Genomic DNA, 56,918 nt, shown 5'->3' with positions numbered 1-56,918 from the left:
GCCCGATGTCCGGATGCCGGCCGCGCCGATCCTGGCGCAGGCGCTGCTGCCGGACGCCGATCGCATCGCGGGGGAGGTGCGAGCGCTCGTGAAGGGCTGACGCCCTTGAGCGAGCACGTCATGAAATGTCACTAGCTGATTTGAGCAAACGATTGACCTCCCCTGAGCAGGAGAAACAATGAAGAAGGCACTCTTCGTCGTGGCCGCCCTGGCGGTCGGCGCGACGGCCTGCGGCGGCTCCGGCGGCGACGGCGCCACCCAGGCCGCCTCGGAGAAGAAGGAATACACGATCGGCGTCTCCAACCTCGGCCTGAGCTTCCCGTTCCCCTCCGCCATCGGCAAGGGCATCAAGGACGAGGCCGCCAAGCTCGGCGTGAAGATCACCGAACTGGACGCCCAGGGCAAGGCCGACAAGCAGAGCAACGACGTGCAGGACCTCATCGCGCAGCAGCCGGACGGCGTGCTCCTGCTGCCCGTGGACTCCGGCGTCGCCCAGGGACTCGCCGACAAGCTCAAGGCGTCGAACATCCCGACCGTGGCCGTCGCGTCCCAGGTCGGCGATCCGAAGACCCGTCAGCTCAAGGACGTCTACCCCGGCCTGGTCGCGCTCGTCACGCAGGACGAGCCCGCCGCCGGGGGCAAGGCCGGCGAGATCGCCGCGCGGATCCTCCCCGAGGGCGGCAAGATGGCCGTGGTCGAGGGCGCGGCGGGCTTCGCCGAGGTCGTGCTGCGTTACCAGGACTTCCCGAAGGCCGCCGAGGCGAAGGGCGCGAAGTTCGAGGTCGTGGCCCGCCAGCCCGGCGACTGGGTGCAGGACAAGGCCCAGTCGGCCTGCCAGAACATGCTCGCCTCCAACCCCGACGTCAAGCTGTTCTACGCCGAGTCCGACGACATGGCGGTCGGCTGCGCCAAGGCCGTGAAGTCGGCCAACTCCACCGCGAAGATCGTGGGCATCGGCGGCAGCAAGCTCGGCGTCGACGCCGTCACCTCCGGCGACATCGCCGGCACCGTCTGCTTCAAGCCCGAGGACCTCGGCAAGCTCGCCCTCGACACGCTGTACAAGCACCTGACCGGCGAGCAGAAGCAGGACGCCGCCTTCGTGACGTACGACACCCCGGCCATCACGAAGGACAACGTCGCCGACTGCACGCCGCAATGGTAGACACCCCGCTGCTGTCCCTCGAGGGCGTCGGCAAGTCGTTCCCCAACGGCACCGTCGCCCTCCGGGGGGCGCGGCTCACGGTCCTCCCCGGCAGCGTGCACGGCCTGGTCGGGGCCAACGGCGCGGGCAAGTCCACGATGATCAAAATCATCGCCGGGGCGCACGCGCCGACGGCGGGCACGGTCCGCTGGAAGGGCGAGGAGGTCGTCTGGCGCGACCCCGGCGCGGCCAGGAAGGCCGGCGTCGCCACGATCATGCAGCACGTCCCGCTCGCGCCCACGCTGACCGTGCTGGAGAACGTCTTCCTCGGCGCCCCCGGGCCGTGGCGGCTGCCGCGCGCCCGCCGCCGGGAGTTCGACCGGCTGCTCGAGCGGGTGCACTACGCGATCGACCCGGACGCCGAGGTGGCCGGTCTGGCCATCGGCGAGCGGCAGATGGTCGCCATCCTGCAGGCGCTCGCCATCGGCGCGAACCTCGTCGTCATGGACGAGCCGACCGCCTCGCTGGCCGAGGGCGAGCGCCAGGTGGTGTTCGACGTGGTGCGCAGGCTGTCGGCCCAGGGCACCGCCTTCCTCTACGTGTCGCACTTCCTCGACGAGGTGCTGTCGCTCACCGATCGGGTGACCGTGCTGCGGGACGGCACCGTGGTGGAGGAGGGCCCGACCGTCGCCTACGACGAGGACCGGCTGGTGCAGGCCATCGTCGGGCGGGACCTGCTCGCGGCCGAGCGCCGCGCCCCGGCCCCCGTCGCCGCCGACGCCCCGGTGGCCCTCGCCGTACGGAACCTCAGCTCGCCGGCCGGGGTGCGTGACGTGTCGTTCGAGGTGCGCCGCGGCGAGGTGGTCGGCATCGCGGGCCTGCTCGGCTCCGGCCGGTCGGAGATCCTGCACGCGGTGTACGGCGCGGACTCCCGCGCCCGCGGCCAGGTGCTGGTGGACGGCCGTCCCGTGCGGCGCGGCCCACGGGCGGCGGTCGCCGCCGGGATGGCCCTCGTCCCCGAGGACCGCAACGCGCAGGGCATCGTGGGCGCGTTCCCCATCTGGAAGAACATCTCCCTGCCCGACCTCGCGTCGCTGTCGTCGGCGCGGGCGCTGCCCCGGGAGGCGGCCGAGGCCGAGCGCGCCGAGCGGGCCATCCGCGACCTCGGCATCGTCTGTCCCGGCCCCGACGCGCTGGTCACCGAGCTGTCCGGCGGCAACGCGCAGAAGGTCGTGTTCGGCAAGTGGCTGTACGGCGGGGCCCGGGTGTTCATGCTCGACGAGCCCACGGCCGGAGTCGACGTCGGGGCGAAGGCCGACATCCTCGACCTGGTCCGCAGGTTCGCCGCCGAGGGCGGCGCCGTGCTCGTGGTGAGCAGCGAGTTCGAGGAGATCCTCGCGGTGGCGACGCGCGTGCTCGTCGTGCGCGAGGGCCGGATCGTCGCGGAGCGACCGGCGCACGAGACATCCGAGGAGGAGTTGCTGATGCTGGCCAACGGATTCGGAGGTGCGCACGATGCCGCCTGAGAGCGCGGGAGGCACCGTGGGAGGCGCGGCGCGCGGGAAGACGTTCGGCGCCCGTGCCGCCGCCGCGCTGCGCCCCGGCAACGCGGGCGTCGTCTACGCCCTCGTGCTGATCGTGGCCGTGCTGACGCTGCTGTCGAGCCAGATGGGGCGGCCGAGCTACCTGTCGCCGACCAACGTCATCAACATCCTGGACCAGTCGTCGCTGGTCGCGATCCTCGCGGTGTTCACCACCGTGGTGCTGATCAGCGGCAACTTCGACCTGTCCATCGCGTCGGTGTCCGCCTTCGGCGCGGCGATGGCGCTCAGCCTGGTCGGCTCGCTCGGCCTGCCGCTGGCGATGGCCGTCGCGCTGGCCGCCGGGCTCGTCTGCGGCGCGGTGAACGGCCTGATCGTGCAACTGGTCGGCATCAACGCGTTCATCGTGACGCTGGGCACGATGACGGCCGTACGCGGCCTGGTGCTGATCCTGACCGACGGCCGCACGATCACGGTGAAGGACCCGGAGTCGCAGCGGGCGCTGATCGCGCTGCAGTCGGGCTACTGGACGGTGCCGCACATCCTGGTGATCCTCGGGGTGGCGGCGCTGGTCATCGGCGCCGTCGTGGCGCTGCTCGCCCGCCGCTCCGGAGGCGGTCCGCTCAAGGGCGCGGTGATCGCGGCGGCCGGGCTGGTCGTGGCCGTGCTCGACCCCGTGCTCGGCTTCGAGCTGCGGCTCAGCAAGCCCACCTACTACCTGATCGTCATCGCCGGCGTCACCTGGGCCGTGCTGCGTTACACGGTGATCGGCCGCCGCCTGTACGCCGTGGGCAGCAACGCGGAGGCGGCCCGGCTGTCCGGCATCAACGTCAATCGCTACCGGATCGGCGCGTTCGTCCTGAACGGGCTCGGCTCGGGCTTCGTCGGCGTGCTGTTCGCCGCGAAGCTGCTGGCCATCAACCCCACGGGCCTGCAGGGCACCGAGCTGACCGTGCTCGCCGCGGCCATCCTCGGGGGCACCTCGCTGTTCGGCGGGTTCGGCAGCGTGCTGAAGTCCGTCGTCGGCGCGCTCATCCTGTTCACGCTCGACAACGGCTTCAACGTGCTCAACCTGGGCGCCAACTACCAGGGCGTGATCGTCGGCACGGTCGTCATCGTCGCCGCGGCCATCTACACGATCGCCGGCCGCCAGCGGCAGGTCCGCAGGGTGCGCGACTCGGGAGCCGCACCGCAACCGCCCGAGGAGTCCGGCGTGGAGCCGGAGAGACAGGAGTCGCTGCGATGAGAGGCGTGTGGCACTTCTCGTTCACGGTCGCCGACCTCGACAGGTCCGTCGCCTTCTACCGCGACCTGCTCGGGTTCGCCCTCGTGCACCGGCAGGACCAGGACAACGACTACACCCGCAGGCTCGTGGGCTACCCCGACGCGGTGCTGCGCATCGCCCAGCTCGCCGTGCCGGGCCAGCCCCGGGGCGTGTCCACCCACGACCTGGAGCTGGTGGAGTACGTACGGCCGAGAGGGGAGGCGCGCGACCCGGCCAGGCACCTGCCCGGCGCGGCGCACCTCGCGCTCACGGTCGAGGACGCGCTCGCCGAGCACGCGCGGCTGTCGGCGGCCGGGGTACGGTTCGTCTCGCCGCCCAACGCCATCACGGCGGGGATCAACGCGGGCGGCTACGCCTGCTACTTCCTCGACCCCGACGACATCACGCTGGAGCTGGTCCAGCCGCCGTTGACAGGCCGCTGACCCGCGTCTAGCTTGTGCAGGCTCAACCGATTGATCTTGAGGAGGAGCGGATGCCCGTCATCGATGCGCATCAGCATTTCTGGAACCTGGAGACCGGTTCCTACCCCTGGCTGACGCCCGAGGCCGGGCCGATCTATCGCACCTTCGAGCCGGAGGAGCTGATCCCGCAGCTCGCCGAGGCCGGGGTCGAGCACACGGTGCTCGTCCAGGCGATGGACTCCTACGCCGACACCGACGCGATGCTCGCACAGGCCGACGCGTACGACTTCGTGGCGGCCGTGGTCGGCTGGGTGCCGCTGGAGCGGCCGGACGAGGCGGCGCAGGCGCTGGGGCGCTACGGGAGGCGCCCGAAGTTCGCCGGAGTCCGCCACCTCATCCACGACGACCCCGACCCCGACTGGCTGCTGCGCGACGCGGTGATCGAGGGCTTGGGGGTGCTCGCCGAGGCGGGCCTGCCGTTCGACGTGGTCGCGGTGCTGCCCCGCCACCTGGAGCACGTGCCGGTGCTGGCCGAGCGGATCCCCGGCCTGCGGATGGTGATCGACCACCTGGCCAAGCCGCCCATCAAGGACAAGGGCTGGGAGCCGTGGGCGGGCCTGATCGCCCGCGCCGCCGAGTATCCCCAGGTGTACGCCAAGGTGTCGGGCCTGAACACCGCCGCCGATCCGGAGAGCTGGACGGCGGACGACCTGCGGCCGTACGTGGACCACGCGATGGAGCTGTTCGGCCCCGAGCGGCTGATGTTCGGCGGCGACTGGCCCGTCTCGATCCTCGCCGGCGACTACGCAACGGTGTGGCGCGAGACGAACGTGCTGCTCGCCGGCCTGTCCGAGGCCGACCGCGCGGCCGTGCTCGGCGGCACGGCCGCCCGCTTCTACCGAATCGAGGTGTGACGTGCTGGACGTCTTCGCGCCGATCGCGGCCGCCGCCGACCTGGCGATCCCCGAGGCGCACCGGCTGCCGATCGCGATCGTGGGCGCCGGGGCGATCGTCGACGTGGCCCACCTGCCGGCGTACCGGAAGGCCGGACTGGAGATCGCCGGGATCTTCGACCTGAACGCGGAGCGCGCCCGCGAGGTCGCCGGGCGGCACGGCGTGCCCCGCGTGTACGGCTCGCTGGAAGAACTGCTCGCCGACGAGCGGGTGGCCGTGGTGGACATCGCGGTGGCGCCGAACGCACAGCCCGGCATCGCGAGGGCCGCGCTGGAGGCCGGCAAGCACCTGCTGTGCCAGAAGCCGTTCGCGCCCGACCTCGCGACCGGGCGGGAGATCGTCGCCCTGGCCGCCGAGCGCGGGCTGAAGGTGGCGGTCAACCAGCAGTTGCGCTTCGACGAGGGCATCGCCGCCGCCCGCGCCATGGTGAGGGAGGGCTGGATCGGCGAACCGACGGCCATGACCTTCACCGTGAACATCTTCACCGACTGGAGCGCCTGGGACTGGCTCGTCTCCACCGACCGGCTGGAGATCGTCTACCACTCCATCCACTACCTGGACGCCATCCGCTCGATCCTCGGCGACCCCGAGACGGTGTTCTGCACCGGCAGCCGTACGGCGGGGCAGGTCGCCAAGGGCGAGACCCGCACGATGAGCGTGCTGGTCTACCCGGGCGACGTGCGCGCGCTCGTCCACGCCCACCACGAGAACCGCACCGGCGACGACGAGGCGGCGTTCCGCATCGACGGCACCGAGGGCGCGATCAGGGGCACCCTCGGGTTGCTGTACGACTACCCGCACGGCCGCCCGGACACGCTGGAGGTCAGCAGCCGCGTGCTGCCCACCGACGGCTGGCTGCCCTACCCGGTGACCACCCGGTGGCTGCCGGACGCGGTCGCCGGGCCGATGGGGTCGCTGCTGGCGGCGATCGCCGACGGCGGGGAACCGGAGACTGCGGCGGCCGACAACCTGGGCACACTCCGTCTCATGGAGGCGCTGTACCAGTCGATGGAGACCGGCGAGAGCCGGCGGCCGGGGGCGTTGTGAAGCGCGCCCGGGTGACGCTCGCCGACGTCGCCGCGCTGGCGAAGGTCGACCGTGCCGTGGTCTCGCGGGTCGTCAACAACGATCCCGCCCTCAGCATCCGGCCGGAGACGCGCGAGCGGGTGCTGGCCGCGGTGGCGCAGCTCGGCTATCGTCCCAACGCCGCGGCCCGCAGCCTGCGCACGGCCCGCGCGCACATGTTCGGCCTGTTCCTGCCCGACTTCGCCAACCCCGTGTACGCGGAGATCATCAAGGGCGCCGAGGCGGCGGCGGCCGGCCTCGGCTGCGTGCTGGTGACGGGCAGCTCCACCGGAGCCGGACTCGGCGGCTACATGGACCTGCTTGGTCAGGGCCGCATCGACGGCCTGCTGCTGGCCGGGGCCGAGGGGGAGTCGGAGCTGCTCGCGCAGCTCGACCGGATGGCCGTGCCGTGGATCATGCTCAACCGCCGGAGCCCGGCCGTCAAGCGCTACGTCATCCTCGACGACGAGCGGGCCGCCCGGCTCGCGGTCGAGCACCTCGTGGGGCTCGGGCACCGCAGGATCGCTCATCTGGCCGGTCCCGAGGGCGCCGACACCGCGCTGCGCAGGTCGGCGGGGTGGCGCGCGGCCATGCGTGACGCGGGCCTGCCCGACGGCCCGATCGTCGCGGCCGACTACACCCCGGCCGGCGGGGCCACGGCGATGGCCGCGCTGCTCGCCGCCCCCGAGCCGCCGACCGCCGTCTTCGTCGCCAACGTCGCCTCCGCGATCGGCGCGATGGAGTCCGTACGCGAGGCGGGGCTGGACATCCCCCGGGACGTCTCGATGGTGGCGGTGCACGACCTCGACCTGGCGAGCTACCTCGCGCCCCCGCTCACGACGGTCCGCATGCCGCTCGCCGAGCTGGGCCGTAGGGGTGTCGAACTGCTCGGCAGCCTCAAGCCGGACGACAGCGTGGCCGAGGTGCTCGACGGTCCCATAGAGCTGATCGCCCGCCGCTCCACCGCCCCGCCGGGCTAGGTGTACTCGGGGCGTTTCCCGTCAGACAGGCGAAAGGAACACGCCTTGAGCCGGGAGCCGTACGGTGAAGCACGCGCCGCCGCCGGGGGAGTCGCCGATGACGACGATGCCGCCGTGCCGGGCGGCGATCTCCCTGACGATGGCCAGGCCAAGGCCCGAGCCGCCGGCGTCCCTCGTCCGTGCGTCGTCCAGCCGGGTGAACCGGTCGAAGACGGCCTCCCGGTCCTCCGGAGGGATGCCCGGCCCGTCGTCGCGCACCTCCAGCAGCGCGCCCGCCTTCTCCGCCAGGACCCGCACCTCGACGGCCGACGAGGCGTGCCGTACGGCGTTGTCGACGAGGTTGGTGACCAGGCGGGCGAGGTGGTGGCGGGAGCCGTGCACCACGACGTCGGGATCGGCCGTCACCCGCACCGTCACTCCCGTCTCCGGGCGCGGGCGCAGCGCCTCCTCCGCCGCCACCTGGCCGAGGTCCACCTCGTCGGCCCGGGGCGGCTCCCCGGCGTCGAGCGCGGCGAGCAGGAGCAGGTCGGCGGCGAGCGCCTGCAGCCGCCCGACGTCCGCCAGCGCCTCGCGGGCCGGCTCGTGCCCGGAGGCCAGCTCCAGCCGCGTACGCACGGTCGCGATCGGGCTGCGCAACTCGTGGGCCGCGTCGGCGACGAACCGCTTGTGCTGCCGCACCGCGTTCTCCAGCCGGTCGAGCGTGGCGTTGACCGTACCGGCGAGGGCCGCGATCTCGTCCCCGCTGCCCGGCACGGGCACCCGCCGGTGCAGGTCGCGGGTCGTGATGTCGGCCAGTTCGGCCCGGATCGCGGACACCGGCGCCAGGGCCCGGCCCACGGAGAACCAGGTCATCGCGGCCACCACCAGCAGCAGGGCCGGAATGCCGAAGACCAGCAGCCGCCCCAGCGTCGCGAGCGCCTCCCTGGCCGGTTCGAGGGACGTCCGCGCGACGACGGTCAGCGGGCCCTCGCCGGTCTCGACCGTGGTGCGCGCCGTCAGGTAGCCGTCGCCCGCCCAGTCGGCGCCCGGCGTCTCGGCCGGGACCCCGACCCGCACGTCCGGGTCGGAGACGGAGGTTCCCTTCTCCGCGGCCGCGCCGCTCAGGCTGCGCTCCGGGGGCTCGCTCTCCTGCGTGCCCGATTGCCCGTGCGTGCCCGGGCTCCCGTACGGGCCGGCGGCCGGTGAGGCGGGGACGGCCAGGACGGCGGCGACCTGCGCGGCCCGCCGGTGGGCCTGCGCGGCCGTGCTCTGCTCCAGGCTGGCCCGCAGGACCGCCGTCAGCACGGCCGCCGCGCCGCCCAGGGCGACGGCGACGATGGCGGTGGCGGCGACCGTCGCGCGCAGCCGCACCGACCAGCGCGCGGGCGGGCGCGGGCGGGGCATCACCGGTGCCCGTCGAGCCGGTAGCCGGCTCCGCGCACGGTGACCAGCGACGAGCGGCCGAAGGGTGCGTCGATCTTGCGGCGCAGGGCGCTGATGTAGACCTCCACGATGCTCGGGTCGCCGTCGTAGGCGAAGTCCCACGCCTGCGCGAGCAGGTCGGCCTTGGACACCACCTCGCCCGCCCGCCGCGCGAGGGCGTGCAGCACGGCGAACTCCTTCGGGGTGAGGCAGACCTCCACTCCGGCCCGGCGGCAGCGCATCCCGGCGGGGTCGATCGTGAGATCGCCGACCGTCAGCGAGACCGGGCGCTCCCGGCCGCCCCGCCGTACGAGGGCGCGGAGCCGGGCCAGCAGGACCACGTAGGAGAAGGGCTTGGACAGGAAGTCGTCGGCCCCGGTATCCAGGGCCTCGGCCTCGTCGTACTCCCCGTCCTTGGCGGTCAGCATCATGATCGGCGTCCAGTCGCCGGCCTCGCGCAGGCGGCGGCACACCGCGTACCCGTTCAGCCGTGGCAGCATGACGTCGAGCACGATCGCGTCGTAGGAGTTCTCGGTGGCCATCCACAGGCCCTCGGTCCCGTCGCAGGCGATGTCCACGGCGAACCCCTCGTCCGCCAGGCCGCTCTTCACGAGCTCGGCGAGCCGCCGCTCGTCCTCCACCAGCAGCACACGCATGCCCCACACCATCGCAGGCGGCACCTGAAGCCACGCTAAAGATCCTTCAGGCGGCTTCAGCGTGGCTTCAGGTGCCCGTCGGCACCGTCGTCTCCGTACGGCCCCGCGCGGGGCCGGAAGAGGAGGAGACATAGATGATCAATAAGCGCATGCGGGCGGGGCTGGTGGCGATCGGGCTGGGGGCTGCCCTCGCCGCCACGCTCACCGCCGCCGCGAACGCCGGCGAGACCCCCGATCACAGGACCGGGGTTCCGGGGACCGCCTCCTGCCCGCACAGAGTGAATGTGGTGGAGAAGGACGGCAAGCTCCTGGTCGACGACGGCTCGGGCCTGCGGGAGCTGAAGCCCGGCGACCGGGTGCGTGCCGTCCCGGCCATCCCCGCCGAGCCCGGTGCGGACCTGGGAGCGCCCGGCACCACCGCGAAGGGCACGACCGAGAGCGCGCCCGACGCCCCGGACAAGGGCACCACCGAGAGCGGCACGGCCGAGAGGGTGGCCCCCGAGAAGGCGGTCCCCGAGAGCGAGGCAACTGCGGAGAAGGGCGCGACGGAGAAGGGCACGGGCGGGCACCGCGCGCGGACCACCGTCGCGGTGACCTGCGCCGTCCCGCCTCAGGCCGACTGACCGCCGACGTCTGAGCGCCCCGCCGGGCCCGCGTACGGGCACCCCGGCGGGGCACTTCGGCCCGGGGAGGATCCGCCTGCCGAACGACTTCCGGGGGTCGGCTCTTTCGGGTTCGATGGTAATCCCGGGGCGTCAGAGGAGGGTCATCTGGCCGGAGCCGGCGAGGGGGTCGCGGTGCTTGCGCAGGTGCCGCCACTGGGGGAGGTCGTCGAGGTAGGACCACGACAGCCGATGGTGCGGGGTCGGCCCAGCCTCCGCCAGCGCCTGCTGGTGGACGGGGGAGGGATAGCCGGCGTTGGCGGCGAAGCCGTACGCCGGGTGCTCCTCGCCGATCTCCGCCATCAGGCGGTCGCGGTGGACCTTGGCCAGCACCGACGCGGCGGCCACCGACACCGACCGCTGGTCGGCCTTGACCTCGCACCGCACCCGCCACGGCCGGCCGAGGAAGTCGTGCGCGCCGTCGAGGAGCACCACGTCGGGCCGCAGCGGCAGGGCTTCCAGCGCCCGGCACGCGGCCCGGCGCAGCGCCTCGGTCATGCCGACCTCGTCGATCTCCTCAGGCGCCGAAGCGCCGTACGCGTGGCAGGTGAGCCAGCCCGGCAGGACCTCGGCGAACGCCTCCCGCTGGGCCGGGCCGAGCAGCTTGGAGTCGGTGAGCCGGACGGTGCGCTCCCCGCGTCCGGGCAGCTCGGGCGGCGGGCCGAAGGCGGTGACGGCGGCGCAGACCACCACCGGGCCCGCCCACGCGCCGCGGCCGACCTCGTCCACGCCCGCGACGTGGACCGCCCCCGCGGCACGCAACTCGTCCTCGATCTCGTATCCGGCCGCCCGGCGCGGCGGCGCGGCGGGCGCGGGTGCAGCGCCGGGTTCGGCCCCGGGCTCAAGCCCGGGCAGGGCGTCGGTCATCCCCTCATCCTTCCAGAGCAGGCCCCTGCCACTTCGGCTGAGTTCAACTCCGATGCCGTCCGCTGTACCTGTCGACCCCCAGCCGTGCAGATCACGTCGAATCGCAGAGATCTGGGCATCAGCCGGGAGATGCTCTGGTTGTGGTGCGCCAGGCTCATTGCGGCGGGCACAGCGCCGGCCAGCGCGCACGCACTTGCGCGGCCCGCTACCTTCAGCGAACGTGGGAAGAGGAACAAGCCGGCTCAAGGCCCGGATCCGGGACCTGGAGCCGGAGTATGACATCCTGCGCTGGGCGGTCAGGTATGTCGCCGGGGAGGCGAACTGGTGAGTCGCTCCAGTTCGTCGCCGACCACGCGAGTGCCTTCGGCGTGAAGGGATTGTGCCGTGCCCGTTCCGTGTCGCGTTCGAGCTTTTACCGGTGGCGTGCGTCCGCGGAGCTCTCCGAGCCGAGTGCGACGCACCACCACGTTGCGAGTAGGTGCGGGCGTCGGACATCCGCCTGGCCGGGTGGCGGCACGGGCCAATGGAATCGCCACGGCGACGCCCGCCGCGCACAACCAGACGATCGCGCGTAGACCGAGAATTCCGCCGAGGAGTCCCCCCGCCAGCCCGCCGAGGGTGATCGCTCCCTGCGTGACGCAGGTGACGACGGCGTTGACGCGTCCGACGACGTGCTTCGGGCTGTCGTTCAGCAACACGGCGCCCAGACAGGTCGCGATCAGTACGCCGAGGACACCGCCAAGAAGCGTGCTCGCCGCCACCAGGACGGTCGTCGCCCCGCCTGTGTGGGGCGCCAGGGCGAGCAGCGCGAACTCCGCTGGCATGGCCGAAACGGCGTACCGCAGCAGGCGACGCTCGCCGAGCCGGCGAGCCACTCTGCTTGTCATGCCTCCGGCGGCCAGACCACCGACGCCGAAGCCCGCAGTCAGGACGCCGATCAGGGCTCCCGGGACGGTCAGCTCCCTCGTCAGGTAGAGAACCTGTATCGCCAGGTAGACGGTGCTGAAGAAGTTCAGCGTTACCGTGCATCCGATGAGCCTGCGAAGCGCGCGATCCTCGGCGCTCACCCGCAGCCCCTCAGCCGTGTCGCGCCACAACCCCTGGGAGATACCGGGCCTGTGCCGCTCCGCCCCCCGCAGCAGGCGCAGCAGGCAGGCCGAGATGAAGAACGCCAAGGCCTCGGCCGACAGCGCGAACGGCGGACTCAGGAACGCCAGCAGAAGACCCGCGAGGGCCGGCCCGCCGACCGCCGCGAGGGACAGGGCCACCTGCATCCCCGCCACCGCCTCCGTGCGCCGCGTTGGGGGCACCACGGATGTGAGGTGCACGAAGCCAGCCGCGCGGAACACCACGCCGCATGCGCCCACCATCAACACGACCACGATCAGCCACCACACGGTCAGTACGTCCGCGGCCCAGGCCAGCGGCACCGTGACGACTGCGGCGGCGGACAGCAGGTCACACGCGATCATAAGGGGCCGGTGCCGGGCGAGGCGGTCGGCGACGGCCCCAGCGTGGAGACCGACGGCGAAGTACGGCAGGGAAGCGGCCGCGGTGAGCACCCCCATATCGAACGAATCCGCCTGGAGCAGAGTGACCGCCGTTACCGGCACCGCCACTCGGGAGACCTCGGCGCCGAAGAAGGAGATCGTACGGGCGGACCAGAGCAGCCGGTAATCGCGCTGCTGCCGCAGCGGAATGTCGGTTGACATGTCAGGCAAGCTGCTCGGGCAGCGGCCAGCGGTACACCCGGTACGGCAGCCACCAGAGCAGGCCTCCCACCCGGCCGATCAGATCCGTGGCGGCGAAATCGGCCACGACTCCCGCAGGCACGGCCGCCTCCTCCACCCCTTGGGACAGAGACTCGATCGCCGCCAGATGAGCCGGCCCGGCGACCGTGAAGCGGCGCAGACCACCGGAGCGCTGGTCCCTGATCTGAACGAATCCTGGCCCCTTGCGGTAGAAGCACTGGCAGATGCGGTAGCCGGCGCGCCAGGCGGCGAGGGCTCCGGCGACGTCATCGGGGCCGCGCAGCGCGGCCGGCGGGAAGAGATGGGTGAGGCTGCGCCACGAGTCGCCGGGCTCGGTCGAGAGGTACCAGTCCACGGCGATGCCGCGGGCGGTGAGCTCACGTACCAGTGTGAGAGCGAGCATGGCGACCGCCGGGTCCCCGTTGAGATCGACGCGGTCACGCAGCCGGACCAGTCCGGCACCGTGGGCGGCCATCGCGGCCGCCGCCCCGGCCGTGTCCCCGTCCACTTCCGCAGCACCCAGGTACATGCCTGGGCCGTCGTTGACGGCGGGGTCGTAGTCGCGCCAGAGGGTGAGCCCGATCGCCGCGGTGGTCGCGCGACCCCCCGATGCCAGCAGTCCCATGTTTCCTTCCCCTTCAGCGGTGTGATCAGGACAGTTCGCCGGCTGCGACGATGTCCGGCACGGGGCAGTGGTCGAGGGCGTGGGCGTGGAGCAACTGTTGGTTACCCGCCATGGTGGCGATCTGGACGAACTGCTCGCCGTCGGAGAAGACCAACCCGAGCTCCTGCCAGTGACGCAGCAGTTCGTCGGCGTGGCCCGGGCCCACGTGATACGCGGCGCGAAGCTTGCGGCCGATGGCCTCGGCGGAATGTGGTTGGTCGAGCAGCCGGAACGCCTCCACCTCGACCGGCTCTTCCAGCCTGAGGGTGGACCAGGGGAACGCGCTGCGCCGGTTGGCCAGCACGATCTCCTCACCGAGGTCCCAGAAGCTCAACCGGCTCGCGTTGTACGACTCCCGCCATTCGGTCAGCGTCTTGTCGAGCACGCCCGCCAGGTCGTCGCCGATGCCCCGCTTCGGCGCCCGGAAGAGGTAGGCGAGGTCGAACAGGTGTTCGTCCGGCAGATCGTAGATTAGCCCGTACTGCTCGTCGGGCCTCAGCTCGGAAAAGCCCAGCTCCGGACGGTTGAAGTAAGGGCTGAAGCGTTCGATGGCGATCCGCGAGCTGCCCACGGCCGGCTGGAGGTGATGCAGGGCTGGCATCTGGCGGATCACGCTCTGGTAGTCCTCGTCGACCTCATCCGGGAAGCCGTACAGGTAGTTCCATTCGACCGACATCCCCAGCGATTCGCTGTCGCGCAGCATGCGCACGTTCTGACAGCCGGTGACGCCCTTGTTCATGAGCTTGAGTACGTGGTTGCTCAGGTTCTCGATCCCCGGCTGCACATGTACCACGCCCGACCGCATCAGCGTGTCCAGCTGCCGTAGCCGCAGGTTGGCCTTGATCTCGAAGAACAGGCGGAAGTCGTATCCGGCGTCGATGAGCCGCGGCAGGAGCGACGTGATGTAGCCCATGTCCATGATGTTGTCCACCACGACGAAGTCCAGCACCCCGTGCTGCTCGGCCAGGCCGATCAGCTCCTGATAGAAGTCTGCGGGCGCTTTGCTGCGGAACTCCATGAAGGTGCCGTTCAGGCCGCAGAACGTGCAGTGGTGCTTGGCACCCCACCAGCACCCGCGCGATCCCTCCACCGCCAGACGCGGCTCGACCCACCGGCGGGCAACCGACCGCCGCAGCCGCTCGTAGAAGCCGGAGAAGTCCGGCCCGACGATCTGGTCTGGCGGGAGGGGCCGGGTCTGCATCGCGTTCACCAGTGACGTGCCGCTCCCATCCCGCCAGCACAGTCCCGCGATGCCCGCGAAGTTTCGGGATCCGCGCAACTCGGCGACGAGGGCCGGGAACGCGAGCTCGCCTTCGCCCCGCACCACGAAGTCGATGAAATCGAACCCGGCGTGCAGCGCGGCTCCCTGCGTTCCGTCGCAGTTGGCCCCGCCCATGACGATCACCGTGTCCGGATTCTGGCGCTTCACCTGCTTGGCCACGGCCAGTGAGGCAGCGTTCTGCTGGAAGGTGGTGGTGAAACCGACCAGGTCGGGAGAGAATTGGGCGATCTGGTCGGCCAGTCGGACGATGAACGCAGGGGTGAGTTCGTAAAGCCCGAATATCAGATCGAACTGGGCATCCGTCACCATCTCCGAATAGGTCGCGCGGAACGCCTCTTTACGCCGGCTCTGGTCCTCATAAAGGGCGGACGAGAAGACCCAGTCGCCGAAGCCGCTGAAGTAGCTCTCCTGGGAGAAGTAGTTGTACTCCTCCAGCGTGAAGTCCAGCTCGCCGGTCACCCAGTCGACGAAGTCGAGGTTGGCGTTCAGCACCTCGACCTCGACATCGGGAATGGCGCGGACGACCGCGTTCTTGATGATGCCCAGGGCGAGCGAAGGCGAGTCGAGCCTCGACCAGGGGGCGTTGACCAGCAGGATGCGCATGATTGTCCCAGTGATACGTGGCCAGGGCGCGGCGTGACGCCGGGCTCAGCCGATGGTCAGCGGTCGGAGGTGTGGATTGGCCTTGTGGAAGAGGTAATAGGGGCGCGCGCACGCGACAAAGTCTTCAGTAGTGGAGAAGCCGCGTTCGAGCACAGCGTCATCCATGTCGACGCGTCCCCACTGTTGTGAGAACCAGGCGAGGACGTTGCCCGGGCGCAGCTGACTCAGATGGAGCGAGGGCCTTTCCTCGCGTAGGCGCTGGACGAGGAGCAAGGACTGCGCGACGCGGGACCGTGCCACCCGATAGGCGCCGCTCGACCTGAGGGCGTCCATGAACGGGTCGTGGAAGCCAAGCAGTAGGTCGGTGAACAGGGCCCGGGACGCCGCCTTCACGGTACGCACGGCCTCCGGCATGCTCCGCTCCGACGTCGTGCACCACCGGTCGAGGCCCGGGTCGGCGTATGCCTCCGGCGCCACCAGGCCCAGGGCGCGCAGCCTCGCGAGGACGGCCTGCCGGAGCACCTCCTCCTCGCTCGCCTCACGTAGACCCAGGCCCGCGCGGAGCACCCGCATCAGCGCGGAGTCGCCTGCCGAGGCCGCCTCCCCGGGAGCGATGGCGGTGGCGTGGTCCCGTGCGAGCGTCCAGGTGGCGACGCGCTCGCGAAATGCCGGATAGTCCAAGGCGAGGACCCTGCAGGCGGTGTGCGCCTGGGCGGCGGAGACAAGCCGGCCCTCCTCGCCCTCTCCGGCGGGGAGGGAGCCGCATTCGCCCACGCCTGCCTGCCACGCCCGTAGATAGGCGGTCTCGTTCAGTCGCCAGTGCGGCACGTACGCCGGCCGCGCGTTCTGCGGTGACCCTCCGCAGACGGCGTCCAGCAGCAGTCGGGCGTCGGCATGCTTGACGTCGGCGGCGGACCGGATCGCCTGCTCCACGCTCCGCCGCTCATCGGCGTCACCCACACGGTGGGCCGCGGCTACGATTCTGTCCCGGGTCCGCTCGGCGAACGGGAGGCGTCGCGCCGCGGTGAGGACCGCATGGGCGACCGGGGCCGTGATCAGGCCAGCGCCGACCGCGCCGTCCAACGCGTATCGCACGTTGACCAACGCTTCGGTGAACGGCTGGTAGTCCTCGGCCTCGCTGCCGTGCAGCATGGCGACCTCGTCGTCGGCCTCGATGATGCCCCGGCAGTAGTCGGCGAAGATCCGGCCGTGCCCGACCATGCCGAACGACGCGAGCTCCGCCGCGCGCAGGGCGCCCATGCTCGCTGCGCCGTGGACCGCCACGCCGGCGGACAGCAGCGCGAGGATCTCCTTGTGCCGTACGGCGGCCCGCTGGTGGAAGTAACCGTCCACGATACCCACGACGTCACCGACTCGGGCGCCGAGCCGCAGCAGATCGCCTGCTGCCACTGGCGGCAGCACGACTGCGCGGTCTGCGTACTCGGCACGCACCGTCCGAGGCACCGACGGACCCACGAAGAGATAGACGGTCATCCGTGCCCCCTCGGAAAGTTCAGACCAGGAGCAACCACCTTGACCACGGGGACCTCAAGCTCAGCTTGTGTCAGATCCACCCAGCACACGGTCCCGGTCGCGTGCTTCTCCACCGCTCGCAGCGTCGCTTCCAGGTCCTCTGTGAAGGAGGTGGCGGCCCTGGGGGACGACGATCGGGGAAAGGCCCGGGTGGCCTCCCTGTTCGCGGTCGCGAACGGGTCCCGGAGCACAGGACGGGAGGTCATCCATGATTGGACACCGTCGGCGATGTCGTCGCGCACGCCCGCGATCAGAGTCAGGCGAGACTGGGCCGCCTCGGTCAACGCACGGCACAGGGCGACATCCGGGTCCTGGTGACACCCCCAGCCCTGGAACTGCAGCGGCATCGCGCGCGACCAGATCGACGCCTCGTAGCACGGCATGTCCACCGGATCGCTGAGGTCGTTGATCAGGACCTGCACTTCCGCCTCACAGAACAGGTCGAGAAGCGCCCGCGACGGCCCGGTCACCGTGGACAGATCGACCGCCAGCCCTTCCCGGTCCGCGGCGCTGAGAACCTGTGCCTGGCGTTCCAGCAGCTCGTACATAGCGTGCAGCAGTGCCTCCTCAACCGTGTTGCCGCTCGCCAGGCCGTTGGAGGTGGTGGCGAACATCGGCGGGTGGCAGCGGCCCTCGCGCGTCGCGTCCATCCGGACGAACGCGTCCGGTACCCAGGTGGGGCCGCCGCCGTTCAGTTCCCTGGCGGCGATCCACCCAAGGCGCGTGGCCGGCGACAGCACCGACCGAGGGACCTGCGGCAGGTCGGACACCTCGTAACGCAGGTCAGAGGTCACTTCCGCGACAGTGGCGACGACGGACGGCGCTGCCATCTCCTCGGCGTGCCAGAACTCCACGGCCTCCATGGCCGCCGAGACGCGCGCGAGCATGGGGGTGATCCCCTTGCCCTGGGAGACCGAGAGCGTGCGTGCATTGGGCCGGACCGCCTGGTACACCGGTATCCCGATCACGTCGAGACCGGTCAGTTCCGCGACCCGGGTCACGCCTGTCACGGGCAGCAGGCCCGCGATCCGCGACCAGGTCTCGGCTGCGGGCAGTGCGCGGTGCGTCCCGTCCGTCACTTTCTTCACATGCATTTGCGACCCACATAAGTCTCGGCGCAAAGGCCGGCGCCCACCCGGATGGGGCGCCGGCCTTTGACCCGCCACGCTTCACGGACACGGCGGATCACATTCGGTGCCTCAGTAAAGGGATCCGGCGTCCACCCGGTCCACGCAGTTCTTGATGGTGTTCGCGTAGTAGGCCATCTCGATGCTCGGATCGAGCTCCACGTCGAGATCGATGCCACTGGTCATGTGTCGTCACCCCCTCACACACAGTGCTCTCTCCTGGCACAACCAGCATGCGCGAGCACGCCGCGGGGCGGCATGGGGGCATTCCCTGAGGCGCGCCCCTAAGAATTCGGACACGGGCCTCTTCTCACGTCTTGACCGAGGCAGGGAAGGCGGGGGCCGGATGAACGTAGAGAGCCGGAACCGCGACGGTCTTCAGGAGAAGAGAACCCGGTGAGGCACCGAGCCCGGACGTGGTTCGCGCAGCCTCACCGGCACCAATGAGTGGATGACGTCAGCCGGCTGATCGAAGCCGGTCACGTTCGCGTGCAGGGGCTGCCGTTGAGGGTGAAGGCGGTCGGCTTGGGGTTGCTGCCGGTGTAGGCGCCGTTGAAGCCGAGGTACAGCGACTGGCCCGGCTTGATCGTCTTGTTCCATTCGTAGTTCTCGGCGGTGACAGCGGTGCCGGACTGGGCCCAGACGGCCGACCATCCGTTGGTGACCCGCTGGGAGGCGAGCGGGAAGCCGAAGCCGAGCCTCCATCCGTCGATGGGGACGGTGCCGGTGTTGGTGATCGTGACGGTGGCGGTGAACCCGCCGTCCCAGGTGGTGGTCGCGTATGTCACCGTGCACCCGGAACCGGACGACGGGGACGCCGACGGGCTGGGGGACGGCGACAGGCCGAGGGACGGCGACGGGCTGGGTGAGGACGTTCCCCCGGGCTGCGCGATCGCCGTGTACGGCGCCGACGGGTTGCTCAGGTTGCCGGCCGCGTCGCGGGCGACGACCTGGAAGGTGTACGGCTTGCCTCCTTCGAGGCCGGAGACGATGTCGCGGGGAGTGCCGTTCTCGCCCTCGTACGCGTAGCCGTCGAGGGTCCGGCGGAACAGGTCGTATCGGGGCGGGACCCCGCTGTCGTCGCTGACGGTGTTCCAGGCGAGGAAGACTCCGCCGGGTATGGCCATGCCGGTCACGGCGGTCAGCCCTGTCGGCGTGCCGGGCGGCGTGGTGTCCGTCCCGGGGCTGGGGCTGGCGGCGGGCGGCTCCACCATGGCCCGGGCGCGGACCAGGTCGGAGGGCGCGCTGAGGTTGCCCGCGCGGTCCCGGGCCACCACGTAGAACAGGTAGTCGCGCCCCGCCGTGAGGCCGGTGACGACCGCGGTGACCTGGTCGGCCCGCATGTCGATCGTGGCCTGCGCGCGCAGGAAGGCACCGCCGGTCCACACGTGGACCTCGTAGGTGGAGATCCCGACGTCGTCCGTGGACGGCGTCCAGGCCAGGCCGACCGCGCCGTTGACGTAGACGCTCTGCGTGACCAGGCCCTCGGGACGGGTCGGCGGGGTCCGGTCGATCGGGGTCGGGCTGGGCGGCGGGCTGGAGGGCGGCATGCCGCTGAGGTAGTTCGCGCTGGCCGTCAGTTCGTTCGACGGCGGGCCCGCGTTCCCCGCCGCGTCCCTGGCGATCACCCGGAACGTGTACGACTGCCCGAGAGTGAGGCCGCCGACGATGGAACCGGGGCCGGTCGTGGTGCGGATGGTGGTGAAGGCGCCACTCTGCTTCACCTGGACGTCGTAGCCGGTGACGCCGACGTCGTCGGTCGCGGCGCCCCAGCACAGCGACACGCCGATGCCGAGGCTCGACCCGGGGGCCGCGGGCAGGGGACAGTCCCGCAGCGTCCCCGGTGCGCTGGGCGGCGTGGTGTCCCCGGCCGCCGCGGAGGCCGGCGGGAGGGCCGCAGCGGCGAGGGCGAGCCCGGTGGCTGCGAAGCCGGCCCCCAGGAGACCGGTTCGCACACCTGCGGCCGCTTTACGGAGACCTTGGACGGACATGGGAGTCACCTCTCTGCGAGCGGTCCGGCGCACCCGGGTGCGCCGGACCGCGTGTTGGGGGATCACGAGCAGGTGGTGCCGTTGAGGGTGAAGGCGGTGGGTTTGGGGTTGGCGCCGGTGTAGGTGCCGTTGAAGCCGATCTGGGTGGACTGTCCGGGGGTGATGGTCTTGTTCCAGTCGAGGTTGGCGGCCGTCACGTTCGTTCCGGTCTGGGTCCAGGTGGCGGACCAGCCGGGTGGGGTGATCTTCTGGGTGCCGGGGAAGGCGAAGGCCAATGTCCAGCCGTTGACCGCCGTGGCGCCGGTGTTGGTGATCGTGACGGTCGCGGTGAAGCCGCCGCCCCAGTCACTGGTTCCGTACGTCACCTTGCATCCGCCACCTGCCGACGGTGAAGGCGACGGAGACGGAGACGGGCTCGGCGAGACCGGCGGGCTGGGCGACGGGCTGGGCAGGCCGGACTGGGCGGTCGCGGTGAGCGTCGCCGAGGGCTGGCTGGTGTTGCCGGCCGCGTCCCTGGCCACGACGTAGAACGTGTAGCTGGTCCCGGCCACCAGCTTGTCCGCGACGTACAGCGTGGAAGTGGACGATCCGATCTTGGTGAAGCCGGCGCCCTGCTTCATGTAGACGTCGTAGCCGGTGACCCCGGTGTCGTCGGTCGAGGCCGTCCAGCACATCGGGACCGCGTTGACGAAGTCCGCCCCGCAGACCTGCAATCCCGTGGGCGCGCTCGGCGGCGTGGTGTCCGCCGAAGGCGAAGGCGAAGGCGAAGGCGAAGGCGACGGCGAGCGGGACGGCGAGCGGGACGGCGAGGGGGAGGGCGAGGGCGACGGGCTGGGGATGCCACCGGGCGGGGTGCCCCACACCAGCGTGTTCCCGTCGTACACCGGCACGTGCGACGCCGCCGACGCCGACCAGTCGTTGGCCGGGTCCCAGGTCGCGCCGTTCGGCACCGAGATCCGCAGTTGCGTGCCGCGCCGGTAGAGCTGGGCGTCGCCGGGGTAGATGGGCTTGCCCGTGCAGTCCACCTCGGCGTAGTAGGTGCGGTCCTGCGCGAGGGTCGGCCCGCTCACGGCACAGCCGTTGCTGTCGCCGCCGGTCACCTTCACCTGGGAGATCGAGGTGGAGCCGTCGAGCGTGAAGTAGTAACGCGCCTTGCCCGACTGGAGGACGCGCGGCGGCCAGTTCGACGTGTTGGTGATGGTGACGGTCAGCGAGGTGCCGTCCACGCCGCTGTAGACGTTGCCGGTCTCGGCGTGGATCTCCTCGTACTTCTCCTCCGGGGCGGGGAAGCCCGCCACCGGTGTCCCGCCGAACTCCTTGGCGAACCGCGCGAGCACGTTGGTGATGCCGGAGTTGTAATCGATCGCCACCTCGTTGCGGACGTAGTCCGTGCGGCTGTCGGTGTAGGCGTCGGTCTGGTCCGGGCCGCCGGCGAGCGCGCCGTACAGGACGTGCAGGTTGGGTCCGGTGGTGTCGCTCATGTAGCCGAGATACTGGCCGCTGGCCGCCCGGTGGTGGACGTGCGTCGGCGGGTTGGTTCCGAAGCCGACCATGTAACTGGAGTGGCGGGGATTGTCCCCGAGGGCGTAGTCGACCTGCCGCTTCGCGAAGTCGTGGTAGCGGGCGTAGAGCGGGTCACCGGGGCCGAGGTGGTCGGCGTAGACGAGGGCCACCCAGGCGGTGTTCAGCGCCATGCGCAGCGACGCCCAGTTGAAGATGTAGGCCAGGCCGCCGGGGGTGACCGGTCCCTTCTTGCCCTTGTATCCCGTGGTCCAGTAGTCGAGGTAGCGCTGGACGTCGTCCTTGTACCGCTGCTCGCCCGTCAGCGTGGCCATCAGCGCGTAGACGCCGTATTCCTTGTCGTTCCAGCCGAGGCCGAAGCTGTAGGCGGGGACGGTGGTGCCGCCCGCGCCCTGGCCCACGTCGGGCTCGCTGCCCATCTTCGGGTAGAACTCGCGGGCCTTGTCCAGATAGCTCCCGGTGCCGGTCGCCCGGTAGAGCCACACGGCCGCCCAGGCCAGCTCGTCCCAGTACATCTTGGTCGCGCCCGGGTGGTCGGAGCCGCCCTCCCAGGTCGAGTTGTAGTAGCCGGAGATGCCCGGCACGCAACTCGTGTACGCCGTGTCCTGGCCGTTCGTGCCCTTGGTCGTGTCGGCGAACGTGAACAGCTGCCTGGCGTGCGTCAGCAGCGTGTCCGCGTACGCCGGGTCGGTCGTCCGGAAGGCCATCGAGGAGGCCGCCATGGCCGCCGCCGTCTCGGCGACGACGTCGGTGCCCTTGCACGTCGGGGTGATCTTGTAGACCGGCCGCGACATGCCCTTGATGTCGATCACCTCGGGCGGACCCCAGTACGCGTGGTCCACGCTGCCGTCGCCCACCTGGACGTACAACGTCTCCGGATCGGGGTGCGCGGCGATCAGGTAGTCGGTGGCCCACTTGAGGTTGTTCAGCATGGGCGTGAGCTGGGTTCCGTAGCCGGAGCGGTTCTCGACCAGCCCCCAGGCCAGCATGGTCGTGGTGAACGCCATCGGGAAGCCGAACTTGACGTGGTCGCCCGCGTCGTACCAGCCGCCGGACAGGTCCACCCCGGCGGCCTTCCCGTCGTTCAGCGTGCGGTCGCCGCGCCACTCCACCCGGCTCCAGGCGGGCTTCCTGCCCGACTGCTGCGCCTCGTAGAAGTAGATCGACTTCTGCAGGGCCTCGGTGTAGTTGTACGAGCTCGCCGCCTGGGCGGGAGCCGGGCCCGGGACGAGCAGGGCGGCCAGTACGGCGGCCACCCCGCCCAGGGACAGGAGTCTCATGGATGGCCTCGTCTCAGGAGCAGGTGGTGCCGTTGAGGGTGAAGGCGGTGGGTTTGGGGTTGGCGCCGGTGTAGGTGCCGTTGAAGCCGATCTGGGTGGACTGTCCGGGGGTGATGGTCTTGTTCCAGTCGAGGTTGGCGGCCGTCACGTTCGTTCCGGTCTGGGTCCAGGTGGCGGACCAGCCGGGTGGGGTGATCTTCTGGGTGCCGGGGAAGGCGAAGGCCAATGTCCAGCCGTTGACCGCCGTGGCGCCGGTGTTGGTGATCGTGACGGTCGCGGTGAAGCCGCCGCCCCAGTCGCTCGTGCCATAGGTCACCTTGCACCCGCCACCGGGGGAGGGAGACGGCGAGGGGGACGGGCTGGGCGAGGGGGACGGGCTGGGGGACGGGCTCGCCGAAGGCGACGCGGACGGCGAGGGCGACGCCGACGGGGACGGCGAGGGCGACGCCGACGGGGACGGCGAGGGCGAGGGGGACGCCGACGGGGAGGCGCTGGGGCTGGGCGACGGCTCGGCGCCGGGCGGCGTGCCCCAGATGAGGCGGCCGTCGTTGCCGTACAGGGTCATGTGGTTCGCACCCTTGGCCGACCAGTCGTTGGACGGGTCCCACGTCGCGCCGTCGGCCACGCCGATGCGGAGCTGCACCTCGCGGCGGTACTCCGACTGGCCGCCGGGGAAGATGAGCGTCCCGGTGCAGTCGACCTCGGCGTAGTACGTGCGCCCCTCCAGCAGGTGCGGCCCGGTGGGCTGCTTGCACTGGGTGTAGGACGTGCTCACCGTGACCTGGCTCGCCGTCGTCGAGCCGTCCAGGGTGAAGTAGTAGCGGAACTTCGCCTTGTCCAGCACGGTCGCCGGCCAGGCCGACTTGTTGATGACGAAGGTCTTGGCCGCGGTCTCCCGCGTCGTGTGGGTGATCGTCGGCTCCAGATAGAACTCCGGGCCGTCGGGCGTCTCGCGCGGGAGCGTGGACAGGGGCGAGCCGCCGTACTTGCCGTAGAGGACGGCGAGCGAGCTGGTGATGCCGGAGTTGAAGTCGAGCGCGACCTCGTTCTTGACGTAGTCGCCCCGGCTGTCGGTGTAGGCGTCGGCGCCGTCCGGGCCGCCGACCAGAGCGCCGTACAGGACGTGCCTGCTGACGGCGGGCTCGCCGTCGGGACCGGCGTTGGTCCAGGAGCCGTGCGCGCCGCGGTGGTGCGGGTTGCGCGGCGGGTTGGTCCCGAAGCCGATCATGTAGCTGGAGTGCCGGGGGTTGTCGCCGAGCGCGTAGTCGATCTGCCGCTTGCCGAAGTCGTGGTAGCGCGCGTAGAGCGGGTCGCCCGAGCCGAGGAAGTCGGCGTACTTCAACGCGACGTAGGCCGTGTTGGCGGCCATGCGCAACGAGGCCCAGTAGAAGATGTACGCCAGGCCGCCGGGCGTGATCGTGCCCTTCTTGCCCTTGTAGCCGACGGTCCAGTAGTCGAGGTAGCGCTGGAGGTCGTCCTTGTACTTCTGCTCGCCGGTCAGCTCGGCCATCTGCTCGTAGACGGCGTACTGCTTGTCGTTCCAGCCGAAGCCGAAGTTGAAGACCGGCACCTGCTGCCCGTTGCTGCCCGGGTCCTCCTGGCTGCCCATCTTCGGGTAGAACTCGCGCGCCCGGTCGAGGTAGCCCGCGGTGCCGGTGGCCCGGTAGAGCCAGACGGAGGCCCAGGCCAGCTCGTCCCAGTACATCTTCGTGGCGCCCTCGACCTGGCCGCCCTCGCCCGTGGAGTTGTAGAACCCCTGTGCCGCGCTGACGCAGTTCACGTACGCCGTGTCACGGCCGTTCGTCCCCTTGGTCGTGTCGGCGAACGTGAACAGCTGCTTGGCGTGGGTGAGCAGCGTGTCGGCGTACGCCGGGTCGGTCGGCCGGAAGACGATCGACGAGGCGGCCATCGCGGCGGCGGTCTCGGCGGCGACGTCGGTGCCGGGGCACGACGCCGTGATCTTGTAGACCGGCCGCTTGTGGCCCTTGGCTTCGACGGTCTCCGGCGCGCCCCAGTAGGAGTGGTCCTCACCGCCATCGCCGACCTGGACGTACAGGACGTTCGGCTCGGGGTGTGCGTGGATGAAGTAGTCGCCCGCCTGCCGGAGCGTGTTCAGCAGGTAGGGCAGCTGGCCCGACTTCTCGTAGGACGCCCGGTAGTCCGCGCCGCCCCAGGCCAGCGTGGTGGTCATGGCCGCCATCGGGAAGCCGAACTTCACGTGGTCGCCCGCGTCGTAGAAGCCGCCGGACAGGTCCACCCCGGCGGACTTCCCGTCGTTGACGGTGGAGTCGGCCCGCCAGGTCACCCGGTTGGTGGAGGGCAGGTGCCCCGACTCCTGCGCTTCGTAAAACAGAAACGACTTCTGCAGCGCCTCGCCATAGGCGAAGGAGGCGGCCGAGACGGGGGTGGAAGTCGAGCTGACGGCCAGCAGGGCGCCGGCCAGTGCGGTCGCCGTGCTCGCGCTCAGCAGCCGTCGCGGTAGTCGCATCACGTGCCCCTAGGAAAGGAGGACGGGCCGGCCCCGCCGTGCGGGGCCGCCCCGGGAACGGGCGGGACGATCTCGGGAGGGCTCCCGCCCGGATCGTGCGTACGCGAGGTGGCGCGATCCAAGCACGCTCCGGTCACGGAGCGGTACGGCCAGGTCAGGACGGCCGAGGGCACGCCGCGGAGCTGAAACTTTCAGCTCGCGCTGCGCTTCAGAACAGCAGCATGAGCACACCCGCGAGGAGGATCCCGGCGACGACCAGGGTCACCACGGGCAGCGCCGTCCTGCCGAACCGGCGGCGGATAGCTTCGGATTGTGTGCCCTCGGAAGCGTCCTTCGTCTCGTCGAGTCAGTTCCCGGACGCGGGCGGACGCGTCCGGGTGAGCTCGCGTGCCCGGCGCAGCAGCCCCCTCCGGCGGGCACGGTCGAGCACGGCCAGCACCAGTGCGGCCGGCACGAACAGCCCTCCGACCGCCAGCACCGGGCCGAGGCCGGTGCCGCGCTGGACTGCCAGCGCGGCCAGGGTGGCGGTGGTGGCGAGTGAGGCGGCCAGGGCGATCCACGCGGCGACCACCCGGTCGGTGGCGAACAGCGGCACCCGGCAGATGAGCAGCCATCCGCCGTAGCATGCCCAGGCCAGGCAGACCACGGTGAGAAGGGCGAACATCACCTGCGTGCGGCCGGGCAGCGGGCCGGGCTCGCCTCCCCACAGGGCGGCCAGGAACGCCGTGCCGGACAGCCCGGACAGCAGCGACGTCACCGCCCGGACGCGCCTGGCCCGGGACAGCGCCGGTTCGAGCCGCTCGATCATCTCCCGCGCCGACAGCCGCGGTTCCTCGGTCATGGCCGGTATCCCTTCTCCTCCAGATGCGCGCAACAGGCGACGTGCGCGGTTGAGCCGGGACTTGACCGTCCCGGCGGGGATCTCGCAGATCTGCGCGCAGTCCTCCACCGAGAGGTCCTGCAGGTAGAAGAGGACGAGGATCTCCCGCTCGGGTATGGGCAGGCCCGACAGGAGGCTCACCAGCTCGGCACGGTCCAACGCGGCGTCCACGGGATCGCCGACGGTCACGTCACCGGTCGCCAGGGCTTCGTGCGCGTGCTCGCGTTCCCTGGAGTACTGACCGCGCAGACGGTCGGTGACCGATCGGCGCGCGATGGTGAACAGCCAGGGCGCGAACCGGGCGGGTTCCCGCAACCGGGGCAGGCTACGGATCACGGCCAGCCAGATCTCCTGGGACACGTCGTCGGCCCGCTCGGCGTCGAGCATGCGCCGCACGTACGTCCACACCGGCACCCGCCAGCGGGCCACCAGCTCGGCCAGGCGCCGCGCGATCGCCCAGTTGGGCGCGCACCACCAGTAGCTCGTCGGTCATCTCGTCCTCCCGTCACCCTGCTCAGTCGGACGAGGGGCCGATCAGGTTCACGCGGGCACGCGTGGGACCTGCCTCCGGTGATGAGGCAGGTCCTGGCCGCGAGGCGGCGCGCGCGGGCCATGCCGGACCCGGCGCTCGAGTTCGCCCTACGGGCGGCGGCGCGGTGTGGCTACGCCTGTGCCGGAGCGGGCGCGTACGTCTCGACCTCGTGGTGCCGCAGCCGGTGGATCAGCGTGTCCAGCGCCCAGGCGCCGGGGCCGAAGACCGCGATGAGGAAGAACGACCAGCAGAACATCGCCGCCGCCTCACCGCCGTTCCGGATCGGGAACAGGCCCTGCGGCGCGTGCACCGTGAAGTACGCGTACGCCATCGAGCCGGAGCACAGCAGCGCGCTGACCCGGGTGAGCAGCCCGGCGAGGACGAGAGTCCCGAAGACGAGCTGGATGGCCGCCGCCCACCAGCCCGGCCACGTGCCGAACGCCACGGCATGGCCGGTGCCGCGGTTGCCGCCCAGCACACCGAAGATCGTCGCCGCGCCGTGGCAGACGAACAGCAGCCCCGTCACGATGCGGAAAAGCGAGAGGACTGGTCCCCTGATCTGGTCCGATTTCAAGTGATCACCTTCTTGTCGTGCCTGCCGGACGGGGCCGCGCCGCGTACGCGCGGAGGCGATCCCGACCGGCCGATGGGAACGCGCCGGAAAACTGGATCCGGCGGAAGGGAAACGGGAAACTCCGGCCGTCGCCTATTCGCAGTCATGGCAAAGTAAATCGGCCGTCATTTCCGGCGTTCCGTGGCTCACATTGTCGGCGAATTGGACGTCCGGCCGCGTGAAGCCGCGCGGACGTATGGGCAAAAGACCCAGAACAGCTGGTCAAAGCCCGAAATGAGCAGCATCGTCGCTGATGGCTTCGGTGGTTCGCCCGTGGACCACGGTGGCCGCGCCTCACTTATTCGGCGGCGAATACGCGCTGGGCGGCGTAGTACCAAGAATGCTGATATTGGTGCCGCTAGTCAAGGCTTCAATTAATTCTGCGTCAGGAAATGGCGACACCGCGTCGGGAAATCCGTGACGGCAGTCCGGTCACCTGCCGGTTCTCCGGGACGCGGACGATCCCGTCCCGGAGGGCGACGTGAAACTTTCTCATCGGACCACCGCCGGGAACCCGCGGGTCACCTCGTCCAGAGGCACTCCTGCGCCGTCCGCACGAGTGCCATCACCCCGGCCGACAGCCGTTCGCCCCGCCAGGCGAGCGCGTACGTCAGGCGAAGGTCGCCCGCGTCCAGGGGGACGAAGGCGACGTCGTCCCTGCGGACGGACGTGACGACCAGGGAGGGGGTGGGCAGCAGGCCGACACCGGCCGCGACCAGGTCGAGCGCGGCGGCGAAGTCGTCGATCTCGTCGGCCACCACATGCTGCCGGTGCGGCCCGACGCGGGCGGCGAGCCGTGCCCACATCCCGCCGGGCGGGCGTTCGCGCGGCAGCAGGACGCGGTGCCGCGCGAGCCGTTCGGGCTGCAGGCGGGGCAGGCCGGCGAGCGGGTCCCCGGCCGGTACGGCCAGATGCCCGACGGGCACGTGGAAACGGGCGGCGGTGGTCAGTTCCCGCGGGAAGGGGGCGGCGAGGATGGCCGCGGTCACCTCGCCGGCCGCGAGGGCCGCGACGGCGGCGGCCCGGCCGGCCGGGCGCAGTTCCACCTCGGCCGGGGGATCGAGGCGTGCCATCCTGCGCGCGATCCGCGCCGCGAGGCCGCCGGCGGGCGGGGGATATGCCAGGCGGACAGCGATGCCCTCCGGCGCCGCGAGCCGCCCCGCCTCGGCCGAGAAGGCGGCCGCCGACTCCAGCAACGCCTCGGCGTACGGCAGCAGCGCCTTGCCGGCGGGCGACAGGTGGACCTCCCGGCTGGTCCGCTCGAACAGGCGGACCCCGAGCGCGCGCTCGAGACGGCCGACGGCCTGGCTCGCGGCGGGCTGGGAGACGCCCAGTTCGGCGGCGGCGCGGGAGAAGCTGAGGTGCCGGGCGACGAGGGCGAAGCAGCCGATGTCGCGCAGCGGCGGGCCGGAGTCCACGCTCCAGTATGGGGACCTCAGGCGGTCCTGCGCAGACGCAGGTCGCAGCCCGTCTGGCGGTAGAGCGCAAGCTGGTCGTAGTAGACCCGCCCGCTCGCGAACACGCCGTCCTCCATCGTGTAGGCGCCCGCCGCCGGGAGCACTATGCGGCGGCCGCTGCCCGCGATCTCCGCGCCGCCCGGCAGCAGCAGCGCCCCGGTGTGGGTGCCGCTGAACGTCCACTCCGCGATGATCGTGTCGTCCAGGACGGTCCATGCGGTGATCTCGTTGCGCATGTCGGGAAACGCCGTGAAGAGCTGCCGGAAGTACCAGCCGATCTGCTCGTGGCCCTCGGTCACACCCCCCGGCGTGACGAACACGGCCCCCGGGCTGAAGCAGTGGACCACCCGATAGACGTCCTGGACGTTGATCGCGTCCGTGAGCGCGTCGAACAGCGCGCCGATCTCAGCCATACGCCTCCCGTCCCCGTCCTGGAACTCCTACCCGTGGCGACGGGTCACGACGCCGGCGTGCCGTGGCGTTGACTTGGGAACAGGCCCTTGAGTCTCCAGCCGGTGGAGAGACCAGACTCGGGGTCATGGACGACGAGGGGCTGTTCACCATCGGGTGGCTCTCCCGCCGCACCGGGATGCCGGTGCGCACGATCCGGTACTGGTCGGACGTCGGCGCGCTGCCTCCGGCGGAGCGGAGCGAGGGAGGCTACCGGCTCTACGACGCCGGCGCCGTGGCCCGGCTGGAGCTCATCAGGACGCTGCGGGATCTCGGTCTCGGCCTGGACGACGTACGGCGGGTGCTGGAGCGGAAGGTCACCCTGGCCGACGTCGCCGCCGTCCATGTGGACGCACTGGACGCGCAGATCCGCACCCTGCGGCTCCGGCGCGCGGTGCTCAGCACCGTCGCGAGGCGGCGGTCCGGCACGGAGGAGACGAAACTGTTGAACGATCTGGCACGGCTGTCCGCCGAGGAACGGCGGCGCATCATCGAGAACTTCGTGGACGAGGTCTTCGGCGGCCTGGACGCCGATCCGGAGCTCAGGAACCGGATGCGGCACACCGAGATCGGCCTGCCCGACGACCCCACGCCCGAGCAGGTGGACGCCTGGGTTGAGCTCGCCGAACTCGTGCGCGACCCGGACTTCCGGCGGCGGATGCGCGACATGGTGGAGTACAACACGCGAAACCGTGCGGGGCAGGAGCCGGGAGCCTTCATGTGGTTCGCCAAGAAGGTCGCCTGGCAGGTCGGCCAGGCGCGGGAGAACGGCGTGCGCCCCGACTCGCCGGAGGCCGCCGAGGTCGTCGGCCGCCTGCTCGGCGACATGGACGCCGCCGGCCGGGCGGCGGTCAGGCAGCGCCTGGAGGCCGGCCTGTTCGCCGAGGCCGAGCGCTACCGGCATCTCATGGCCGTGATCAACGGCCGGGAGCCCAAGCCGTCCCACGCCGACGACTTCGCCTGGCTCCTCGCCGCCCTGCGGGCCCATCCCTGAACACCGGGAGGCGGGATCAGTCGAAGCGGATGTGCCTGATCCCCGTCCAGGTCCGCCGCAGGCGACCCCGGAGCGCGCCGTCCGTGTCGGGGGTGAGAGTCAGCCCGGCCGAGGCGGCGATGTGACCGGCGACCTGGGGGACCGTCATGCGGTCGGTCCACACCTGCTCGGCGAACTCCTCCTCGCGCAACCGCTCCAGGCACAGGTCGAGCTTGCGTACGGCGAAGCTCTCCCGCCGCAGCGGGGCGTCCTTGCCCGCGACGAACCGCAGGACATGGCCGAAATTGCGCTCACGCAGCCGTCGTAGCACGGTCTCACGCTCGGCGAGCAGCGCGAAGTGCCGCACGTCGTGACCACGCTCGCGGAGCCCGCCGACGATCTGCCGGAAGTAGGCGGGCTCCACGAGCGTCATCGGGGCGATCACCGTGCCGTCGTGCCCGGTGAGGACCAGGTCGAGCACCTCGAACACGGCTTGCCGCCACGCCGGGATGTCCTGGAAGTCGCCGCGCAAGGACGGCGGTGTCATCCGGTGGATGCCGAAGCCGACGCGCTCGGGGTCGCAGACGACGCTGCCCGGCAGCCGCCGCCGGATCTCGTACGCGGTCTGCGTCTTGCCGCCCCCGAAGGGGCCGTTGATCCACAAGAGCATGGGCCGACTCTACGGAGGTTCGACCGGGGTTGTCCGGCCGGTCGGGCCGGACGCGCTGCCACTCAGGCAGGACGGTCATGCCGGACCGTCTCCGCGAACTCGCGGACTCCGCCACGCTTCGGCGTTGACCGAACTCTCCGTGGGCAGCGATGACGTATGTCGTCGACGAGAACTCCTCGTATCGCCTCCGGCCCCGGCGGGGCCGCGGCGCGCCCGGGACGCCGGACGATCCTCGTCGTGATGTGCGCCGGCATGTTCCTCGTGCAGCTCGACGTGACCATCGTCAACGTCGCCCTGCCGCACATCGGCTCGGACCTCCGCACCGGTCTGCCCGGCATGCAGTGGGTCGTGGACTCCTACACCGTCGTCCTCGCCGCATGCCTGCTCGCCGCCGGCGTCGTGGGAGACCGGCTGGGACACCGTACGGTCGCCGTCGCCGGGCTCGCCCTCTTCGGCACCGCCTCCCTGCTGTGCGGCCTCGCCCCGGGCATCGGCACGCTGGTCGCGGCCCGCGCCCTGCAGGGCTTCGCCGCCGCGCTGCTGCTGCCCAGCACCCTCGCCGTGGTCAACACGACCTTCCCGGAACGCGCGGAACAGGCCCGCGCCCTCGGCATCTGGGCGGGGGTGTCCGCGCTGGCGCTGCCCTGCGGCCCGGTGCTCGGCGGCCTGCTCGTCACCCTCGCCGGCTGGCGCTCGGTCTTCCTCGTCAACCTGCCCGTCGTCGTGGTCGCCATCGTGCTCACCCTCCGCCGCGTCGACGGGGACGAGCCCGCACCCGACCGGCGGCTGGACGTCCCGGGGGTGCTCGCCGCGGCCGTCGCCCTGCTCGCCCTCACCTACTGCGCCATCGCGTACGGCCACTCGGGCGTCTCCGCCCAGACGGCGGCAGCCGCCGTGGTCGCCGTGCTCGGCACGGCCGCCCTGGCCTGGTGGGAGCGCCGGGCTCCCGAGCCCCTCTTCCCGCCGTCCGTCCTCGGCGGCTCCAGCTTCGTCGGCGCCAACGCCGTCGCCGCCCTGATGAACTTCGTCGGGATCGGGTTCGTCTTCGTCGTCACCCTGTATCTCCAGGGTGTCCGCCACCACGACGCCCTGTCGGCCGGCGTCATGCTGCTGCCGCTGTTCGCCCCCCTCGCGCTGTGCGCGCCGATCACCGGGCGGCTCGCCGCCCGTTACGGGCCCCGGCTCCCGATGCTGGGCGGGCTGCTGCTCGGCACGGCCGGCGCCGCGTGCCTGTCGCTGGTCACCCCCACCGGCCCCTACGCGGCGCTCCTCCCCGCACTCCTCGGCCTCGGCCTCGGCATGGGCCTGCTCACCGCGTCCGTGGTCGCGGCGGCGCTGCGCGCCGGGCCCCCGACCCGCCCCGGCCTGTCCTCGGGCGTCAACAACACCGCACGGCAGGCGGCCGGTGCGCTCGGCGTCGCCGTCCTCGGCGCCATCGTGCAGGATCCCGCCAACGCCGAGAGGTTCACCTCGGGCCTGCGATGGGCCGGCGGCCTGTCGGCCCTGCTGTGGATGGCCGCGATCGTCATCACCCTCCGTACGGTGCCGGGCCCGGAGGAGCGGGACGCCGGCGGATGACCGTTCCCGTCATCCGGCGTCGGTGGGCGGCGCGGGAGCCGGCAGGCCGATCCGTTCGCGTACGGCCTGCCGGAAGTGCGCGCAGCCGGTGACGTCGTCGTGGTCGCAGCCCAGCGCGCACTCGACCACCTCCAGCGCCGCCCGGGCCTGTTCGATGCGCCGCCGGAGCTCGGCCTGCCGGCGGCGGAGGATCTCACGCCGTTCGGACGCCGCGCGAGTGGCGATCATCTCGCGGATCTCGTCCAGGCCGAGACCCGCCTCCTTCGCCCGCAGGATCACGGCCACACGGAAGAGGTCGTCGGGGCCGTAACGGCGCCGGTCGCCCGCGACCCGGGCGGGCGTCAGCAGTCCCACCGACTCCCAATGCCGCAGGACGTGCGTCGCGAGGCCGAACCGGGCGGCCGCCTCGCCGATGCCGATGGCCGGGCTTGACTTCATGCCGACATCAAGTCGGACGCTGTCCTCCATGTCGAACCCAACCCTCATCGCCCTTCTCGACCGCGTGGACAGGCATCCGGGCCAGGCGGCGCTGCGTGCTCGCTCCTACGAACTTCTCGGCCTGGCCGCCGGGAGCCGTGTGGTGGACGTCGGCTGTGGCGCCGGGCGGGCCGTCGCGGAGATGGCCGCACTGGGCGCGGAACCGATCGGCCTGGATGTGGACGGCCAGGTGATCGGGGTCGCCCGGTCCCGGCACCCGGGCCTGGAGTTCCGCCAGGCGGACGCCTGCGACCTGCCGTTCGCGGACGGCGAGCTGACCGGTTATCGGGCCGACAAGGTCTACCACGGCCTGGCCGATCCGGTGCGGGCGGTGACCGAGGCATGGCGGGTGCTCGCCCCAGGCGGGCGGATCGTGCTGGTTGGGCAGGACTGGGACACGTTCGTGATCGACTCGGACGACGCCGCTCTCACCCGGGTCATGGTGCGGGCGAGGGCGGACGCCGTCCCCAGCCCGCACGTGGCCCGCCGTCACCGCAACCTCCTGCTCGACGCCGGCTTCGCGGACGTCACCGCCGAGGTCCGTACGGGTGTCTTCACGGATGGTTCGCTCCTGCCGATGGTCACCGGCGTGGCCGAGGGCGCGTACGCGGCGGGGGCGGTCACCCGGCGGCAGGCCGACGACTGGATCGCGGAGCAGACCTGCCGCGCGCGGCGGGGGAGGCTGTTCCTCGCCGTCCCCATGTTCCTGGCCGCCGCCCGGCGCCCGTGAGCGTCGTCGGGGCGGCGGTCGCGCACTGTGCGTGCGACGGGACCGGCCGGAATGTCGGTGGCCGAGGCTACCGTTCGGCCGTGACGATGTTCGATCTTTCATTCCCGGCCACGGCTGGAGCCGTCCGCGTCGAGGAAGGCGTCTGATGGTCACGGTCGACGACGTGCGGCGGGTCGCGCTGGCACTGCCCCGCACCGAGGAGGCGCTGGTGCGCGACCATGTGAAGTTCCGGGTCAGGGGCATCGTGTACGCCTCTGTCTCTCCGGACGAGACCCTGATGGGCTTCGCGTTCCCCAAGGAGGAGCGGGCGGCCCTCGTGGCCTCCGAGCCGGAGAAGTTCCTCATGCCCCTTCCCTCGGACGAGCGCTACCAGTGGGTCCGGGTCAGACTGGCGGCCATCGACGAGACCGAGATGCGGGAGCTCGTCATCGACGCCTGGCGCATGGTCGTGCCCAAACGGGTGGCCGCCGCGTACCTCGCGAGCTGACCGCAGGTCCGGGGTCGTCGAGCCGGGGCGCCAGGGACGGAGACCTTCGCGAGGCGGCGGGCAGGCCCGCGTCGGTGAGAACGACCAAGCTCGACGCGAGGTGTCGAACCCGACGCCTGGCAGAGGTCATTCACGTCACCTGGTATGGCTGAGCACTGTAGACGGTCGACGCTCAGACCCGGGCGCCGCCGTCGACCCGCAGGACGGCGCCGGTCACGAAGGAGGAGCGGTCGCTCAGCAGCCATGCGGCGGCCTCGGCGATCTCGGCCGGGTCGGCCCCGCGGCGCAGCGGTGTCAGCGCCGTGAGCCGCTCCTGGAGTCCGGGGGACTCCGCTTCCCAGGCGCGGATCATCTCGGTGAGCGTGTTGCCGGGAGCGATCGCGTTGACGCGGATGCCTTCGGGGCCGTAGGTGACGGCCGCCGACTCGGTGAGGCTGTTGACCGCCCGTTTCATCGCAGCGTAGGCCGGCAGCTCCGGGTTGCCTCCCCAACTGCCGACGGACGAGTTGTTGACGATGGCACCCGCGCCCGCGGTGGCCCGGATCGCCTCCACCTCGGCGACCATGGCCAGCCAGACGCCCTTGAGGTTCACTGCGTAGATGCGGTCGAAGTCGGCCTCCGGCATCCGGTCCATCGGGCCGGGCTGCTGGCCGGTCGCCCCGTTGTTGAAGGCGACGTCGAGCCGGCCGTACAGGTCCACGGCGCGGCTCACCGCGGCGCGCACGCTTGCCGCGTCGGCCAGGTCGCACACCACGTAGTCCGCGGTGCCGCCCGCCGTCCGGATCTCCTCGGTCGCCGCCTTCAGCTGGGCCTCCGTCCGGGCCGCGAGCAGCACTCGGGCACCCTCCCGGGCGAACAGCCGCGCCGCCGCGGCTCCGATACCGCGTCCGGCGCCGCTGACGAAGGCGACCTTGCCGGCCAGCAGGCCCGCAGCGGCGGGCGTGGCGGGGGTGGATGTGTCAGTGGTCGGTGTGGTGTCCATGGCAGTGAGCCTGCGCCGGTGGGCGTGGCCCATCCAGGCATCGGTTGTACCTGGATCGCCTCCGCGCCCCGGGCAGACTGGAGGGGTGAACCGACGAGAACTGGCCGATTTCCTGCGCAGCAGGCGCGAGCGGATCAGCCCTGCCGACGTGGGACTGCCCGCCGGGCCCAGGCGCCGTACCCCGGGGCTGCGGCGTGAGGAGGCGGCGCAGCTGGCGTTCATCTCGACCGAGTACTACACGCGGTTGGAGCAGGCCCGGGGTCCGCGCCCGTCGCGCGAGGTGCTGGCCGGGCTGGCCAGGGCCCTGCGCCTGTCGGACGCCGAGCGCGCCCATCTCCACCACCTCGCCGGCGCGCCGCCCGCCCCGCCGCCGGGGCCCCCGCGTGAGGTGCGGCAGAGCATCCTCGACCTGCTGGAGAGGCTGCCGCAGGCCGCCGCGTTCGTGACGTCCGCCACGCTCGAGGTGCTCGCCTGGAACGAGCTGGCGGCCGCTCTCATGGAGGACTTCTCGGCCCTGTCGCGGCGTGACCGCAACCTGGTGCGCCGCGTGTTCCTCGGCCCGGGGGACGAGGGACGGCGGTTGTACGGGGTCTCCGACGCCGACGACTTCGCCCGCCACGCGGCCCGGCGCCTGCGTGCCGCTGCCGCCCGCTACCCCGACGCGCCGGAGGTGACCGGGCTGGTGGACGAACTCCTCGCGAAGAGCCCGGAGTTCGCGCGGCTGTGGGCTTCCCACGACGTGGCGGCCGGGCCCACGCTGTGCAAGACCTTCCAGCACCCGCTGGTCGGCCCGATCACCGTGAACTGCGACGCCCTTGACATCGCCGATCGCGATCAGCAGGTGGTGATCTACACCGCCGTCCCCGGTTCGCCGTCCGAAGAGGCGCTACGGCTGCTGTCCGTCATCGGCACACAGCGCATGGACGCCCCCCGCTGAATCTCCTATGGCCGAGGAGTCCGGACGATGAGCGCCGACGGCTGAGCAGAGTGACGTCGCGCGGGAAAATTCGGCGTAGTTACCGCTTGTGCCTACCGTCCTTGTCCCTCTCTCCCGGCTGTATTGGCAGGACCTCCGAGGAGTCCTGATCGCTTCCGTCCTTTGCCCGATGCCGACTGGATCTCGATCGGAGCTGCTTGACGAAGACGCTGGAGACGATATCCGCATCAGACTCTTCGACGGCGAGTTCCACCACGCCCAGCTCGGGATGCTCGCATTCGAGAACGGCGCGCAACCGCATGGGGCGGCTCCACTTCCAGCGTTCGAATGCGGTAACAGGGCGATGTCCCTTCATGATCGCGCCCGTGAGATCTGTGGTCGCCCTTCGCCAGTCGTTCAACCTGCCGGTATACATGAGGCGACCAGCTTCAAGATCCAAAACGCCGTGATGCCAAGCTCCCCAGGTCGTGCCCTGGCGTATGCGCAGGGCACTCATCATTCTGATCCGCCCGCTGGGGAGGCCCAGGCGCTGTGCGGCATCGAATCGTGCGCGACGTTGCCGCGCCCTGCGTGCCCCGACGTAGGCCGCGAACATCGTGAGGAATGGAAGGGCCAATTTGGCGGCGAGTGTGATCGAGTGCCACAGCTGCATGAATCCCCAAGCAAATGAGATCGCCGGTAGTCCGGGGTAGGGGTGGTGTCGCCTTTCTGCTGTCGTGAGTGGGGCGTGGTTATGACGGTACTAGGGCAGCGCGGCCTCCTCGTTCAGCCTGCCGACCGGCCGGGGATCGTCACCCCACGCCTTCGATCACGTTCGCGCCGGCTTATGGATGCCGGCCGCCATCAGGACCACGTCGGAGTGATCCATAAGCACGGTCAATAGATCCGGCCCGGCAACGCCACGTACGGAGAGGATGCGGGCGTTCTGTTCGACACATGAGGAGTGGTGATGACGTCGTCTTTTCCCGCATCGACCGTGCTGGGATATCCGCGGATCGGGCCGGATCGGGAGTTGAAGCGGGCGCTGGAGTCGTACTGGGAGGGGCGCACGAGCCGGGCGGACCTGGAGGAGACCGCGCGGCGGTTGCGCGAGGACACCTGGCGACGGCTCGCCGCGCTCGGACTGGAAGGCCTTCCGTCGAACACGTTCTCCTACTACGACCAGGTGCTCGACACGGCGGTGCTGCTGGGCGCGGTGCCCACGCGTTACCGGCACGACGACGACCTGACGACCTACTTCGCGATGGCCCGCGGCGCCGAGGGGATCGCCCCACTGCGCATGACCAAGTGGTTCGACACCAACTACCACTACATCGTGCCGGAGATCGGCCCGGACACGGTCTTCTCGCTCGACGCCGCCAAGCCGCTGGCGGAGGTGCGCGAGGCCCGCGCGCTGGGGCTGGAGACCCGGCCTGTGCTGGTCGGGCCGGTGACGTTCCTGCTGCTGTCGCAGGCCGCCCCGGACAGTCAAGGCAGCCCGGGCAACCCTGACGGCTTCGCCCCGCTCGACCGGCTGGACGACGTGGTCGAGGTGTACGCGCGCCTGCTGGCCGAGCTGGCCGCGGAGGGCGTCGGCTGGGTGCAGCTGGACGAGCCCGTGCTGGTCGCCGACCGCACCGCCGCCGAGCTGGCCGCGGTCGAGGCGGCGTACGGACGGCTGGGACGGCTGGAGCACCGGCCCGCGCTGCTGGTCGCCTCCTATTTCGGGGATCTCGGCGACGCGCTGCCCGTGCTGGCCGGAACGCCGGTCGAGGCCGTCGGCCTGGACCTCGTCCGGGGCACGGCCCACGGTGTGGAGGCCCTGGCCGGCAAGACGGTCGTCGCCGGCGTGGTCTCGGGCCGGGACGTGTGGCGCACCGACCGGGACCGCGCGCTGGGCACGCTGCTCGCCGTACGGGAGCGCGCCGGGCGGATCGTGGTGAGCACGTCGTGCTCGCTCCTCCACGTGCCGTACGACGTGGAACGGGAGACCGGCCTGGATCCCGCGCTGCGCGAGCGGCTGGCGTTCGCCGAGCAGAAGGTCGCCGAGGTGGCCGAACTCGCGGCTCTGCTCGCCGCCACACCCGGCCGTCACCTGCCCGAACGCCCCGCTGCACAGGGCCGGCCGCACGCGTCCCGGGTCCGGACGGCGGAGGGCCGCGCTCCCTACGCCGTGCGGGCCGCGGCGCAGGCCGAGCACCTGAAGCTGCCGCTTCTCCCGGTCACCACGATCGGCTCCTTCCCCCAGACGGGCGAGCTGCGCCGGGCCCGGGCGGCCCTGGCGGCCGGGGAGATCGGCGAGGCGGCGTACGAGAGCATGGTCCGCGCGGAGATCGAGCAGGTGATCGCGCTGCAGGAGCGGCTGGGGCTGGACGTCCTCGTGCACGGCGAGCCCGAGCGCAACGACATGGTGCAGTATTTCGCCGAGCACCTCGACGGCTTCGCCGTCACCCGGCACGGCTGGGTCCAGTCGTACGGCTCGCGCTGCACCCGCCCGCCCATCCTGCACGGCGACGTGCGCCGGCCGGAGCCGATCACCGTCCGCTGGGCGCGGTACGCCCAGTCGCTGACGAGCAAGCCGGTCAAGGGCATGCTCACCGGCCCGGTGACGATCGTGGCGTGGTCGTTCGTCCGCGACGACCTGCCACTGCGCGAGGTGGTGTTCCAGGTCGCCGACGCCGTACGGGAGGAGGTGGGCGACCTGGAGGAGGCGGGCATCCGCGTCATCCAGGTCGACGAGCCCGCGCTGCGCGAACTGGTGCCGCTGCGGCGCGCCGAGCAGGCCGCCTACCTGGAGTGGGCCGTCGCGGCCTACCGATGGGCCACCTCCGGCGCGAGCGAGCACACGCAGATCCACACGCACCTGTGCTACTCGGACGCCGATGAGATCCTCGCCGCGATCGACGGCCTCGACGCCGACGTCACGAGCATCGAGTCGGCGCGCTCGCGGGGGCGCCTGCTCGGCGCGGTCGGCGCCTTCCCCAGGGGATTGGGGCCGGGCGTGTACGACATCCACTCGCCGCGGGTGCCGGGCGCCGGCGAGGTGGAGCACCTGCTCGAGGAGGCGCTGCGGACGGTGCCCGCCGAGCGGTTGTGGGTCAACCCCGACTGCGGGCTGAAGACCCGCTCGTACGAGCAGGTCGAGGCGGCGCTCGCCAACGTGGTCGAGGCGGCGGCCCGCCTGCGCGAGCGGCTGTTCCACGACTTCCGCTAGAGGCCGGCGCTGGCCAGGACGACGCCCCGATAGAGGACGAGCGGGGCGCCGCCGTCGAGACGCGCCAGAACGATCTCGTCGTCCGGGCCGGGACCGGCGCGCAGGCTGTCTCGGGGGCGCAAGGAGACGATGAGGTGCCGTCCGTCGGCGGTGGGCAGCACCCCGGCGACGGTCTGGTCCTCCCGGGCCCCGGTGGCGATCCGGACCGGCCCGCCCCGCTCGCCGACCGCCGTGAGGGCGCGTCCTTCACCGGAGAACAGGATCCGGTGGCCGGGCAGGGCCGCGATGGGGACCGTTCCCGCCGGACCCGCGACGGCGACCCCGTCGCGGGAGACGGCGATCACGGCGCGGTTCGGGGCGAAGCGGAGCCCTGCCAGAGGAGGCGCGCCGGGGACCGACTCCTCCTGCCCCACAGGGGCCGCTGCCGGGAGCGGCGTGGCCTGCTGGGCCCGCGTGACGACGACGGTTTGCCGGGCCCTGGCCTGCCGCAGGTCCACCTCCCACACCTCGGCGGGCTTCGGGTCACCGATGTCCGCGTTCCGGGCGAGCACCGCGACGAGCGCGTGATCCCCCGCGATGACGATCTTCGCGCTGCCGTCGCTGGTGGGGAAGCCCTTCACCGGAGTGAGCGTGCCCGTCCGCAGGTCGGCCACGACCAGGCGCGGGCGGGCACGGCCCGCCGTCGCGAGGGCACGGCGGCCGTCCGGCGTGAAGGCGACCGCGCCGACGTCGTCCACCAGCCGGCGGACCTTGCCGCGGAAGCCGGCGACGGCCAGAGCCGGCGGACGGTCGCCCTGCCGCAGGATCGTCGCGTACCCGTCCGCGGTGAAGACGCCGGGGGCGCCACGGCTCGACCGCGCTGCCGATATCTGGCCCACGGTCGCCGTGGTGCCGTCCCGGGTGTCGGTGATGACGAGCGCGTCGTCGCGCAGCGAGGCCAGGTAGCGCCCGTCGGGGGAGACGGCCACCGGAAACGCCGGAACCAGGGTCCTCGAGGTCGCGGTGCCGTCGCGCAGGTCGACGCCGCCGGCGCTGGTCGGTCCCGTGCCGTACCAGTACACGCCGCCGTTGGGGGCGCGCTCGCACTGCGCCTCCGGCCCGGGCTGCTCGACTCGGCCGTCCGTACGGACGAGCAGGCATCGCCCGGTGGTCGCGGACACGGTGGGGCCGGCGGGGAAGGTCCCGGTGACGAAGACGTGACCGGGGAGCGCGGCGTCGACCACGTCACCGGAGACCAGGACGGCGTCCCGGGGATCCTCGGCCAGGCCGCGCACCGGGATGGGGACGGCCGGGTCGCCGAGTGCGACCTCCACGTGCCTGCGGACCCACGTGCCCTTCGCCAGCGCGTCGCCGAACCGGCCCACCCGGATCAGGCCGAGCAGGTCGTCCCGCGTCTCGTCGGGCACGCGGGCGAGGAAGACGGCCGCGCCGGGTCCTTCGACTCCGGGGGGCAGCGGGTTGACGCGTGCGGCCAGGTTTTCCGGCCGCGGCGGCCCGCCGGGGGAGCAGGCCGCGAGCGAGAGCAGGGCGAGCACCACGGCCGCGGGCGTACGCAGACCCATGAGCGCGATCTTAGATACCCTCGTCGTCCAGGTCACCAAGATCGGGAGATCCGCTCAGCCCGGCTTGGCGGAACTTCGGGGGACCACCAGGCCGGACTCGTAGGCGAAGACGACGAGCTGGGCGCGGTCCCGCGCGCCGAGTTTGGTCATCGCCCTGCTCACGTGGGTCTTGGCGGTGAACGGGCTGATCACCATGTGCGCGGCGATCTCCTCGTTGGTGAGGCCGCGCGCGACCAGGGCGACGACCTCCCGTTCGCGGTTGGTGAGCTCCTCCAGGGCGGCCGTCGGCACGGCGTCCGGAGGGCGGGAGACGTACTCGCTGATGAGCGTCCGGGTGACCGCCGGGGACAGCAGGGCGTCGCCGCGCGCCGCGACCCTGATCGCCTGGAGAAGCTCCACCGGGTCGGTGTCCTTGAGCAGGAAGCCGCTCGCGCCGGCCCGCAGCGCGTCGAACACATAGCGGTCGAGCCCGTAGTTGGTCAGGATCACCACCCGAGTGGCGGCCAGGCGGGGATCGGCGGCGATGCGGCGGGTCGTCTCGATGCCGTCCATCACCGGCATCTGGATGTCCACGAGCGCGACGTCGGGGACGTGCCGCTCGGCCAGGGCCAGGCCCTGACCGCCGTCGCCCGCCTCGCCGACCACCTCCACGCCGTCCTCGGCGTCGAGCAGCGCCCTGAAACCGGCCCGGATGAGCGCCTGGTCGTCCACCAGCAGCACCCTGATCACGCCGCTCCCTCCCGGACCGGCAAGGGCAGCTCGGCCTGGACGGTGAAACCGCCGTCCGGCCCAGGACCGGTCTGGAGCCGCCCGCCGAGCGCGGACACCCGCTCCCGCATGCCGGTCAGTCCCACGCCCACGCGAACCGCTTCGGGCCGGACCAGCGTGGCCGTCTCGGCGGCCCCGCCGGCTCCGTGCCGTGGTGTGACGCTGTGCCGCGGTGTGACGCCGGGCAGACCCCTGCCGTCGTCCTCGACGCGTACGACGAGGGTGTCGGCCAGGTAGCGGACGTGCACGCACGCCGAGGCGTCGCCCGCGTGCCGCGCCACGTTGGTGAGCGCCTCCTGCACGATCCGGTAGGCGGCCAGGTCGACCTCGGGCGGCAGGGCGCGGGGCGTGCCGGTGACCGCCAGCGTGGCCGGCACGCCCGCCGACCGCGCCCGCTCGACCAGCTCGCCGATCCGGTCGGCCCGGGCCGTGCCGGGCGCATCGTCAGGGCCCGGTTCGCGCAGCACCTCCAGCGTCGCGCGCAGCTCCCGCATGGCGTCCGCACTCGCGTCCTGGATCGCCAGCAGCGCGGCAGGCACGTCCTCGCCCCGCTTGCGCGCCAGGTGGACGGCCACGCCGGCCTGCACCTTGATGATCGAGATGCTGTGGGTGAGCGAGTCGTGCAGCTCTCTGGCGATGCGCAGTCGCTCCTCGCCGGCCCGGCGGCGCGCGACCTCCTCGCGGGTGCGCTCCGCCTCGACGGCGCGCTGCTCGGCCTGGCGCAGGTACGCCCGGCGCTGCCGGGAGACGACCCCCGCCACGTTGGCGGCGACGAACCAGCCGACCAGCAGGCCGACCCGTTCCACCACCTCGCGCGGGGTCCGCGTGCCGAGATCCGACAGGTCCGCCAGCAGGACGCCGCCGAGGTAGGCCGCGCTCACCGACGCCGCCCACACGCGCCGGCCGGTGGCGGCCGCCGAATACACCGTGACCATGACGGGAAAGGCGGGCGCGATCTCGGGCTGCACCCGCAGGGCGTAGGCCAGCATGCAGGCCGCGGAGACGACGAGCGCCGTCACCGGCGCCGACCGGCGCGCGACCAGGGCGGCGGACCCGCCCACCAGGAGCAGGTAGCCCACCATCCCCACCTGCGTGGGGCCGTTCGGCGACCCGGGAATCAGGGTGCCGCCCGCGAGCAGCACCGCCACGACAGCCGCGATCGCGGCGTCCGCGGCGTACGTCCCGGGAACGCGGCGGCGCGGTGCGCCCGCCCGGCTGTCCGGCAGGGCCGGTCCGTCCGAGAGGGCCGGCAGGTCCGCGAACGCCCGTGGGCCGGACGACGCCGGCGCGTCCACGATCACCGGTGAGTCAGGGGACGCCGGTGGGCTGGGGAACGCCTGCCGTCCGTGATCGCCGTCCATGTCCGAAGCGTAACCGCGCCCGACGGGCGCCGCCTCCTCCCGGCGGACCGATCCGGAACTACTCCCGCCGGAGTACGCAGGGCCGCCACTCGCCGTGCCGGGAGCGGCCCGTAACGCCTTCCGCCGTACGACGACGGGGGCGGCCGTGCCCGGCAGGATCGGGCCGCATGACAGTACGACCGACGAGGAGGCCGAAATGCCGACGCCGTACCGCTATGTGACCCCGGTGCCCACGGAGGCGGCGGCGGGGCTGATCGCCGAGGTCTACGCCCAGATCGCCCGTGATTTCGGCATGGCCCGGATGCCGCTGTTTCTGACGCTGTCCCCGGCTCCGGAGGTGCTCGCCGCCACATGGGCGATGCTGCGCGAGTCGCTGCTCGCCGGGCAGGCGCCGAGGGCGGCCAAGGAGGTCGTCGCCACCGGGGTCTCCCTCGCCAACAAGTGCCCGTTCTGTGTCGACGCGCACACCGTGCTCCTGCACGCGACCGGCGAGCACGCCCTGGCCGAGACCGTCGCGCGCGGGCAGACGCCGTCCGATCCGGAGCATGCCCGGCTGTTCGCCTGGGCCACCGGCACGGCCACGGCCGGGCAGGCGCCGCCGTGCCCGCCCGGTCACGCGGCCGAGCACATCGGCACGGCCCTCGCCTTCCACTTCATCAACCGGATGGTGTCGTCGCTGCTGACCGACAACCTCCTGCCCGCCGGCCTGCAGCGGTCCCGGCTCGTACGCGGCCTGGGCGGCAGGGCTCTCGCCAGGACGGTACGCCGCAGGCTGCCGCAGGGCGAGGCGCTGCCGCTGCTGCGTGGGCTGCCGTCGGGCCCGGCCCCGGCGTGGGCGGCGGGAACCCCGGCCGGGACCGCGTTCGCCGCGCTGCGGGCCGCGGCGGAGGAGGGGGTCGCCCTGCTGGGTGACACGGCCAGGGAGGCGGTCGTGGAGGCCGTCGCGGCCTGGGACGGCGAACACCCTCCGCTGTCCGGCTGGCCGTCCGGTCCGCTGGCGGACGTCGCCCCCGAACAGCGCCCGGTCGCCCGGCTCGCCCTGCTGGCCGCCCTCGCGCCCTATCGGGTGACCGACGCCGACGTGGCCGCCTGGCGGGAGGCGGGGGGCGGCCGGCACGACGCCGACCTCGTGCGGCTGCTGGCGTTCGGGGCGATCACCGCCGTCCGGCGGATCGAGGCCGCCCTCGCCGTGCCGGCCTGACGCGACCGTGGGGGAGGAGGAGGTCAGACCTCCAGTTCGCCGGACCAGATGGTCACGGCGTGCCCGGCGAGTTCGACGCGATCGCCGCGCAGGGTCGTGCGTACGGTCCCGCCGCGCCGCGACACCTGCTCCCCGACGAGCGTGTCCCGGCCGAGCTTGCCCGACCAGTGGGGCGCGAGCACGCAGTGGGCCGAGCCGGTGACCGGATCCTCCGGCACGCCCACCCGGGGCGCGAAGAACCGGGAGACGTAGTCGGCGCGGGTGCCCTCGCCGGACGCCGTCACGATGACGCCCCTGGCCTCGACCTCGGCCAGCCGCGTCATGTCGGGGTCGGCGGCCCGCACCTCCTCGGCCGACCCGACCTCGACCAGGACGTCGAACCGGCTGCGCCCGGTCCACAGGGGTGTGACGCCGAGGGCCTCGGCGAGGCCGTTCGGGGGTGGGCACGACGTGGGCGGGTTCGCCGGGAAGTCCATCGCGATCAGCCCGTCGTCCGCCTGCTCGGTGGCGAGCACGCCGCTCTTCGTGGCGAACTCCAGCCGCCCGGACTCGCCCAGTGAGTAGAGGACGTGCGCGGTGGCCAGGGTGGCGTGCCCGCACAGCGCGACCTCGACCGCGGGGGTGAACCAGCGCAGTGAGCGCGGCCCCTCGTCCCGCCGCAGCACGAAGGCCGTCTCCGAGTGGCGCATCTCGGCGGCCACCGCCTGCATCCACTCGTCCGGCACGGTCTCGTCGAGGAGGCAGACCGCGGCGGGATTGCCCCGGAACGGCCGGTCGGTGAAGGAGTCCACGGTGAAGATGCGCATGTCCGCGGATTCTACGGCCGCCCGCCTTCGCCGGCGGACTCGCCGAGCGCGGCGAGGGTCTCCCGGGCGACCTGGAGCTCCTCGCGGGGCCGCACGACGAGGACCGGCAGGCGGGCGCCCGGCGGGCTGACGACGCGATCCCGGTCCACGTCGGTCACGGCGGGCGGTTCGACGCCGAGCAGCGACAGCCTGCCGCACACCGCCTCGCGCACCTCGGGCTGGTCCCAGCCGATCTCGCCGGTGAACACGAGCGCGTCGAGCCGGTCGAGGGCGGCGGCCGAGGCGGCGATCTCCCGGCTCACCCGGTAGGCGAACACGTCGAGAGCCAGCGCGGCGGCCTCCTCCTTCGAGGCGACCAGGTCGCGAGTGTCGCCGGACAGGCCGCCGGAGAGCCCGAGCAGGCCGGAGTCGTGCTCCAGCCCGTCGCGCAGTTCCTCCAGCGTGAGGCGCGAGCCGGACAGCAGCCACAGGAGCAAGCCGGGATCGACACTGCCCGAACGCCTGCTCATGGGCACGCCCTCCAACGGGGTGAACCCCATCGAGGTGTCCACGCTCCGGCCGTTCCGCACGGCGCAGACCGAGCATCCGCCGCCGAGATGCGCGAGGACCAGGTTGACCTCTCCGGCCGGGCGTCCGAGCAGTTCGGCCGCCCGGCGGGCCGCCCACGCGTACGACAGCCCGTGGAAGCCGTAGCGGCGCAGGCCCCACCGCCGCCGCCACTCGGCCGGCAGGGCGTAGGTCGCGGCGGCGGCGGGCAGTCCGGCGTGGAAGGCGGTGTCGGGACACAGCACGTGCGGCACGGACGGCAGCACCCGCCGGGCCGCCTCGACCAGCGCGAGCGCGGGCGGCACGTGCAGCGGCGCGAGGTCGGCGTATCCGCGCACGGCCTCCACCACGCCGTCGTCGGCGACCGCCGGCGCGCGGACGGCCTCGCCGCCGTGGACGAGCCGGTGACCGACGGCGGTCACCTCGGCGTCCGCCCCGGACAGGAAGTCCGACAGCGTACGCTCCGCCGCGGCGGGGTCCGGGCTGTGCTCGCTGTGCTCGATCCGCAGCACGCGGCCGTCCCGCACCAGATGCAGCTGCAGGCTGCTGGAGCCCGCGTTGACGGTGAGCACGGTCGGTGTCATGGCGTCCGTCTTTCCGGCGACCCGGCGAGCAAACCCCGGCCGGCAATCCCGCGGCGGGGCGCAGAGCGAGATTACGGACGTATGGCGCAGAGCAGGCGGTTGTCGCCGCGCTGCCACAGCGTCCCGATCTCGGCGAAGCCCGCCGCGCGGAGGGCCTCGACGTGGGTGGACAGGTGGAGCGACTCCGAGCCGTGGTGCGCCGCGGTGGCCGGCCGGGGCGCCGCGACACCGGCGAGTTCGGGGTCGGCGGCGATCGCGTCCCACCACTGACGCCAGTCCTCGGGACGGCCGCCGGCGAAGCGCCGCCGCTCCTCGCTCTCGTGCACGGCCCGCTCCAGCCTCGCCAGCGCCGGAGTGATGTCCTCCGAGCTGAAGTGGTCGCCGTCGAGGAACAGCCCGCCCGGCCGCAGCACGGTCGCGAGCTCGGCGTACACGGCCCGCAGATCGGGCTCGGCCAGCCAGTGCAGCGCGGTCGTGCTCACCGCCGCGTCCGCCGGGCGGTCGAGGCCGAGTGCCTCGCTCCACCCCGGCTCCCGCAGGTCCAGGTCGGCGAAGCGCAGGCCGTCGCGGTCGCCGTACGCCGCACGGGCCAGCGACAGCAACAGGGGATCGGCGTCGACCGCGACGACCCTGGCCCGGGGAATGCGGCTCAGCAGGCGGGCCGAGAGCGAGCCGGGGCCGCAGCCGAGGTCGATCACCAGGGGATCCGGGCGGCCCACGCCCGCCTCGACGGCGTCGATCAGCGCGGTGAAGCGCTCCTCCCGGTCGGGGAGGTAGCCCTCCTGCTGGCGGTCCCAACGGTCGATCCACCGGGTGGCGACGTCCAGAGTGAGCATGCCGTCTCCTTGTAACTGGCGTGTATGCTTTCGGCAGTTACAACGTAGAACGCAAGGGCGTAACTGGTCAAGTGAACTTCAACAGTCACACTGATGCCGTGGTGGCGGTCGCCGTCGGCCTGGTCAACGCGCTGACCGTGGGGGAGGCGCGGGGCCGGCCGTACGAGCCGCCGACGGGTGAGGCGCGGGCCGCCGCGGTCGCCGACGTCCTCGCGACCGGCGACAGGAGGGCGCCCGAGGTCGCCGAGGCGGAGGCGGGCGCGCTCGCCGAGGTGGCGGGGCGACTGCGCGGGGTGTTCGAGGCGGTGACGCGGGGCGACGTGGACGCGGCGGCGCTCACCGTGAACGGGCTGCTGGCGGAGACGGACGCGCGCCCGCACCTCGACCGGCACGACGGGGAGCCCTGGCACCTGCACTTCCACGGCGCGGGCGGCACCCTGGCCGGCAACTACGCGGCCAGTTGTGCGACCGGCCTCGCCGTGGTGCTCGGCAGCGATTTGCACGACCGGCTCGGCGTGTGCACCGCGCCGCACTGCGACCGCGTGTACGTGGACACCTCCCGCAACGGCACCCGCCGCTTCTGCTCCACGGCCTGCCAGAACCGGGTCAAGACGGCCGCCTTCCGGGCGCGCGGCGCCTGACCGCTTCTCCGCCGTGCCTTCCCCGCGCCCTTCCTGACCTCGAACGCCAGGTCCGAACGCGAGGTCCGAACGCGAGGTCCGAACGCGAGGTCCGAACGCGAGGTCCGATCGCCGCCGGACCTCCCGGCGCCGTTGTCGCCATGCTCGACACCATGAACGAGATCAACGACATGAACGGCAAGGCGGCCCTGGTCACCGGGGGTGGCCGGGGGATCGGCGCCGCCGTCGTCCTGAAGCTGGCCGAGCGCGGCGCGGATGTGGCGCTCACCTACGAGCGCGACCAGGACAGCGCGGCCGCCGTGGCCGAGAGGGTGAAGGGGATGGGCCGGCGGGCGCTGGTCATCCGGGCCGACAACGGCGACGCGGAGGCGGTCGCCGCGGCCGTGGACGAGGCCGCCGCGGAGTTCGGCCGGCTCGACGTCCTCGTGAACAACGCGGCGCTCTTCCCCGTCGCGCCGATCGAGGACCTGGGGCCGGAGGAGATCGACCGCACGCTCGCGGTCAACGTGCGCGGGCCGTTCCTGGCCGCGCGGGCGGCGGCGGGCCACATGACCGAGGGCGGCCGGATCATCACGATCGGAAGCAACATCGCCGAGCGGACCGTCTTCCCCGGGTTCACCCTGTACGCCATGAGCAAGACGGCCATGACCGGAATGACCAAGGGGCTCGCCCGTGACCTCGGGCCGCGCGGCATCACGGTCAACCTCGTCAACCCCGGCCCGACCGACACCGCCTCGAACCCGGCGGACAGCCCCATGGCTGACACGGTCCGGGGGCTGACGGTCCTCGGCCGCTACGCGGCGCCGGAGGACATCGCCGAGACCGTCGCCCACCTGGCGGGCGACGGCGGGCGCTACGTCACCGGCGCGACGATCAACGTCGACGGCGGCTGGGCCGTCTGACGTCCACTGATGGCCGCGGGGACGGTCAGGTGTCAGGCGTCGGCGGCTTCGACGTCGGCGACCACGCACGAGATGTTGTCGGGTCCGCCGCCCTCGTTGGCCAGCTCGATGAGCCGGCGGACCGTCTCCTGCGGATCGGCCACGGTGGTGAGCACGTGGTGCAGCGCCTCGGGTTCGAGCACGGAGGTGAGCCCGTCGGAGCACAGCAGGTAGCGGTCGCCCGGGAACGCCTCGCGCAGCGACAGGTCGGGTTCGGCCAGGCCGCTCGTCTCCAGCGCCCGCAGCAGCAGGGAGCGGCGCGGATGGCGGGCGGCCTGGTCGGGGCTCATCCGCCCGTCGTCCACCAGCGACTGCACCAGCGTGTGGTCGCGCGTGATCTGGTAGAGCGCACCGTCACGCAGCATGTACGCCCGCGAGTCGCCCACGTGGGCCAGGGCGAACTTCCCCTGGCCGTCCCACAGCATCGCGGTGACCGTGGTGCCCATCCGTTCGAGCGCCGGGTCCTGCGCGGCGAGGTCGCCCAGGCGCTGCCCCGCCTCCCGTACGGCGTCCGCGAGGGCGGCCACGGGGTCGGCGGGAGCCGGGCCGTCCTCCAGTCTGGCCAGTGTGGAGATGACGGCCGCGCTGGCGACCTCGCCGTGTCCGTGCCCGCCCATCCCGTCGGCGATGGCGAGCAGTCGCTCGCCGGCGTGCACCGAATCCTCGTTGTTGGCACGCGAACGCCCGACGTCCGACCCAGCGGCGTACCGAATACGGTTGTGCGTCATGGTTTTGAGTAAACCATTGGTTGAGTGACTTCACAAGCACGGTGCTAGGCTCGTGTTCATGAGCCACGACGCCCAGGCGGACAACACGGCGGACACGACGGCGCGCCCGGCCGCCGCCAGCCCGCTCGAGGCCGCCGTCGAAGCGGCGGTCGAAGCGACCGTGAACGCGGGCGACATCGCCCGGCTCGCCGACGTCGGCAGGGCCGCGGTCAGCAACTGGCGCCGCCGCTACGAGGACTTCCCCCAGCCGGTGGGAGGTACCGCCTCCAGCCCGCTTTTCTCGCTGCCCGAAGTGGAGGCGTGGCTGCGCAGGAACGGCAAGTCGTTCGAGGTGTCCCAGGGCGACCGCGTCTGGCAGCGGCTGCGCGCGTCGGCCGACGACCTGCGCCTGGGCGAGGTGCTGGGGGAGGTCGGGGCGTTCCTGCTCTACACGCTCCGCGACCCCGACGGCTGGAAGCGGCTGTCCGCGGCCCCCGACCTCGCCGTACGGCTCCCGCGCGCGGTGGCCGAGGCGACCGCCGACCTGCCTCCGCGCACGGGGGACGGGACGCCGGTCGAGCCCGGCCTGCTCCTGCTGGTCGCCGGGATGGCCGAGCGGAACGGCGCGGCCGGCGCGTTCGAGTTCCTCTGCGAGCGGTACGCCGAGGCGCACAGCCGCAGGCTGGCACTGACCCGGCCCGACGTGGCCGCCCTGATGACCCGGCTGGCCTGCCCGGGGGCGCGCACGGTGCTCGACCCCGCGTGCGGCATGGGCACGCTCCTGCTGGACGCCGCCGGGGCCGGTGCGGCGGGGGACGCGGCGCGGCTGCTCGGCCAGGACGCCAACGAGACGGTCGCGCTGCTCGCCGCGCTGCGGCTGCTGCTGCGCGGGCGGGACGCCCGGGTCGTCCCCGGGGACGCGCTGCGGCACGACGCGTTCCCTCCGGACCGGCCGATGGACGGGCCCGGGGACGGGCTCGGGGACACGCTCGTGGACGCGGTGGTGTGCGACCCGCCGTTCAACGAGCGGGCCTGGGGCCACGAGGACCTCATCGGCGATCCGCGCTGGCAGTACGGCATGCCCCCGCGGGGCGAGCCGGAGCTGGCCTGGGTGCAGCACTGCCTCGCCCACGTGCGGCCCGGCGGGCTGGTGGCCATCCTGATGCCGGGCGCCGCCGCGAGCCGCCGCCCGGGACGTCGCATCCGGGCGAACCTGCTGCGGACGGGCGCGCTGCGCGCGGTCTTCACGCTGGCGCCCGGGGGTCCCGACCTGTGGCTGCTGCGCCGTCCCGAGCCGGGGGAGCGGCAGCCCGGCACGATCCTCGTGGCCGACGCGGGAGACGACCCGGCCGGCGTCGAAACGGTCTGGCGGGCCCACCTCGCGAAGACCGAGCTCCCGCACGGTGGCCGCACGGTCCGGATCATCGACATCCTCGACGACGAGGTGGACGTGAGCCCGGCGCGGCACCTGTCACCCCGGATCGACACGCGGGGCTTTCCGGACGCCAGGGAGCGCTTCCGGGACGCGGTCGCGGCGCTGGCCGACGACGTGCCCGACCTGGAGGTGCTCACCGGCGGCGCGGCGGGCTGGGACGCGTCGTGGGCGACCGTGGCGGAGATGGCCAGATCCGGGCTGGTCACCATCCGGCATTCGACGCTGCGGGCGCTGCCCGCCGACGTTCCCGACGGCGACATCTCCGGCGGTGCGGCGTCCGAGGGCGGGGTGCCGGTGCTGACGGCCGACGACGTCGCGGCCGGGACGGCGCCGTCGCGGCGGATCCCGCGCGCCCCCGGACTGGTCGCCGTCCGCCCGGGAGACGTCGTGGCGTCGGCCGTCACCGCCCGGGTGGTCACGGGGGAGGGCTCGGTCCTGGGTCCCCATCTCAGCCTCTTCCGCGTCGCTCCGGACAAGGTGGATCCCGAGTTCCTGGCCGGGTTCCTGCGCTACGCGGCGGGCGGCGGCCGGCCGCATCTGGGCAGCAGCCGCGTGGAGGCCCGCCGGGCCCGCGTCCCCCAGGTTCCCCTGGCCGTCCAGCGCGCGTACGGCACGGCCTTCCGGCGGCTGCTCGCGCTGGAGGACGGCCTGCGCGAGGCGGCCGCCGCGGGGGAGGCGCTCGCCCGCCTCGGCGTCGAGGGGCTGATCGACGGACGCCTCCGCCCTCGTGGGTGACGCGGTCCGGAGCTTCCCAGCTGAGAGAGTCCTGTCCACCCGGCCGCTGAGCCCGAGCATCGCGGACGAATCCGGTAGCTTTTTCCCCGATAGGCCGACGGGAGGGGCGCATGGTCATCGGCGACCGGTATGAGCTGGACGACCTCCCCCTGGGGCAGGGCGGCATGGGCGCCGTGTACGGCGGGCACGACCGGCGGCTCGACCGCAAGGTGGCGGTGAAGTTCCTGCGGCTGCCCGACGGCCCGGACGAGGAGTTGCAGCGCCGGTTCATCCGCGAGGCGCGGATCCTCGCGAAGCTCGACCATCCGGGCGCGCCCGTCCTGTACGACTTCGGCACCTACGAGCAGCGGCTCTTCCAGGTCATGCAGTTCATCGAGGGTGTGACGGTCGCCGACCTGCTGAGCGAGCACGGCCCGCTGCCGGTGCCGTGGGCCGCGGCCATCGCCGCCCAGGCGTGCGCCGTGCTGACCGCCGCCCACGAGCTGTCGATCTGCCACCGGGACCTCAAGCCGACCAACCTCATGCTCTGCCCGGACGGCAGCGTGAAGCTGCTCGACTTCGGGCTCGCCATGCTGCGTGAGGCGGATGTCGCCCAATTCACCCGGATCGGCCAGATCCTCGGCACCCCGGCGTACATGTCCCCCGAGCAGATCCAGCGGGGCGTCGCCGGGCCGAAGAGCGACCTGTACTCCCTCGGCTGCGTGCTGCACGAGATGCTGACCGGCAACCAGCTGTTCACCGGGCCCACGGAGTACGCCGTGTTCGACAAGCAGGTGAAGGAACGGCCGCCCCGGGTTCCGGGGGTCCCCGCCGAGCTGGACCGCCTGATCGCCGAACTGCTGGAGAAGGAGCCGGACAACCGGCCGTCCGACGCGCACACGCTGTTCGAACGGCTGCAGCCGTTCGCGGTCGACCTGCCCCCGCTGCCCGGCTTCCTCAACCCGTCGTCGGTCCCCAGCCCCGGGCGCATGTACGCCCAGATGGTCGGCCGCGTCCGCTGAAGGGGCCGCTGAAAGCGCTCACGCGCGCCAGGCCGTCAGGACCTCCTCGACTCGGGGGCGGATCCGCTCGCGGGCCGTCATCCGCGGCGTCCCGGCCATCAGCAGTTCGTCGTAGTCGGTGTCCAGATGGCGCACGCTCGCGATCACGGCGAGCGTGATGGCGTTCTCGTCCAGCACGCGGGCGGCGGCGGTGCGGCCCACCCGCCCGCTGCCGCGTACGGCCGCGTGCGCGGCGATGGCCTCGGCCCGCTCGGCAGGACAGCGGGGGAACAGGCGGCGGATCTCCGCCGCCATCCTCGCCTGGAACTCGGCGTCCTCGCCGGCGCGGCGCTCGCGGTCGCGTTCGCGGCGGCGCAGCCGCGCCTCCTCGTCGGCCAGGCACTGCTCCTCGGCCCGCGTCAGCGCCTCCTCCTCGACCAGGACGCCCAGCCGCTCGTATCGCTTGCGCCGCCGGTTGAAGCGGACCACCACCGCCGACAGGCCGCTCTCCTTCTTGGCGCGGCGGCTCAGCGCCGCGTTCCCGGCGGGCAGGAAGCACAGGTGGTCCATGTCGGCGCAGGTCAGGCAGTGCGGCCGGTCGTCCTCCGTGATCAGATAGGGGCCGGTGTCCCCGCACCCGGCGCAGGTCCACGCGTCCAGCGGCGCCACGGCCACCAGGTCGGGGGCCTTGCTGTGCCGTTCGGTGATCTGCCGCCGCCGCGCCTCGCTCAGGTCGGGCGACAGCCAGTGGACGCGGAAGGCCCGCTCCAGATCCTCGTCGCCCGCGGCGGTGAAGCGCAGCGGCCGCCGGTCGCGGGTGCCCGCCGTGTACGCCGTCTCGCTCTCCACCAGGTCGCGGGACACGGCCCACGCGCGCAGATGCGACAGGGCCTCGGCCATCCGGCCGGCGTCCACGGCGGCCAGCCGTTCCAGGCTGTCGGCGCGGCCCTGCCGCCAGGTCTCCACGTGGCGGTCGTGCAGCCACCGCAGGCCGGTGAGGACGTCGATCGGGGTCACGTACTTGCGGGTGGCCAGGGCGATCTCCGCCGCCTGGGCCACCCGTCCGCCGAGCTTGCTGCGCATTCCTCAAAGCCTGCCTTATGCGGGCGTGCGCGTACGCCGGTTCACGGCGGCCAGCAGCCCCACGGCCGCCAGACTGGAGATCGTGGCCGACCCGCCGTAGGACACGAACGGCAGCGGCAGCCCCGCGACCGGCAGCAGGCCCATGGTCATTCCCACGTTCACGAACGTCTGGAACGCCAGCCAGCACACCACCCCGCCGGCCACGACCGTGCCGAACGGCGAGGGGCTCTTGGCCGCGATCCACAGGCCGCGCCACAGCAGGGCGAGCATCAGCAGGATCACGCAGGCGGCGCCGAGGAAGCCGAGCTCCTCGCCCGCGACCGTGAAGATGAAGTCGGTGTGCTGCTCGGGCACGAAATGGCCCGCCGTCTGCTCGCCGTGGAACAGGCCCTTGCCGAGCAGGCCCCCGGAGCCGATCGCGATCCTGGCCTGCGTGGCGTTGTAGCCGACTCCCATCGGATCGGCGTCCGGGTCGGCCAGCACCATCAGGCGCTGGAGCTGGTAGGGCCGGATGAGGTCGAGCCGCCACACCAGGAGCAGCCCGGCGGCCCCGGCGGCGGCGAACGCCGCGAACCACCTCTTGGGCGCGCCGGACACCGCGATCATCCCGGTGGTCAGCACCAGGAAGACGAGCGCGGTGCCGTAGTCGGGCTGCAGCGCGATGAGGCCGACCGGCAGCGCGGCGAGGCCGAGGGCGAGCAGCACGGCCCCGGCGCCAGGCCTGCGCTCGCCGTCCCGCCGCTCGCCGAGGGCCGTCGCGAGCGCGAGCACCGTGGCCGCCTTGGCGAACTCGGACGGCTGGAACTGCAGCCCGTCGCCGAGCACGATCCACGCGTGCGAGCCGTTGATCGTACGGCCCAGCGGGGTCAGCACGGCGACCAGCCCGGCCAGCCCGAGCAGGTACAGCACCGGGACGTAGGCCCGCAGCACCCGCAGGTCGATCCGCGAGACGGCCCACATGAGCGCGAATCCGATGCCCACGCTGAGCGCTTGCCGCTGCGGCAGCGTCGAGCCCGGCTCGTTGCGGGTGGCCGACCACACGAGCAGCAGCCCGATCGCCGACAACGCGGCCGCGGGCAGCACCAGCCCCCAAGCGGGGAAGAAGGCGAGGCGCGCCCACGCCCTGCGCCTGGTCGTCCGGCTCGCCGGCAGCCGTACGGACAGGGGACCGAGCGTCGTCATCGCTTCCTCTTGTCCTTCTTCTTGTCGTGAGTGAGGGCGGCGATGCCCTCCCAGATCTCCCGGGCGGCGGGGGCCGCCGTGGTCCCGCCCGTGCCGCCCTGCGAGACGACGACCACCACGACGTACTTCGGCTTCTTCACCGGGCCGAAGGAGGCGAACCACGAGGTGTCCTGCCTGCCGTACGCCTCGGCGGTGCCGGTCTTCCCGGCGACCGGCAGACGCGTGAACGAGTAGCCCTCGAACGCGCCCGCGGCCGTGCCGGAGCGCGGCACGCCGGCGAGCGAGTCGCGGATGAACCGCAACGTCTTGCGCGAGGCGTCGATCTTGCCCGCGACGGGCGGGGTGATCGTGCGGACCACGGTGCCGTCGGGGCGCACGACCTGCTTGCCGATCCTGGGGCTGAAGACCGTGCCGCCGTTGGCGAGCGCCGCGTATCCGCGGGCGAGCTGGAGCGGCGTCACCAGCACGTCACCCTGGCCGATGGAGAAGTTGGCCGCGTCGCCGGCCCACCAGACCCCGCCGGAGCGGCAGTTGTCGGTCGCGAGCGCCTTGAGGTAGGCCGCCCGCTTGCGGTCGGACAGCTCCGGATAGCCGGCCTTGGCACGTCGGCAGGAATCCGCCTTGGTCCGCTCCCAGTTGGCCTTCTTCCAGGCGCGGTCGGGCACCCTTCCCGAAGCCTCGTGTGGCAGGTCGACGCCGGTGGGCGTGCCGAACCCGAACTCCCTGGCCATCGCCTGCATCGGGTCCTTGGGGTGTTTGACCGGCTTGAGCCCGCCGTCGCGCTGCCACATCTTCTCCGCGAAGCGGTAGAAGATCGTGTCGCACGACACCACCAGGGCCCGGCGCATGTCCATCCGGCCCAGCTCGGCGCTCTCGAAGTTGTGGAACACCCGGCCGCCGATCCTGTAGCCGCCGGGGCAGTCGTAGGAGGACCGCAGTGAGTAGCCCGCCTTCGCCGCCGCGGCCGTCGAGGTCACCTTCCACGTCGAGCCCGGGGGCCACTGCCCTTGCACGGCGGCGCTGACCAGCGGCAGGTCCTCGTAGTCGTGCTGGGAGATGCCCCCGGTCCACACGCTGGGGTCGTAGGTGGGATAGTCGGCGATCGCCGTCACCCGCCCGGTCTTCGCCTCCAGCACCACCGCCGCGCCGCTGTCGGCGGGCTCGCCCCGCTTGCGCGCGGCGGTCACGGCCCGGGCCAGCGCCCGCTCGGCCACCTCCTGGATCCGCGCGTCGATGCTGGTCACCAGCGTCTCCCCGGCCACGGCGGCCTCCTCGCGGATCAGGCCGGTGACCTTGCCCGTGCTGTCCACCGCCACCTGCCTGATCCCGGTGCGCCCGGCCAGCTCGCGGTCGTACTGCGCTTCGAGGCCGTCACGGCCGACCAGCTCCGGGCCTCCCTCGGGATCGTCGGGGGAGGGCGGCTGCAGGTAGCCGAGCACGTGCGCCGCGGCCGAACCGAGCGGGTAGGTCCTGACCGGCCGCAACGCGGTGCTGACGCCGGGGAACTCGTCCTGCCGCTCCGCGATCCACAGCGCCGTGCGCACGCTCACGTCGTCCGCGACGACGATCGGCTGGTAGGGCGAGCCGGGCCAGCACGGCCGGGGCACGTCCGCGGCGCACAGCCGCGCACGGTCGGCGATCTCCTGGTAGGGCCGGCCCAGGGCCCGGGCGAGCCGGGTCAGCACGTCCTTCCCGCCGTCGGGTTGGTGGATGAGGGCCATGTAGTCCACCGACACCTGGGGTTTGGTCTCGTTGGCCACTAGCGGCCGGCCGTGCGTGTCGAGGATCTGCCCCCGCACCGGCGGCAGGACGACCGAGCGCACCCGCGACTCCGTGGCCGCCCTGACGTACGACGGACCGGTGACGATCTGCAGGTACCACAGGCGGCCGAGCAGGGTCAGCATGAGCGCGGTGACCACGACGAACACGAGCGTGAGACGGCCCTGGGGCCGGTGACGACCCCGATGGAGAGGGCGCTGCCGGGCGGTCCTACGCAAGCCGCCTCCCCCGGCCGTACGGATCGCGGGACCTGTCCCGCGATCTCGGCACCCGCCCGAACGACCGGCGGCGGGGCAGCAGGGCGAGCGCCGCCGCCACGAGCGCGGCCAGGCCGACGGTCCAGGCGACGGCGCCGGGCGCGAGGGCCGTGCCCCACGGGGTGCCGTCGAGCAGGGCCGCGAGCACGCCCCCGGCGAGCGTCGCACCCAGGGCCACGGCGGCGGCGACGGCGGCGCGTCGCCCGGCCGTGCCGTCCGCGGTGACCCGCGCGCACGCCCACCCGGCCAGGCACAGGACCAGGGCGAGCCGCCCTATGGTGTGGTCGGCGGGCGGCGCGATGTCGGCGGCCAGGCCCGCGGCGAACCCCAGGAACGCCCCCGCTCGGGGTCGCAGATGCGGC

General features: G+C 72.4%; 50 protein-coding genes (2 of these 50 cut by a window edge). 20 read left to right on the top strand and 30 right to left on the bottom strand.

Annotation, left to right across the window (positions count from 1 at the left end):
• From IL992_RS36495 to IL992_RS36460, 8 genes are all read left to right on the top strand, one after another.
• On the top strand, positions 1–100 hold the 3' portion of the coding sequence (locus tag IL992_RS36495; RefSeq protein WP_193207869.1) for an alpha-ketoacid dehydrogenase subunit beta. It extends 884 nt beyond the left edge of the window; 100 of the gene's 984 nt are visible here — the last part of the coding sequence; its start codon lies beyond the left edge, outside the window; it ends in the stop codon at positions 98–100.
• 78 nt (positions 101–178) lie between these two features.
• Positions 179–1,162: a sugar ABC transporter substrate-binding protein gene (locus tag IL992_RS36490; RefSeq protein WP_193207868.1), complete on the top strand. Its 984-nt coding sequence runs from the start codon at positions 179–181 to the stop codon at positions 1,160–1,162.
• Positions 1,156–2,667 (top strand): sugar ABC transporter ATP-binding protein, encoded by a 1,512-nt coding sequence (locus IL992_RS36485; RefSeq protein WP_193207867.1) that lies wholly within the window; start codon positions 1,156–1,158, stop codon positions 2,665–2,667. Before IL992_RS36490 ends, IL992_RS36485 begins: the two co-directional genes overlap by 7 nt.
• Positions 2,657–3,928, top strand: a complete 1,272-nt coding sequence (locus IL992_RS36480) for an ABC transporter permease (RefSeq protein WP_193207866.1) — start codon at positions 2,657–2,659, stop codon at positions 3,926–3,928. Before IL992_RS36485 ends, IL992_RS36480 begins: the two co-directional genes overlap by 11 nt.
• Positions 3,925–4,389 (top strand): VOC family protein, encoded by a 465-nt coding sequence (locus IL992_RS36475; RefSeq protein ID WP_193207865.1) that lies wholly within the window; start codon positions 3,925–3,927, stop codon positions 4,387–4,389. The genes IL992_RS36480 and IL992_RS36475 overlap by 4 nt, the downstream gene beginning before the upstream one ends.
• Positions 4,390–4,439: 50 nt before the next feature.
• Positions 4,440–5,282 (top strand): amidohydrolase family protein, encoded by an 843-nt coding sequence (locus IL992_RS36470; protein ID WP_193207864.1) that lies wholly within the window; start codon positions 4,440–4,442, stop codon positions 5,280–5,282.
• A gap of 1 nt (position 5,283) precedes the next feature.
• Positions 5,284–6,369, top strand: a complete 1,086-nt coding sequence (locus IL992_RS36465; protein ID WP_193207863.1) for a Gfo/Idh/MocA family protein — start codon at positions 5,284–5,286, stop codon at positions 6,367–6,369.
• Entirely contained in the window at positions 6,366–7,367 is a 1,002-nt protein-coding gene (locus IL992_RS36460; RefSeq protein WP_193207862.1) for a LacI family DNA-binding transcriptional regulator, read from the top strand. Before IL992_RS36465 ends, IL992_RS36460 begins: the two co-directional genes overlap by 4 nt.
• Before the next feature lie 21 nt (positions 7,368–7,388).
• On the opposite strand, the gene IL992_RS36455 is transcribed toward IL992_RS36460, so the two are convergent.
• Both IL992_RS36455 and IL992_RS36450 read right to left on the bottom strand, forming a co-directional pair.
• Positions 7,389–8,750 (bottom strand): sensor histidine kinase, encoded by a 1,362-nt coding sequence (locus tag IL992_RS36455; RefSeq protein ID WP_193207861.1) that lies wholly within the window; start codon positions 8,748–8,750, stop codon positions 7,389–7,391.
• Positions 8,750–9,424: a response regulator transcription factor gene (locus tag IL992_RS36450; RefSeq protein ID WP_193207860.1), complete on the bottom strand. Its 675-nt coding sequence runs from the start codon at positions 9,422–9,424 to the stop codon at positions 8,750–8,752. The genes IL992_RS36455 and IL992_RS36450 overlap by 1 nt, the downstream gene beginning before the upstream one ends.
• Before the next feature lie 134 nt (positions 9,425–9,558).
• Here IL992_RS36450 and IL992_RS36445 point away from each other — a divergent pair, with 134 nt between their 5' ends.
• Positions 9,559–10,047, top strand: coding sequence for a hypothetical protein (locus IL992_RS36445; protein WP_193207859.1), 489 nt, complete (start codon positions 9,559–9,561; stop codon positions 10,045–10,047).
• 132 nt (positions 10,048–10,179) lie between these two features.
• Here the strand turns inward: IL992_RS36445 and IL992_RS36440 are convergent, their stop codons facing one another.
• From IL992_RS36440 to IL992_RS36375, 13 genes are all read right to left on the bottom strand, one after another.
• Positions 10,180–10,953 (bottom strand): ribonuclease HII, encoded by a 774-nt coding sequence (locus IL992_RS36440; RefSeq protein WP_193207858.1) that lies wholly within the window; start codon positions 10,951–10,953, stop codon positions 10,180–10,182.
• 296 nt (positions 10,954–11,249) lie between these two features.
• Positions 11,250–12,665: an MFS transporter gene (locus IL992_RS36435; RefSeq protein ID WP_193207857.1), complete on the bottom strand. Its 1,416-nt coding sequence runs from the start codon at positions 12,663–12,665 to the stop codon at positions 11,250–11,252.
• Between the two features lies 1 nt (position 12,666).
• On the bottom strand, positions 12,667–13,329 hold the full coding sequence (locus IL992_RS36430; protein WP_193207856.1) for a DUF5825 family protein: 663 nt from the start codon (positions 13,327–13,329) through the stop codon (positions 12,667–12,669).
• A 25-nt stretch (positions 13,330–13,354) separates the two neighbouring features.
• Positions 13,355–15,253, bottom strand: coding sequence for a RiPP maturation radical SAM C-methyltransferase (locus IL992_RS36425; RefSeq protein ID WP_193207855.1), 1,899 nt, complete (start codon positions 15,251–15,253; stop codon positions 13,355–13,357).
• 45 nt (positions 15,254–15,298) lie between these two features.
• On the bottom strand, positions 15,299–16,663 hold the full coding sequence (locus IL992_RS36420; RefSeq protein ID WP_193207854.1) for a TfuA-like protein: 1,365 nt from the start codon (positions 16,661–16,663) through the stop codon (positions 15,299–15,301).
• A gap of 80 nt (positions 16,664–16,743) precedes the next feature.
• Positions 16,744–17,865: a YcaO-like family protein gene (locus tag IL992_RS36415; protein ID WP_193207853.1), complete on the bottom strand. Its 1,122-nt coding sequence runs from the start codon at positions 17,863–17,865 to the stop codon at positions 16,744–16,746.
• A 527-nt stretch (positions 17,866–18,392) separates the two neighbouring features.
• Complete coding sequence (locus tag IL992_RS36410; protein ID WP_193207852.1) at positions 18,393–19,868, bottom strand: cellulose binding domain-containing protein; 1,476 nt, start codon at positions 19,866–19,868, stop codon at positions 18,393–18,395.
• A 98-nt stretch (positions 19,869–19,966) separates the two neighbouring features.
• Positions 19,967–22,705: a glycoside hydrolase family 9 protein gene (locus IL992_RS36405; protein ID WP_193207851.1), complete on the bottom strand. Its 2,739-nt coding sequence runs from the start codon at positions 22,703–22,705 to the stop codon at positions 19,967–19,969.
• Between the two features lie 13 nt (positions 22,706–22,718).
• Positions 22,719–25,193, bottom strand: coding sequence for a glycoside hydrolase family 9 protein (locus tag IL992_RS36400; RefSeq protein WP_193207850.1), 2,475 nt, complete (start codon positions 25,191–25,193; stop codon positions 22,719–22,721).
• A 346-nt stretch (positions 25,194–25,539) separates the two neighbouring features.
• Positions 25,540–26,502 (bottom strand): RNA polymerase sigma factor, encoded by a 963-nt coding sequence (locus tag IL992_RS46950; protein WP_319019055.1) that lies wholly within the window; start codon positions 26,500–26,502, stop codon positions 25,540–25,542.
• Positions 26,503–26,735: 233 nt separating this feature from the next.
• The gene (locus IL992_RS36385; protein ID WP_079319802.1) at positions 26,736–27,179 is read right to left on the bottom strand and encodes a DoxX family protein; all 444 of its coding nucleotides are present in this window, start codon (positions 27,177–27,179) and stop codon (positions 26,736–26,738) included.
• Between the two features lie 560 nt (positions 27,180–27,739).
• Positions 27,740–28,636 (bottom strand): LysR family transcriptional regulator, encoded by an 897-nt coding sequence (locus tag IL992_RS36380; protein ID WP_193207848.1) that lies wholly within the window; start codon positions 28,634–28,636, stop codon positions 27,740–27,742.
• 17 nt (positions 28,637–28,653) lie between these two features.
• The gene (locus IL992_RS36375; RefSeq protein ID WP_193207847.1) at positions 28,654–29,088 is read right to left on the bottom strand and encodes an ester cyclase; all 435 of its coding nucleotides are present in this window, start codon (positions 29,086–29,088) and stop codon (positions 28,654–28,656) included.
• Positions 29,089–29,213: 125 nt separating this feature from the next.
• On the opposite strand from IL992_RS36375, the gene IL992_RS36370 reads away from it, so the two are divergent.
• A complete protein-coding gene (locus IL992_RS36370) occupies positions 29,214–30,119 on the top strand; it encodes a helix-turn-helix domain-containing protein (RefSeq protein ID WP_193207846.1) in 906 nt (301 codons plus the stop codon).
• Between the two features lie 16 nt (positions 30,120–30,135).
• Here IL992_RS36370 and IL992_RS36365 read toward each other — a convergent pair whose 3' ends face one another.
• Positions 30,136–30,768: an AAA family ATPase gene (locus IL992_RS36365; protein ID WP_193207845.1), complete on the bottom strand. Its 633-nt coding sequence runs from the start codon at positions 30,766–30,768 to the stop codon at positions 30,136–30,138.
• A gap of 156 nt (positions 30,769–30,924) precedes the next feature.
• On the opposite strand from IL992_RS36365, the gene IL992_RS36360 reads away from it, so the two are divergent.
• A complete protein-coding gene (locus tag IL992_RS36360) occupies positions 30,925–32,346 on the top strand; it encodes an MFS transporter (RefSeq protein WP_226874408.1) in 1,422 nt (473 codons plus the stop codon).
• A gap of 9 nt (positions 32,347–32,355) precedes the next feature.
• Here the strand turns inward: IL992_RS36360 and IL992_RS36355 are convergent, their stop codons facing one another.
• Positions 32,356–32,784, bottom strand: coding sequence for a MerR family transcriptional regulator (locus tag IL992_RS36355; RefSeq protein ID WP_193207844.1), 429 nt, complete (start codon positions 32,782–32,784; stop codon positions 32,356–32,358).
• Between the two features lie 28 nt (positions 32,785–32,812).
• Between IL992_RS36355 and IL992_RS36350 the strand changes: the two genes are divergently transcribed.
• Together IL992_RS36350 and IL992_RS36345 are read left to right on the top strand one after the other, a co-directional pair.
• Positions 32,813–33,553 (top strand): methyltransferase domain-containing protein, encoded by a 741-nt coding sequence (locus IL992_RS36350; protein ID WP_226874406.1) that lies wholly within the window; start codon positions 32,813–32,815, stop codon positions 33,551–33,553.
• 145 nt (positions 33,554–33,698) lie between these two features.
• On the top strand, positions 33,699–34,040 hold the full coding sequence (locus IL992_RS36345; RefSeq protein ID WP_193207842.1) for an MmcQ/YjbR family DNA-binding protein: 342 nt from the start codon (positions 33,699–33,701) through the stop codon (positions 34,038–34,040).
• A gap of 172 nt (positions 34,041–34,212) precedes the next feature.
• On the opposite strand, the gene IL992_RS36340 is transcribed toward IL992_RS36345, so the two are convergent.
• Positions 34,213–35,022 carry an SDR family NAD(P)-dependent oxidoreductase gene (locus IL992_RS36340; protein WP_193207841.1) on the bottom strand — a complete coding sequence of 270 codons (810 nt, stop codon included), beginning with the start codon at positions 35,020–35,022 and terminating at the stop codon, positions 34,213–34,215.
• Positions 35,023–35,107: 85 nt separating this feature from the next.
• Between IL992_RS36340 and IL992_RS36335 the strand changes: the two genes are divergently transcribed.
• Positions 35,108–35,959 (top strand): helix-turn-helix transcriptional regulator, encoded by an 852-nt coding sequence (locus tag IL992_RS36335; RefSeq protein ID WP_193207840.1) that lies wholly within the window; start codon positions 35,108–35,110, stop codon positions 35,957–35,959.
• A 79-nt stretch (positions 35,960–36,038) separates the two neighbouring features.
• Here the strand turns inward: IL992_RS36335 and IL992_RS36330 are convergent, their stop codons facing one another.
• Positions 36,039–36,611: a hypothetical protein gene (locus tag IL992_RS36330; protein ID WP_193207839.1), complete on the bottom strand. Its 573-nt coding sequence runs from the start codon at positions 36,609–36,611 to the stop codon at positions 36,039–36,041.
• A 297-nt stretch (positions 36,612–36,908) separates the two neighbouring features.
• On the opposite strand from IL992_RS36330, the gene metE reads away from it, so the two are divergent.
• On the top strand, positions 36,909–39,152 hold the full coding sequence (gene metE / locus IL992_RS36325; RefSeq protein ID WP_193207838.1) for a 5-methyltetrahydropteroyltriglutamate--homocysteine S-methyltransferase: 2,244 nt from the start codon (positions 36,909–36,911) through the stop codon (positions 39,150–39,152).
• On the opposite strand, the gene IL992_RS36320 is transcribed toward metE, so the two are convergent.
• The 3 genes from IL992_RS36320 to IL992_RS36310 are packed head-to-tail and all read right to left on the bottom strand — an operon-like array spanning position 39,149 to position 42,843.
• Entirely contained in the window at positions 39,149–40,714 is a 1,566-nt protein-coding gene (locus IL992_RS36320; RefSeq protein ID WP_193207837.1) for a hypothetical protein, read from the bottom strand. The genes metE and IL992_RS36320 overlap by 4 nt on opposite strands.
• Before the next feature lie 54 nt (positions 40,715–40,768).
• Positions 40,769–41,443: a response regulator gene (locus tag IL992_RS36315; RefSeq protein ID WP_193207836.1), complete on the bottom strand. Its 675-nt coding sequence runs from the start codon at positions 41,441–41,443 to the stop codon at positions 40,769–40,771.
• On the bottom strand, positions 41,440–42,843 hold the full coding sequence (locus tag IL992_RS36310; RefSeq protein WP_193207835.1) for a sensor histidine kinase: 1,404 nt from the start codon (positions 42,841–42,843) through the stop codon (positions 41,440–41,442). The genes IL992_RS36315 and IL992_RS36310 overlap by 4 nt, the downstream gene beginning before the upstream one ends.
• Before the next feature lie 196 nt (positions 42,844–43,039).
• Here IL992_RS36310 and IL992_RS36305 point away from each other — a divergent pair, with 196 nt between their 5' ends.
• On the top strand, positions 43,040–44,044 hold the full coding sequence (locus tag IL992_RS36305; protein WP_193207834.1) for a carboxymuconolactone decarboxylase family protein: 1,005 nt from the start codon (positions 43,040–43,042) through the stop codon (positions 44,042–44,044).
• 23 nt (positions 44,045–44,067) lie between these two features.
• Here the strand turns inward: IL992_RS36305 and IL992_RS36300 are convergent, their stop codons facing one another.
• From IL992_RS36300 to IL992_RS36290, 3 genes are all read right to left on the bottom strand, one after another.
• A complete protein-coding gene (locus IL992_RS36300) occupies positions 44,068–44,850 on the bottom strand; it encodes a PhzF family phenazine biosynthesis protein (protein ID WP_193207833.1) in 783 nt (260 codons plus the stop codon).
• Positions 44,851–44,861: 11 nt separating this feature from the next.
• Entirely contained in the window at positions 44,862–45,980 is a 1,119-nt protein-coding gene (locus IL992_RS36295; protein ID WP_193207832.1) for an acetate/propionate family kinase, read from the bottom strand.
• 71 nt (positions 45,981–46,051) lie between these two features.
• On the bottom strand, positions 46,052–46,816 hold the full coding sequence (locus IL992_RS36290; protein WP_193207831.1) for a class I SAM-dependent methyltransferase: 765 nt from the start codon (positions 46,814–46,816) through the stop codon (positions 46,052–46,054).
• Between the two features lie 98 nt (positions 46,817–46,914).
• Between IL992_RS36290 and IL992_RS36285 the strand changes: the two genes are divergently transcribed.
• Entirely contained in the window at positions 46,915–47,457 is a 543-nt protein-coding gene (locus IL992_RS36285; RefSeq protein ID WP_319019054.1) for a CGNR zinc finger domain-containing protein, read from the top strand.
• 152 nt (positions 47,458–47,609) lie between these two features.
• Positions 47,610–48,359, top strand: a complete 750-nt coding sequence (locus IL992_RS36280) for an SDR family NAD(P)-dependent oxidoreductase (protein WP_226874404.1) — start codon at positions 47,610–47,612, stop codon at positions 48,357–48,359.
• A gap of 32 nt (positions 48,360–48,391) precedes the next feature.
• Here IL992_RS36280 and IL992_RS36275 read toward each other — a convergent pair whose 3' ends face one another.
• Positions 48,392–49,126, bottom strand: coding sequence for a PP2C family protein-serine/threonine phosphatase (locus IL992_RS36275; RefSeq protein WP_193207828.1), 735 nt, complete (start codon positions 49,124–49,126; stop codon positions 48,392–48,394).
• 58 nt (positions 49,127–49,184) lie between these two features.
• Here IL992_RS36275 and IL992_RS36270 point away from each other — a divergent pair, with 58 nt between their 5' ends.
• Positions 49,185–51,275 carry an N-6 DNA methylase gene (locus tag IL992_RS36270; protein ID WP_193207827.1) on the top strand — a complete coding sequence of 697 codons (2,091 nt, stop codon included), beginning with the start codon at positions 49,185–49,187 and terminating at the stop codon, positions 51,273–51,275.
• A gap of 110 nt (positions 51,276–51,385) precedes the next feature.
• Complete coding sequence (locus IL992_RS36265; protein WP_193207826.1) at positions 51,386–52,276, top strand: serine/threonine-protein kinase; 891 nt, start codon at positions 51,386–51,388, stop codon at positions 52,274–52,276.
• An 18-nt stretch (positions 52,277–52,294) separates the two neighbouring features.
• Here the strand turns inward: IL992_RS36265 and IL992_RS36260 are convergent, their stop codons facing one another.
• The 4 genes in view from IL992_RS36260 to mreD are tightly spaced (at most 15 nt apart) and all read right to left on the bottom strand, a layout consistent with a single transcriptional unit that may run on beyond the window.
• Positions 52,295–53,338: a DUF2293 domain-containing protein gene (locus IL992_RS36260; RefSeq protein WP_193207825.1), complete on the bottom strand. Its 1,044-nt coding sequence runs from the start codon at positions 53,336–53,338 to the stop codon at positions 52,295–52,297.
• Positions 53,339–53,353: 15 nt separating this feature from the next.
• Positions 53,354–54,520 (bottom strand): rod shape-determining protein RodA, encoded by a 1,167-nt coding sequence (gene rodA, locus IL992_RS36255; protein WP_193207824.1) that lies wholly within the window; start codon positions 54,518–54,520, stop codon positions 53,354–53,356.
• On the bottom strand, positions 54,517–56,517 hold the full coding sequence (gene mrdA / locus IL992_RS36250; protein WP_226874403.1) for a penicillin-binding protein 2: 2,001 nt from the start codon (positions 56,515–56,517) through the stop codon (positions 54,517–54,519). Before mrdA ends, rodA begins: the two co-directional genes overlap by 4 nt.
• Positions 56,510–56,918, bottom strand: partial view of a rod shape-determining protein MreD gene (gene mreD, locus IL992_RS36245; RefSeq protein ID WP_193207823.1) — the 3' portion only. Its footprint extends 128 nt past the window's final position; 409 of the gene's 537 nt are visible here — the last part of the coding sequence; its start codon lies off the right edge, out of view; it ends in the stop codon at positions 56,510–56,512. Before mreD ends, mrdA begins: the two co-directional genes overlap by 8 nt.

The sequence above is a fragment of the Microbispora sitophila genome (genome assembly GCF_014892245.1).
Lineage (GTDB): Bacteria > Actinomycetota > Actinomycetes > Streptosporangiales > Streptosporangiaceae > Microbispora > Microbispora siamensis.
The sequence above is the reverse complement of the archived record's forward strand: the minus strand, read 5'-3'. Positions and strand labels throughout refer to the sequence as shown.

What these genes read in the sequence shown, in the direction of transcription:
- IL992_RS36405 (WP_193207851.1), bottom strand. Translation starts at nt 22,705, where the DNA reads ATGAGACTCCTGTCCCTGGGCGGGGTGGCCGCCGTACTGGCCGCCCTG.
- IL992_RS36300 (WP_193207833.1), bottom strand. Translation starts at nt 44,850, where the DNA reads ATGCGCATCTTCACCGTGGACTCCTTCACCGACCGGCCGTTCCGGGGC.
- IL992_RS36345 (WP_193207842.1), top strand. Translation starts at nt 33,699, where the DNA reads ATGGTCACGGTCGACGACGTGCGGCGGGTCGCGCTGGCACTGCCCCGC.
- IL992_RS36425 (WP_193207855.1), bottom strand. Translation starts at nt 15,253, where the DNA reads ATGCGCATCCTGCTGGTCAACGCCCCCTGGTCGAGGCTCGACTCGCCT.
- IL992_RS36310 (WP_193207835.1), bottom strand. Translation starts at nt 42,843, where the DNA reads ATGGACGGCGATCACGGACGGCAGGCGTTCCCCAGCCCACCGGCGTCC.
- IL992_RS36450 (WP_193207860.1), bottom strand. Translation starts at nt 9,424, where the DNA reads ATGCGTGTGCTGCTGGTGGAGGACGAGCGGCGGCTCGCCGAGCTCGTG.
- IL992_RS36440 (WP_193207858.1), bottom strand. Translation starts at nt 10,953, where the DNA reads ATGACCGACGCCCTGCCCGGGCTTGAGCCCGGGGCCGAACCCGGCGCT.
- IL992_RS36375 (WP_193207847.1), bottom strand. Translation starts at nt 29,088, where the DNA reads ATGGCTGAGATCGGCGCGCTGTTCGACGCGCTCACGGACGCGATCAAC.
- IL992_RS36370 (WP_193207846.1), top strand. Translation starts at nt 29,214, where the DNA reads ATGGACGACGAGGGGCTGTTCACCATCGGGTGGCTCTCCCGCCGCACC.
- IL992_RS36435 (WP_193207857.1), bottom strand. Translation starts at nt 12,665, where the DNA reads ATGTCAACCGACATTCCGCTGCGGCAGCAGCGCGATTACCGGCTGCTC.
- IL992_RS36330 (WP_193207839.1), bottom strand. Translation starts at nt 36,611, where the DNA reads ATGCAGCTGTGGCACTCGATCACACTCGCCGCCAAATTGGCCCTTCCA.
- IL992_RS36355 (WP_193207844.1), bottom strand. Translation starts at nt 32,784, where the DNA reads ATGAAGTCAAGCCCGGCCATCGGCATCGGCGAGGCGGCCGCCCGGTTC.
- IL992_RS36360 (WP_226874408.1), top strand. Translation starts at nt 30,925, where the DNA reads ATGTCGTCGACGAGAACTCCTCGTATCGCCTCCGGCCCCGGCGGGGCC.
- IL992_RS36430 (WP_193207856.1), bottom strand. Translation starts at nt 13,329, where the DNA reads ATGGGACTGCTGGCATCGGGGGGTCGCGCGACCACCGCGGCGATCGGG.
- IL992_RS36275 (WP_193207828.1), bottom strand. Translation starts at nt 49,126, where the DNA reads ATGACGCACAACCGTATTCGGTACGCCGCTGGGTCGGACGTCGGGCGT.
- IL992_RS36400 (WP_193207850.1), bottom strand. Translation starts at nt 25,193, where the DNA reads ATGCGACTACCGCGACGGCTGCTGAGCGCGAGCACGGCGACCGCACTG.
- IL992_RS36305 (WP_193207834.1), top strand. Translation starts at nt 43,040, where the DNA reads ATGCCGACGCCGTACCGCTATGTGACCCCGGTGCCCACGGAGGCGGCG.
- IL992_RS36445 (WP_193207859.1), top strand. Translation starts at nt 9,559, where the DNA reads ATGATCAATAAGCGCATGCGGGCGGGGCTGGTGGCGATCGGGCTGGGG.
- IL992_RS36485 (WP_193207867.1), top strand. Translation starts at nt 1,156, where the DNA reads ATGGTAGACACCCCGCTGCTGTCCCTCGAGGGCGTCGGCAAGTCGTTC.
- IL992_RS36470 (WP_193207864.1), top strand. Translation starts at nt 4,440, where the DNA reads ATGCCCGTCATCGATGCGCATCAGCATTTCTGGAACCTGGAGACCGGT.
- metE (WP_193207838.1), top strand. Translation starts at nt 36,909, where the DNA reads ATGACGTCGTCTTTTCCCGCATCGACCGTGCTGGGATATCCGCGGATC.
- IL992_RS36265 (WP_193207826.1), top strand. Translation starts at nt 51,386, where the DNA reads ATGGTCATCGGCGACCGGTATGAGCTGGACGACCTCCCCCTGGGGCAG.
- IL992_RS36350 (WP_226874406.1), top strand. Translation starts at nt 32,813, where the DNA reads ATGTCGAACCCAACCCTCATCGCCCTTCTCGACCGCGTGGACAGGCAT.
- IL992_RS36365 (WP_193207845.1), bottom strand. Translation starts at nt 30,768, where the DNA reads ATGCTCTTGTGGATCAACGGCCCCTTCGGGGGCGGCAAGACGCAGACC.
- IL992_RS36260 (WP_193207825.1), bottom strand. Translation starts at nt 53,338, where the DNA reads ATGCGCAGCAAGCTCGGCGGACGGGTGGCCCAGGCGGCGGAGATCGCC.
- IL992_RS36475 (WP_193207865.1), top strand. Translation starts at nt 3,925, where the DNA reads ATGAGAGGCGTGTGGCACTTCTCGTTCACGGTCGCCGACCTCGACAGG.
- IL992_RS36340 (WP_193207841.1), bottom strand. Translation starts at nt 35,022, where the DNA reads ATGGACACCACACCGACCACTGACACATCCACCCCCGCCACGCCCGCC.
- IL992_RS36490 (WP_193207868.1), top strand. Translation starts at nt 179, where the DNA reads ATGAAGAAGGCACTCTTCGTCGTGGCCGCCCTGGCGGTCGGCGCGACG.
- IL992_RS36480 (WP_193207866.1), top strand. Translation starts at nt 2,657, where the DNA reads ATGCCGCCTGAGAGCGCGGGAGGCACCGTGGGAGGCGCGGCGCGCGGG.
- IL992_RS36280 (WP_226874404.1), top strand. Translation starts at nt 47,610, where the DNA reads ATGAACGAGATCAACGACATGAACGGCAAGGCGGCCCTGGTCACCGGG.
- IL992_RS36295 (WP_193207832.1), bottom strand. Translation starts at nt 45,980, where the DNA reads ATGACACCGACCGTGCTCACCGTCAACGCGGGCTCCAGCAGCCTGCAG.
- IL992_RS36270 (WP_193207827.1), top strand. Translation starts at nt 49,185, where the DNA reads ATGAGCCACGACGCCCAGGCGGACAACACGGCGGACACGACGGCGCGC.
- IL992_RS36455 (WP_193207861.1), bottom strand. Translation starts at nt 8,750, where the DNA reads ATGCCCCGCCCGCGCCCGCCCGCGCGCTGGTCGGTGCGGCTGCGCGCG.
- IL992_RS36290 (WP_193207831.1), bottom strand. Translation starts at nt 46,816, where the DNA reads ATGCTCACTCTGGACGTCGCCACCCGGTGGATCGACCGTTGGGACCGC.
- IL992_RS36320 (WP_193207837.1), bottom strand. Translation starts at nt 40,714, where the DNA reads ATGGGTCTGCGTACGCCCGCGGCCGTGGTGCTCGCCCTGCTCTCGCTC.
- rodA (WP_193207824.1), bottom strand. Translation starts at nt 54,520, where the DNA reads ATGACGACGCTCGGTCCCCTGTCCGTACGGCTGCCGGCGAGCCGGACG.